This window comes from Algoriphagus sp. NF (assembly GCF_028823735.1).
In the GTDB taxonomy this organism is placed as follows: domain Bacteria; phylum Bacteroidota; class Bacteroidia; order Cytophagales; family Cyclobacteriaceae; genus Algoriphagus; species Algoriphagus marincola.
This window is the reverse complement of the sequence record NZ_JAPEIB010000035.1, coordinates 1-40807: the sequence shown is the minus strand read 5'-3', so window position 1 is coordinate 40807 and position 40807 is coordinate 1. Positions and strand designations below refer to the sequence as shown.

Genomic DNA, 40807 nt, shown 5'->3' with positions numbered 1-40807 from the left:
ATGAGATTTTTATTTTTTCTTGCGCTTGGATTTTCTTTGTTCTCTTGTTCTAATGATGGCGTTCTTGAAATTGATGAAAAAACAATAGTACTTCCAGATTTAAAATTGGGGGAGGCAGGATATGACAGTGTTCTTATTCGAAATTCTGGGAAGGGAGATCTTTATATTTCAAATGTTTATACAGATTGCTCTTGTACTTTGATTGATGATAACGAAATAATTCTTAGTCCTGAAGAATCGAAATACTTGAAATTTTCAATAAAACCAACCGTTACAGGATTTGTACAACAAATGATTGTCTTGAACAGTAACTCAAAAATAAGTAACAGTGAAATAATTTTAATTAGGGTAAAGGTTCACATTTGATTAAATGGAATAGTAAAGTAATAGTTAAAAGAGTTCTTTTTTCTTGTATTTTATTTTTGATAGATATGTCAAATAATATTTTTTGAGCAATACGTTTACTTTCAAATTCCACCTATCACTCTCCCATCCTCCATCTCAATAATTCGATGGGTTCCCGCTGCAAATTCCGGGTCATGGGTGACGATCAGCATGGTTTGGTTGAATTCTTCAGCCAGTTCTTTAAACTTATTAAAGACAATATCGGAGTTTTTCTTGTCCAAATTACCGGTAGGTTCATCGCCCATAATCAATAAAGGATCATTGATCAAGGCCCGGGCAATGGCTACCCGTTGCTTTTGACCTCCGGAAAGCTGATTGGCCTTTTTCAGCGCATGGTCTTCCATTTCGAATATTTTTAGCTTTTCCATCGCGCGATGCTCCAACTCTTCTCGGGAGTACTTACCTAGTTTTAAGCCTGGAATCATGACATTTTCCAAAGTTGAAAACTCATTCAGCAAATAATGAAACTGAAACACAAATCCGATTTTCTCATTTCGGATACGTGCCAAGTGGTCATGGTTTTTGTCGCTGATTAATTCCTGATCCAGGTGCAGCTTGCCTTGATAATCCGTGTCCATGGTAGATAGGATGTAGAGCAGCGTAGATTTGCCACAGCCTGATTTGCCGACAACCGACACGAATTCTCCCCGATTGATGGTGAAGGAGACCTGCTTGAGTACCTGATTCTTCACTGGGCTGTAAAAGTATTTGTCGATATTTTCGGCTTGTAGAACCTTCTTTTCAGTCTTGCTCATTTTCCTCTGATGATATCTACAGGATCTACTCCACTGGCTTTTTTGGCCGGAAAATACCCGGCCAGATAGGTGGTGATAATGCTAAATATTCCTCCGATAAGGTAGTACTGCGGATTGTAGTCCACCGGGAAGGTTTTGATCGTCGGGAGAGCCTCTGTCTCAAAAGGAACCTGATCGATCCCCAGACAGGCCAAAAAACCAAAGAGCAATCCCAAAGTCCCGCCTACCAATCCAATAGTCAAGGCGATGGTGATGAAAACCCGATTGACATCCGAACCGCTAAAACCAATAGCCTTCAATATGGCGATCGTGTCCAGCTTTTCATAGATCATCATATTGAGAATATTGTAAATCCCAAAACCGGAAACGACCAAGAGGGTAATTCCAACTGCATAACTAATCAGGGAACGAATCTGGGTGCCTGTTTCAAATTGAGCATTCACCGTCTGAATATCGTCTGCATCGATTCCGTAAATGGTTTCTAGTTCCCGTGCCATGGGAGGGGCGAGGTCCAGATTTTTGAGTTTTACCTGGATATCGGTGATAAAGGAGGGAGGCTCACCCAGCATTTTTTGTACAGTGGCGATGGAGGCAAAGCTATTGGCATTGTCATAGTCTCCCAATCCGGATTGGTAGTACCCGACCACTTTTAGTTGGATGCGATTACCTTGGGAGGTGGTAACCTGAATCACATCACCGATATCAGCGAGCATGCGATCTGCCAATCCTTTCCCGAGTATAATGGTATTGTTTTGAACCAATTCTTCCAGATTTCCAGCCGTTACATAGTCTGAAAAGGCAAAAAGTTGGGTTTCTTTTTCCACATCTATGCCATTGACCAAGCCAGTGAGATCGATGGTGCCGACATTAAAAAAGACCTGCGAGGAAATCTTTCGGCTGACCCCCAAAACCCGTGGGTCCTCCTCCAAATCCTGAATGATTTTACTGGCATTGTGAATGGCTAAACGACTGGTAGAAGGTTTGATGGATCGGATCACATTCCAGGCATCGGCAAACTCTCCCTTTTGATCAATGGGTTGATTGGGGTTGGGTTTGATTTCATTGTAAAAGCGGATGTGCGGTGTACGGTTGAGCACTAATCCATCGAGCATGGTATTCAATCCATTCATAAATCCCAATAAAGCCACAAACATGGTGATGCTAAAAAGTACGCCAACTGCTGCAATAGCGGTCTGTTTGAATCTCGCCAGCATCAAAGCGGTGGAAATCTCAAAAATCAGTGACCACTTCATCTTCATGGCTTGATGATTTCGGTGGTTTCGGTGATTCCTTCCAGAATTTGGGCATACTGGAAGTTTCGGATCCCCACTTTGACAGCGACCGTGTCTCCATCAGAGAGAATCACCTCTGAATCGCCAATCAGGTAGTTTCTAGGAATGACTAGCGCATTTTCAACAGCAGAAGTCAGAATATTTGCTTCCAGACTCAGATTAGGGTATAGGGAAGGTGGGGTATTGGTGAAAGTAGCCTCTACCTGAAAACTCTTGGATTTGGTGTCCATCAAGGGATAGATTTTCGTCACCTTTCCTTCAAAAATTTCGCCTGCGTAGCTATCCATACTCACCACTACTTCCTGATCGAGTTTTACTTTGGCAATGTCATATTCATCCACTTGTAACTCCATGATAAATTTTTCAGCATCACCAATGACTGCCACTACTGTTTGCGGTCCCACCATTTCGCCTTTTTCCTTGGGAAGAGAATAGACTCGACCATTCACTTGGCTTTTCAGCACGAAGTCACTTTCTAAGGCCCGGCTGATGGCAGCAGACTTGGCGGCACTTCGCGAGTTAAACTCAATCTCACGCTCCACATCCTGATATCGAAGCAGTGCCGACTGATAGTTGTTTTTGGAGTTTTCGTAGGCCAGTTTCCGTTGCTCCAATTCTACGATGGTTCCGATATTTTGCTTCCAGAGATTTTGCTGACGGGCATAGAGTAGCGAGTCATTTTGCAACCTACTTTTGGCAAAATCAATGGCCAACTGTAGATCGCGGAGCTTACTTTGATTCTGTTGGTAATCAGCAAATGCCTGAGCCAATTCGGCATTTTCTCTGCTTAATCGTTCGCGTTCATTATACACCGCCAAAATGGGGGTTCCTACTTCCACCAAGTCACCTTCCTTGACAAAAATCTCCTGAATAGGCCCTGTTCCGTTGGCAAAAGCTTCATATTGATTTAAGGCTTTGATATTGCCTGAAGCATAGACAGATTCGGTAATGTCGCTAATGAAGGGGGTAGTGGTTTCTTCCTCGGACGACATACAGGAGAAAAGACCCCAAAATGCCAGGATGCTTAGAAGTTTCGAACGGCTCATATTTGTTTTGAAAAGAATATCTACCAAAAGAAACCTGTTTTTAGCAGGATTTTCATGATAATTGTCAACTTACTCACAAATTCAAATCAAACAAAGGATTCTAATCACGGTTCTTCAAAGATGAAATCGAGCATGAGAGGATATCGCACATTGAAATAATTGTAAACCAAGCGAGATTCCATATGGCCTTCAAGAAAAAAATATATTCATATGAAAAAATATTCTCCGCTTTTCTTGGCAGTTTTTCTATTCGCTATTCAGTCATGCGCTTTCAAAGGTGTGGTTCGGGAAAAGAATATTCCCTACATCGAAGCTGATAATTCCTATGACCTACCTGCCAAGGAATTGAATGTCTTTTCGCCCAGAAAAGCAGCAAATCTTCCGGTTTTGTTATTTATCCATGGAGGAAGTTGGAATAAGGGGCGAAAGGAAATCTATGATTTTATGGGAAATCGACTGGCTCGAAGAGATGTGGTGACGGTGATTATTGATTATCCTTTGGCGCCTGATTATCAGGTAGACGATATGGAAAAAGCGACAGTTTTAGCAGTAGAATGGGTAGAAAAGAATATTTCCAACTACGGCGGAGATCCGGATCAAATCTTTGTTTCGGGCCATTCGGCAGGTGGTCATTTGGCGGCTTTAGCTGCAATCAAAAAGGAGCCTTGGGAAGAACTCGGCAGATCCAATCCCATCAAAGGGGCCATTTTGAATGATCCGGCTGGTTTGGATTGGTATTGGTTTCTTGAGCAGATGCGAGATAGACCCAATGGTACGGATAATTATGACGCTTTTACAGACAAGCCGAAAGTTTGGAAAGCTTACTCTCCAGTTTATTTTTTGGATGAAAATGAAGTGCCGCTATTATTGATGGAGGGAGAAAAGACCTACCCGGGTATTCGATTGACAGTGGAGCGATTTCGGGAGGAAGCTGAGGAAAAAGGAGTGGACTTGACCTATTCTTTTTATCCTAAAACCAAGCATATTCCCATGGTCACGCAATACTTCTGGACATGGAGCAAAGGCTATGATGATGTTTTAGGTTTTATTCAATCTCAGTCTGAGGACAGCATGCGTACGAGTTCCTCAGGAGAGACCACGGGTAAATAAGTATTGGAGAGCTTGAGAAAATCCCGGTCGGAAGTAACGATGGCTTCTATCTGATTTGAAAAACCAATTTGGTAAAAAATAGTGTCCTCAATATCTTTTGAATTCATACGAAGAGCATTTAAGACATCATTGCCATCACCTTCTACAAATTGAAAAAGAGGGACTATTACTTTTAATATTTCCTTAGTTTTTTCATAGTCTAGGTATTTTAAAAGGAAATAAGAGGCAGTTTGAATAAGACCTGTTGTGATAAATCCGGTAATTTTTCCTGTCTCTAAGCTTCTCGTAATTTTCTCAAAAACTTCAGGTTTATCTGTCCTCTTAATTGCAATATCAAGTACTACATTTACATCAAAGAAGATCTTCATAGCCCCATTTTTTAGCTTTAGCTTTGTAGTACTCTTCTTTGTAGTCGAAATCCTCGGGAAAATCAAATTTTGGCAGTGACTGCATGTACTCAACTAGGGACATTCCTTCGGGAAGTCCTGTTTTCCGGCTAACTAGCTTTTCAAAATGCTCTTCTACCAAACTTGAAATACTGGTTTCTTCTTTGGCTGCATATTGTTTGATTTTCTCAAGCAGCTTTTCGTCAATGGTAATATTTAGGCGCTTCTTCATTTAATGCGTATTTATTTATAATTATACGCATAATTTAGATTTTCTGCAAAAAGTTCATTTTCAGTTAGTTGTCGTCCTAACTCGGGTCCACATCCACTATCCAGCGAACGGACCGGAACTCTGGTCGGGATTGAAGCTCTTCTGTGATCTCTGCAAGTTTTTCTTTGAAGGTGGTTTGGGTAGCGCCAGATCGATCGAGCTTGATTAAGCTTTCGAATTGATACTGGTTTTTGACCCGTCCAATAATAGCCTTTTCAGGGCCTAGTACAATCTTCTTTACCGCAATTTGGGCCATTTCCCGATGAAGGGCGATGGCAGCTTTTTCGGCTGTTTTGAAGTCTGCATGTCGGGTCGTGATTTTCACCAGTTTGACATAGGGAGGGTAGAAAAACTTCCGCCTCTCCACCATTTCCTGTTGGAAAAATGAGCCATAATCCCCTGCAATCACTTTTGCGAAAATATCCTGATCCGGATTGCGGGTTTGGATGATGACTTTTCCCTTTTCGGCTCTTCGACCGGCTCGTCCAGCGACTTGGGTGATCTGCTGAAAGGCCCGCTCTCCTGCTCTGAAATCCGGGAAATTCAAGATTCGATCTCCATCCCAAATTCCCACCACCGTCACTCTTCCAAAGTCCAGGCCTTTGGTAATCATCTGTGTACCTACCAAAATATCGATCTGTCCCGATCCAAATTCATCCAAAATTCGCTGGTAGCCATATTTATTCCGGGTCGTATCCAAATCCATACGGCCTAATCGAGCTTCCGGAAAAAGTAAGGTCAGCGATTCCTCAATCCGCTCGGTTCCCATTCCCTTGGTAGAAAGTTGTGTGCTGCCACAAGCAGGACAGGAGGTAGGAACTTTCTCCTTATAGCCACAATAATGGCAGCGCAGCTCTTCGGTAAATTGATGGTAAGTCAGGCTTACGTCGCACTGTACACATTCCGCAGTCCAGCCGCAATCTTCGCATTGCACATAGGGAGAATATCCTCTTCGGTTCTGGAAAATCAGTACCTGCTCATTTTTGTCCAGTGCTTCCTGAATCTTCTCCCTCAAAAGTCTTGTGGAATTGAGTTTCAAAAGATTTTTCCTTCGATCAGCTCCTAAGTCTGCCAAAAAATAATCGGGGAGTTCAGCTTCACCAAAACGATACTTCAGTTCGACGTATCCATATTTCCCTTGCGAGGCATTGTAGAAAGACTCAAAGGAAGGAGTAGCCGAACCCAATAAGGTCTTAGCCTGATGAAAGTATGAAAGCATAATGGCCGCATCCCGAGCCTGAAATCGTGGAGCCGGATCAAATTGTTTATAACTAGCCTCATGCTCCTCATCCACGATGATCATCCCCAAGGAGTCAAAAGGTAGAAAGATGGAGGATCGGACACCCACCACAAAGGAAAAACGTCCGCTCAAAACCCCATTCCACACTTCGACCCGCTCATTGTCGGAATATTTGGAATGATAGACTCCCATTTTGGAACCAAAAACCTCCTTTAACCTGCTGACTATCTGTGTGGTTAAAGCAATTTCTGGAAGTAAAAGTAGAACTTGTGAACCGCTCTCAAGGACTTCCTGAATGAGTTGGATGTAGATTTCTGTTTTTCCGCTTCCGGTAATCCCATGCAGAAGTACCGTCTGTTTCTCTTCAAAATGACTCTTGATTTGACTTACAGCCTCCTGCTGAGAAGGAGATAATTGGGCTGGAACCCGCTCCGGTTCTACCTCTTGGAGGCGGTTGACGGTGACTTTGAAGCTTTCAAATATTCCATTTTTGATCAGGGTCTTAAGCGAACTTTCCGAATCTCCTTCTTCCAAGATCGTGGCCTTGTCCAGTCCCTTTTCATTGAGTTCAGGTTTTTGGAAAACCGGTACATCCCGCAGGTATTTCAAAAGGATGGATTCCTGCTTTTCCTTTCCGGAAAGCTGCTCAAAGATTACCTCCAAAGCCTTCTTGTCCTGAGCCAAATCCTCTCGAAGACGAATGCGGGTTTCGATTTTCGGTGTGTATTTTTCCTGAACTTTTTCAAAAATCAGAATAGCTTCTTTGGCCACCAAGCTTTTCAAAATCGGTGTGACCGTTTTGATTCCAAGGATTTTCTCGCAATCCTCATAAGTTAGCTCCTTTTGATTTTCGAGTGCATCGAGGATTTTCTCCTCCCGCTCATCAAGGGGATAGGCTGCGTTTTCCCGCTCAAAATCCGGATTGGATTGAATCTTTGATTCACTGGAAAGTCGAAGCCCCGAAGGGAGCGCGGCATGCATTACTTCCCCGATATGGCAGCAATAGTAATCGGCCATCCAAGCCCAAAATCGGATCTGAAGGGGATTGACAGAGGGGCGCTCATCCAGGACTTCCAAAATAGGCTTGGCCTCGTAGGCTTGAGGAGCTTTATTGTGAACCTTTCCGATGATTCCGGTTAGAATCTTTTTTCTTCCAAACTGGACGATTACCCGTGCACCGATTTGGATCTCTGAGGAGAGATTTCGGGGTATTTTGTAGGTAAACATCCTGGGAATGGGTACCGGCAAAATGATGTCCGCAAAGGAAAAACCCGATTCATTTTGGGTGATCTCATTTTCTCCAAAAAGGCTCAGCACTAGGTCAGTTCAAATAAGGGATTTGCGATAAAGCTTCATCTACACGGCTTACCGGTCTTCGGCAGGCATGATCGAAACAAACATAAATTAAGGCATTTCCGGTCGAATCCGGAGTTTTTCCTTTCAAAATCGGGGCAGTTTCTGTCGATTTTTCTGACCAAGCCAATGCAATATTGCTGGGCTGTTTTTCCAAAAGTTCCAATGCCAAGGATTCTGCACCCTTTCCTACGATTCCAATCTCTGCCGTCGGAACCACCGTTTCCAAGAGTAAACTTGCCCAATTACACAGGAAACCAGGCTCTTTGAGAATGAGCTCCTTCATCTTTCGAAGCATAGCCTCGGCAAACTCTCCATATTTTTTCTCATAAGTGAATAGTGCCAATCGATGGAGATTTCTGGCCATGATGGAATTGGAGGCAGGAATCACATTGTCAAAAAGTTCCTTTTTGTTGGCGATGAGTTTTTCGGCCTTGGGGTTATTGAAATAGAAAAAGCCCTCCTTTTCGTCATAGAAGTTTTCCAAGCTAAAGTTCGTCAAAGTTCTAGCAAAGTCCAGTAAATCACTTTTTCCGCTTACTTCGAAAGCCTTTAGCGCAGCTTCAATGACGGCTGCGTAATCTTCCAAGAATCCAGGAGTGTAGGCTTGTCCATTTTTATAGCTTCGAAATAATACACCATCCACCATCAGTTTTTCCTGAATGAATTTCAGATTGTTCAAAGCTAAATCCAGCATCCGCCTTTCACCAGTGGCGATATAAGCCTGAATCAAACCAGTGCTCATCAAGCCATTCCAACCGGCTAGAATCTTATCATCTTTTCCAGGGAAAATGCGCTGATTTCGATTTTCTAAAAGGGTAGTCTTAATTGCTTTCAATTTTTCGAGCAATTCCGCTTCGCTCATGTTGAATTCCTCCGATACTTCCCGATAGGAGGAGGTTTGAAAAAGGATGTTGACTCCGTCTTCCCAATTTCCGTGGATTTTCAAATTGTAAAGCTTTCGAAGCCAAGGCATCTCATCGCCCACAAGTTTTTCTAATTCGGAATAGCGCCAGGTATAGAATTTACCTTCCACTCCTTCGCTATCTGCATCTTGGGCTGCTTCGAAACCTCCTTCGCTAGTCAGCATCTCAGCCTCCAGCCAATCGACCGTTTCATTCACTTTTTCTAAGAAAAATGAATCTCCACTGACCTGATAGGCTTTGGCAAAAAGCTTTAAAAGTTGCCCATTGTCGTAAAGCATTTTTTCGAAGTGTGGCGCAAACCATTCCCCATCTACGGAGTATCGGGCAAATCCACCCCGAAGCTGATCGTAGATTCCACCCATTCCCATTTTTTTGAGGGTAAAGAAGACCGCTTCCTTTAGCTCATCCCTTTTGGAGGTGATGCTATAGTCCAAGGTGAAATCCCAAATCGCTGGCATGGGGAATTTGGGGATGCGGTTCATACCACCCCATTCCTTGTCAAACTGCGCGCTGAGTTTGGTGATCACTTCGCTTAAGTCATCTGCACTAAAATCCTCCTCTGATTCCTTGATTCCGTACTTTTCTATCTCAGAGCGGCTGAGGGAGCGCCCAAATCCTTCGGCACTTTCCGCCAACTGATCCTCGTGCTTTTTAAAAGCATCTGCGATATTGGCAAGCAAGCGTGTCCACTGCTCATTTTTGAAGTAGGTGCCTCCGTAGAAAGGTTTTTGGTTGGGCATCAGAAAAACATTCAAGGGCCATCCTCCCTGCAATCCCATGGCCTGCACGGCATCCATGTAGATATTATCCAAGTCGGGCCGCTCTTCCCGGTCTATTTTGATGCAGACAAAATGCTCATTCATCAGTTCGGCCGTCAGCTCATCTTCAAAACTCTCATGTTCCATCACATGACACCAATGGCAAGCGGAATAGCCGATGGAAACTAGAATAGGTTTGTTTTCCTTTTTGGCTTTTTCGAGTGCCTCCGGACCCCAAGGAAACCAATCGACGGGGTTGTTGGCGTGTTGGAGAAGGTAGGGAGACTGAGAAGATGCAAGACGATTCATTAATTGAAAGATTTGAAAATTGGAAGATTGAAAAATTAGGAGTTCAACTTTTCCAATTCAGTTGTGACAAGTTTCATTTCTTTTGAAAAGTCGAATTCCGTACCCATTTGTTCCAGTTTGGACCTTAGGTTTTGAAGAAATTTGAGATGGGAGTCACTTTCCGGGTTCAGGGGACGATGAGCCAATTCTCGTTGGATTTTTTGAATTTCAGAAATCTTGATTTGGGTTTCTTTTGGAAAATAGGTCTCTGAGAATCGCTTCCAAATGTAGTTTTCTGCTTCTGCCGTGGGATGAATTCTATCCTCCTTGTAAAATCGATAGTCCCGCAATTCATCCATCATAATTTCGTATGCGGGGAAATAGCTGACAGATTCTAGTTTTTTTTCCAGCTCATGGCAAAGCACACAAAGGATACTTTTACTCAATTGATTCTCCGGAATCCCGTTTTTGATATGACGAACCGGGCTGACCGTGAGAATGAATTTTAAGTTTGGATTGCTCCGAGAGATATTTCCAAGAGTAATTTCCAAGTCCAAGAGCATTTTTTGCATGGAGGAAAGTTTTTTCTCGAAAATCTTTTGCGGCTGCTTATGGCAATTGGCAACCGATCCAAAATTCTGGTGCTCGTAAATCCAGGCTGTTCCGAAAGTCAAAATCAAATGGGTGCCTGTAGAAAGATACTCATGGGTTTCTTGAATTTTTTTATTCCATTTTTGACGAAGTTCTTCGATACTCTTTCCGACTAAATCGGAATGGGCTTTATAGTGAAAATAGAGTCCATCTCTTTCTAAAACACCTGATTCATCCATGGAATCATTAAATAGTGCATGGTCAAGCAATCGGTTTAAAATTTTGGGATGGAATATGGTACCAAAAGGATTGGTTAAAACGTCAAATTTGCAGCTTTCCAGTTTGCTTCCTACCACTTGTGCAAAGCAGGATCCCATGCTGAGGACTTTAGAATGATGAGAAATCGGAGCGGATGCAGGAGGTATTTCGAATGAAGTAAACCAGTTCATACATCGAATTTACAGATTCTCCGGAGGTCCTTTTGAATATTATTCATTAGATTTTTAAAAAATAATTTGAAAGATGTGTGATTTTTTATGTGAAGTCCAGACTAATAGATCAAAAGCTAATTCATGAAGCGCGAGGACGAATTCATTCAACTCATTCAGGAAAATCAAGCATTGATCTATAAGATCGCGACGATTTATACGCGGGATCGGGAAGAGCAGCAGGACTTGTATCAAGAGGTGGTCTATCAGACTTGGAAATCTTTTGATCAATTCAAAAAAGCTGCGAAGCCTAGCACTTGGTTGTATCGAGTTGGGATGAATACGGCGATCACTCATCTCAATCGCTCCAAAAAACGGGTAGCTGCAGTACCCATGGAAGGGATGGAGTTTGACTTGATGGATGAGACTGATTCTCAAAAGGAAGAGCAAATCCGACAGCTTTATGCGGAAATCCGAAAGTTGGGATTGCTGGACCGAGGAATTGTTTTTCTCTTTCTGGAGGGAAAAAGTCATGAGGAAATATCCGAGATCGTCGGCATCACTTCCAGCAATGTGGGAACACGACTATCGCGAATCAAGGAAAAGCTAAGAAAAGGAGTACAAACCACTAAAGCCCACTAATCATGGAACTCGAGGAAATGAAATCAATCTGGGGTGAACTCAGTGGAAAAGTAGAAAATCAAGAAAAAATCAAAAAAGAAGAACTCATGAAAATGACTAAAAAGAAATATCATAACAGTCTGGGAACCATCTATTTTCCAGAAATATTGGGAGCAGTGATTTGCTTTGCTTATGCAGGATTCTTTGTCTTTCAGATCGACAAGCTAGAGATATTTGCCAATCAACTATTCGCGATATTCAACACGATCTTGATGATCGTCTTACCGATTATCAGCTTGGTGATGCTCTATCGATTCAGCCGGCTCAAAATCAGTGATAAGAGTCCGATGGAACTGCTCGAAAAATTCAAAAAAGACAAGCAGTTTTACCGTGATTTCCAAATTGTGACAGTAGTGCTTTCCGGACTTTTTGCCATGACTGTTTTACCCCCACTTGCTGAGTTAATGGGCAAAGTGGATATGTTGTCCAATCCAAATTTCTGGATGATTTATGTGCCAATAGGGGTGATTTGTGTCTTCTTCTTTGGAAGATGGACCGTAAAAAAGTATTCCCGAGCACTGGAAAAAGCGCAGGAAGTAATCGAAGGGATAGAAGAGTGAAAAAGGGGCTAGTCCCCTTTTTTTATTACTTCCCAAAACCGATGCACTTGCAAGTCTCCAAAACCATAGATAGGAAGCCTTCTCTGAAATTCCTGAAAAGTCTTTTCAAAGCCCCAATCTGGATAAGCAGCTTGGATTTCTTTCAACGTTTCGATAGGAAGTCCTTCTGAGTCTTTTGATGGGATCATCGCTTTCCAAGCCTGAATCGCAGAAACTAAGAATGAAAACTTTTCAGGCAAAGATTCCGAAATTTCAAGCGCTTTGTCAGGTTCTTCTCTTTGGAAGTATGCCCAAAGCTTGCCGAAGGCTTCAAAATCTGATGAATCCAAAACGGTTGCTTGATTCAATTGATCAATCAACAGTTTGGAAGTCAGGTGTGCAAACGAGTAGGGGGAGGAATTACCGGGAAGCACCAGATGAGCTTCTTCAAGAGAATCAGGCAAAAGAGTTATGGCTTTCCAAAGATTGAGCTGACAGAAGAGATCTTCCTCAAACCAAAGATAAACCCTTGCTCCTCGGGGGATTTGAGTAATCCTTAGAATCTCAGCTTTAGAAAAGGAAATGTAGTCTTTTTCTCCATAGTGCTTTTCTAGAAACGCTTTTCGGATCTTCCAAAACTCCTCTTCCGTATGTGCATAAACTGGTCCATCGATCAGGCATTCCCTGAACATGATTTTCTCACCCGGTATTTCTTTTGGGAATTGCTCAGCTAAGGAGTCTCCATTCAGAATATGGAACGTCATTTTGTTGGGTATTTTGCCTTCATATAGTCATAAGACTTTTTGATCAGCTCCCGCAAAACTTGCTCATCTACATCGCTCAATTTGTTGATATACAGGCAAGAGGCACCAGTCTTGTGTTTGCCAAGTTTTGCAAAAAGCTCTTCGAAACTAGTTTCCATGCAGCCCAATAAGTACAAGGAAAGGGAAGTTTTGCGCGGAGAAAAGCCAACGATGAGGAAGTCACCTTCTCGACCGCTTTCATATTTGTAGTGGTATTGTCCGAAGCCTACGATAGAAGGTCCCCACATTACAGGCTTTTCTCCCGTGACTTCTTCCATGATTTGCTTGATTCGGAATGCATCTTCCCGTTTTTTGAGCGATTCTACCTGATTGAGAAAATCATCCACTGAGGCATCGGTAGGTTGGGTTTTGTTTTCTGCCATGGCTAGTCCATTAGGTGGTTTTGGAGAAAGTTAGCAGTTTCATTAGAAACCCGAATCATATTTTCCCATTTCATCCAATGGTGGGTATCCCCGGGGATTAGGATGAATTCGTAGGGCTTTTTCAATTCATCAAAGCGTCTGATCAAATTGGTGGTTTGGGATACGTTGACATTGCGATCATCATCGGAGTGGATGAAAAGAACCGGGCTGGTCCAAGTATCCAAATCAGCGATTGGAGAGGAGTTCCAAGCTATTTCTTTTGCTTTTTCATAGTCAGGAGCTATCTCATAGCCTTCAGGCAGATCGTATCTTCCATCCAAGTCATGTACTCCGTGGATATCCACACCCACCTTGAACAAGTCCGAATCCCGAGCCAGAGCCAAAGCCGTGAGATAGCCTCCGTAGCTTCCTCCATAGATTCCAATTTTATTCCCATTGACTTGAGGTAAATTAGCTAAGAATTCTCCTCCGGCCTTCACATCCTGGTATTCTACTGCCCCTTGATAGTAGCCGTAGGCAGGTCGGTGAAACTCATAGCCATACCCAATTCCCAAGCGGAAATTCACTGAAAGGACCACAAAACCCATTTCAGCCAGATACTGATTCAGCGCATAGGTATTGGTGTAATAATCCATATAACTCCAACCTAAAAGCATCTGTCGCTGAGGGCCTCCATGGACGAAAACTACTCCTGGCTTTTGAGAAGAACCGCCTTCTTTTTCAAAGAGCTGCCCATAGACAGTCGTCCCATCTGCAGCGGTGAATTTGACCTGTTTTGGAGTGATCAATTGCTTTTCAGGAAAATCAGCAGGGATTAGGTTGGATTGAAGTACTAGAGTTTCATCTTCTTTTTTAACTGTAACCAAATGAGGTCTTTGAGCGGTAGCAGAGAAGTATGCTAAATTTCCATTTGCTAAAGCGACCGGATAGGCTTCTATTCCTTCTCCGGTAGTTTCCCAGTTCAGTTGTTTACTCTTTAAATCTACCGAACCAATATGCCTGCGGTCCTTGTCTGCTTCAGTTGGGCCATAGTTTGCTGAAAAGACCACTCGATTGCCATCCGGACTTAGCTTGATTTGCTCCACCATGTAATCACCTGGGGTGAGCAGAGTTTCTTTTTTGCTTTGCAAATCCAAGGCATAGAGATGCTGCCAACCATCATGGTAGGACTCGAAAACCAGCTCATTTTCATTGGGATAAGAGAAAAAGAAAGAGCGATAAGACCCTCTCAAAGTTTCAGGAGCTTTCCAAAGCATTTTGGCTTCTCCGGTGGCTACATATGCATGCCAGATTTCCCAAGGAGCATGTCTTGGCTCCAAAAGCGGAAAAGCCGCACCTGTTCCACCAAGAGTTTTGATAAAGGCGAGTTTACTGCCATCGGGTGACCATTTCGGTTGGGAATAGCGGTGAAATGAAGGTGCGATAAACTGAATGGGATTCTCGGCATCCCGATAAATGCCTAGCAGCTGATGACCTCCTCGGTTGACCGTGAATGCTAGGCTTTTTCCGTCAGGAGAATATTCCATGGAGTTGACGGATCCTTTAATGTCAAATAATTGGGAGGGCTCCAAATCTTTTGCTAGATCGATGGTAAAGACTTTCCCACTTTTCAAAAAAGCCAAAGTAGAACCAGGGCCCACCACCAAATCATCGCCTTCACCGATGATACTTATTGCTTGAGTGGTTAGGTTGATTTTCCAGATTTCCACTTTCGGAAGCGTAGGAAGATTGTCCACATTCACAGTGGAGGAGTATAGGTATCCACCGTGATCTCCACCTCGTACGAATATCAACCAATTTCCATCCTGGGAGAAGCGCAAGCCGGTGATTTCCTGCCCATCATCCTTGTCAAATGAAGTGAGTTTCTCAGGATTGAAATCCGGGGCTTTGGCATAGTACACATTTCGCTTTCCCTGATCATACATAGCCCAGGCGAGTTGGCTGCCGGTTTGGTCCGCTGTGAGTTCGGAAGGGAAGGTGAATTTACCCACCTGCTCCATGGTGAAGGACTGGGCGAAAACGCTTTGAAATGAATAAAGTAAGAGGATAACAAGGAGTCGGGTTTTCATTTTATTCTTTAGATAGAAGTTTTTCAAGTTCATGTGCAAGTTCTTCCTTTTCCGGAAGATACAGTTGGTATTGACTTACAAAAAGCTGGTTACTGATATTATCTGTGGCATATTCTACCAGAATCTGATCTTTGTAAGCTCCAAGAACGATTCCAATCGGTGGATTGTCGCCTTCGACATTTTCTTCTTTTCTGAAATAATTGAGGTATAGGTTCATCTGACCAATATCCTGATGGTCTATTTCGCCTCGCTTTAGATCAATGAGAACAAAACACTTTAAGATTCTATGGTAAAAAACCAAATCCACATAAAAGTGTCTGTTGGCCAAACTGATGCGATATTGTTGTCCGATAAAGGCAAAACCTTTTCCCAGTTCCAATAGAAAGCCTTGGAGGTTTTGGATCAATTGAGTTTCTAGCTCACCTTCCGAGTAGGTAGGTTGGTTTTGAAGACCCAAAAACTCAAAGACATAGGGATCTTTGATTATGTCTTTTGGATGCTGTATTTCCGCTCCCTTTTGGGATAAGAGAAGAATATCTTCCTTTTCCTTGCTCAATGCCAATCTGTGAAAAAGCATACTCTTCATTTGTCGTTTCAGCTCCCGAACTGACCAGTTCTCCTTTTGGCATTGTTTAGTGTAGAAACTGATTTCTAATTCGTTATCGGATTTTAAAATTTCATAATAATGTCCCCATCCTAATTTGTGGGACAGTGTCCCACTATTTGGAAATGCGATGTAAAGTTTTCTCATATAGAACAAGTTTGACCTTCCGAACCCTTTTCCAAACTCCAAAGTCAAATCTCGGGAAAGCCGATCCAGAAGATTGGAACCATACTCCGACTTTGCTTCTCCTCCTTGTTCAAACTCTACGATGTGTCTGCCGATTTGCCAGTAGGTCTGAACCAAAATGGTGTTGACTGCTCGCCCAGCTTGCTCTCTTCCAGCTATAAGAAGCTGGCTGATCTCCTTCTTTAATGAGGTGTAGCCGTTGGTTTGAGGGGAGTTTTCCATAGATCAATATTTTTCGTGGATCATATAAAGCACTTTTTGCAACTCCGTTTTCAGTTGGCTGGAGGGAACCTGATAGTTATTCATTAGGCAGGAAAAGTGAAGAATCTTTCCGCTTTTGGTGATCAAATAGCCGCTCAGTGCATTGGACATGCTGAGCGTCCCCGTTTTGGCATAGATGTAAGGAGGTTGTCCTTCATCGGCAGGATACCAGTTTCGGATAGTTCCGGATTCTCCACCCGCAGGGAAGTAGGCTTTGATTTTTTCCAAAGGCACTTCTGCTCTGATTTTGCCTAAAAGGGCTATAATTGACCGTGGAGTAAACATATTTCGGGAAGAAAGCCCCGAGCCATCATACCACATGGGTTCGTCGGGAAGGTCATTCAATAAATTCTCCTTGGCATAATCAATTGCTTCCCGAGTGCTTAAGCGATTGTTGAGTTGGTCAGAAACCAAAAGCATCAGTTGCTCAGCCAGAAAGTTATCGCTGATTTTCATCATTTGCGCATAGATGCTATCGGCTGGAGCGGTTTGGAGTTTTTTAGGATCAAGCTTCAAGTAGTTTTCGCCGGAAATGAGGCTAACTTTTTTATCTAATTTTTCGCTCAAAAGCTGAGCGGCAAATTCTGCCGAGGTGACAAATGGGATATCCCGCTCAAAGTTTTTCTCAGATTCGGGTGTGAAATATTGGTATTCATTTTTGAACCGATCACGGCGAAAAGTAAGGTAGCTGGGAGGTCCTGAGGCTGGAATCAGTTTATCTTCAAAATAGGAGGGATAAGTATCAAAGCCAGATTGGGTAGAGTCCTTGGAGAATCGTACGACATTGCCATAAATCGGAAAAGCCGAGCGCTCGGTGGCATAGTAGGCGTTATACCAATCCCAGGACCAGCCTGGACCAAAAGCATCCACTTGGTCAAAGTTGTCAATTAGGAAAAGTTTCTTATCTGATTTTCGAAGAAAACCTATGACAGTGCTATCCTGCAAATCAGGATGGAGTAAACTCGGGTCTCCTGTTCCCCAAAAGATCAAGGAGTCTCCACGCTCCAAGTAATTGAGTCCATTTACCTTTTCATCACCCAATACAGTGTAGGAGGTGTAGAAGGTAAAGAGCTTGGTATTGGAGGCAGGAATAAAGTATTTATCCTCATTAATGGCGACTAGAGGTTTTTCCTTTGCCGGATCCGTGAGCATAAATCCCAAGTGTCCTTTTTTAAAAACATCCGACTTAGTCAGGGTTTTGTTGATTTTTTGGACCGTGCAGGAGCATAGTGCTATGAGAGCAATGAAATAGATCTTCTTCATGATGTAAAATAAAAAAAGTCTCCTGCTTTTGGGCAGGAGACTTAGGTTAATGGTCAAATACTTATTGATCCCACCAGATTCTATCCAGCAAGGTCACATTTGGAACGTTATTTCCATTGCGGCTAACCTCACTATCTGGGTAGGCTAGTCTTCGGATATAGTTTCCGTTTAATTCTGGATTCAGGTTTTCTGGAAGAGTCATATCCTTGTAGGCATAGTCGAATCGACGAGCGTCATTCCAGGTTTCGGGGTGCAAGAACATCGCAACCCATTTTTCCTTCATGATTTCATCCATTGTCAAAGCTCCTGCTCCCACGCTGACACTCTCATCAGCAAGGTAGGCTGCTTTGTCCTCTTCTGACACACCCAACATATCCATGTGGGCTTCGATTCCTGCCAGGTAAGCCGCATAGGCTCTTGCAGGGTCAGATGCCAAAGCTGCTTCTGCTTCAATGAATTTCAATTCAGCATAAGTAGCGATCAAAAGGGGAGAAGTGGTGGAAGTATAGAATTGGCCAGGGATCAAGGTAGATCTTGCACCTTGCTCAGGAGCATCTCCACGACCAGCTCCATTGACTGTACCGATGAATTCACCCTCGTCTGTAGTTCCGATCATCAAAGGAAGTCTAGGATCCACGGTAGGATAGCTGGTTCCATCCAGTGCCTGAACGAATTGCTCTGAAATCCATCCTCCAAGAAGCAAATTGGAATTGTTGATCGCAACCTGCGCCCATGGGTTAAATCGCTGCTCAAAGAAAGTAACAGCAGCATCATCATCATTCGACTGGAATCCTGCCGAAACAGCTGCTAAAACCTCATTGGCGTTGTAGGTAGAGGTTTCTTTGGTATGCAAAAGGAATCGGGCTTTCAGTGAGTTTCCAAATCTGATCCATTTGTCGATATCACCACCAAAGATAAAGTCGTCAGCACCAATTGAGATCGCCGTCTCACCTTGAAGATTGGCAATACCTTGATCTAAAAGAGAAAGAACCTGCTGGTACAATTGCTCATCGCTATCATAGGCTGGTGTTACTGTTTCGAAGTTGAAACTTTCAGAGAAAGGAACATCCCCAAAAATATCCACAGTCATTCCCAGATTCAAGGCCATCAAAATTTGACCTGCACCGAGGTAATGATTTGCTCCTGATTCCTCTGCCTTGCGAATGATTTCATTGACATCCGTCATCACATTGTATAGGCTAAACCAAGTACCGCTGAAGTTCACCGGATCCATCGTATCGGATGAGGTAGCTGGGTTTGGCGAGGCAAGGTATTGTACATAGTTGCTGGTAGCACTTCCGATTCGCTGCACATTGAGAGCAGTTTCGTAAGTACTATTGGTCATGAGACCAGAGATAGGGGCGTCTTCGGGATTATTTGGATTTTCATTGACATCCAAGAAGGACTCACAGGCTGAAGCTGTAAGTAAAATTCCGGCACCCAGTATGGTATATAATTTATTTTTGAATTTCATATCTGTCGTTTTTTAAAGTGTTACAGTCCCAAATTCAAAGTCACAAAGTAGCTCTGTACTCCTGGGAATCCCAGACCGGTAAATCCAACGGCATTTCCTCCAGCACCTGCTGAGAAAGATTCAGGATCAAATCCATCCCATGGGGTAGAAAGGATGATATTATTTGCTGCAAGCGAGATTCGAGCTGTTCTGAAAGGCGTTCTTTCCAAAACATTAGGCTGGAGATTATAAGCCAAAGTGATATTTCTTAGCTTGATGAAATCCGCGTCTTTCACGAAGTTTTCGGATACACCTCGATAGTGATTTCTCCAGTAACCTGCACCATAATTTACGCCGTCAGGACCTACGCCTTGACCCAACCAAACCTCTTGGGTGTTCTGAGAACCATCAGCCAAGACTCCAGGGAATACCACGAAGTCGTTTCTTCTCTCAGAATCTTCTTGTTTGCCAAAGGCAGAAAGGAAGTTTCCAAACTGATCATACTGCTGAAGTCCGGAACGGAAATCAATCAAGAATGAAAACTCGAAACCTTTGTAGCTGAAATCATTTCGAAGACCTCCAAAAAACTTAGGAACTGCATTACCTAAAACCAGTTGGTTTCCATTTCTAACTGGGAAGCCATTAGCTCCGATCAATTGTGGAAGGCCTCTGTCTAGCTCTGTAGCTCCCTCAGGTGCTCCAGGTCTTACATAGCTGCTACCAAAGATATTTCCATAGGCTTCTCCTTCTTCAAGAATCATGGTTACTGTGGATCCCGCATATCCAAATTGGGAACCTACGACAATTTGCTCGATTCCTTCTCTAATCGCCACGATTTCATTCGCATTGGTAGTTAGGTTAGCTGAAACATCCCATCTGAAATCGCCTCTTTCGATCGGTGTACCTCCGATGACAAATTCCCATCCACGGTTTTCGATTTCTCCCGCGTTTGTGATGTAAGAGGAGAATCCTGTAGCATCAGAAATCGGCACTGGAATAATCTGATCTTTGGAGTTTGTCTTATAGTAGGTTACATCCAAGTTTGCTTTGTTATTGAAAAAGGCAAACTGTGCACCGAACTCCAAGGACGTCGTCAACTCAGGACGGAGATTTGGATCACCGAATACAGAGTTTCTGGAGAAACCAACCTGTCCATTCAGTGGGAATACACTTGGAGACACAAAGAATGATCCTAGAATATGCGGATTGGTGTCTTTACCCACTTGCGCCCAAGATGCTCTTAGCTTTCCGAAGGTCACCCATGATGGCAAGTCAAAATTCTCGCTAAATACATACCCCAAGTTAACTGAAGGGTAAAAGAAGGAGTTATTATTCTTCGGTAGAGTGGAGGAGATGTCATTTCTTCCGGTCACGTTCAAGAATAGGAAGTTTTTGTAATCGACCATCAAGTCACCGTAGAAACCTACCAATCGACGAATGCTCTTTCCTTGAGAAGCGAAAATCTGCGTGGTATTATTTAGATTGAAGAAATCAGGGATTACGAAGTTGGAACCCGTTGCAGTCACTCGATCAAATTTCCGCTCGAAAATATCATTTCCTAATCTAAGCGTTGTATTCCAATCTGAATTCCACTGCTTTTGTAAAGTAATGTAGAAGTTGGAAGTAATATCCCGGCTATTGATTCGAGTCTCCTCGATGAATCCAGTAGAGCTTAAGGCTACCTCTCCGTCGATTCCTTTTGGACCTGGAGTGATTTCTGTTCTGGAGTCTGAGTAATTATCAACCCCCAAACGATAGGATAATGTCATCCACTCTGTTGGGCTATAGTTCAGATTGATGTTTCCGATCACTCGGTTCACATTATCTTCATAAGTCGCAAAACGGGCATCATAGATTGGATTGGTATTGCCATAAGTACGCATGGTGCCATCCTCATTGATGTAATCTCTCACATCGGTAGTCTCTGACCAATACATCATCCGCTCCAAGAAGCGATCGTGAGGTACTCGATTACCACCTGAGTTGATGTAATTCATGGAGCCGGAGAAATTAAACTTCTCGCTCACCTTGATGGTACCGGAAAGTTTGGCACTAGTTCGATCCCAGTTGGAGAAAGGAATGATACCGTTTTGATCAAGTCTACCGAATGAACCGTAGAAAGTTGCTTTTTCATTTCCTCCGGATACAGAAATGGAGTTATCAAACTGGATACCAGTATCAAAAGCTCTTTCCCAATTGTTTTGATAAAAGTAATCCGGGTCATTTTCTTCGGCAATATTAGCACCCCAAGAAGGCCAGAAACTAGAATCGTTTCTTTCACCGCTAAAGCCTTGACCATATTCATCCTGAAGTCGAGGCTTTTTTACCAGTCGGTCAAAACCTAAAGAGGAATTGAAATCTACTCGAATCTGACCTGCCTTACCTTTCTTAGTGGTAATGATGACTGCCCCATTTGCAGCTCGTACACCGTAAAGCGCTGTAGCGGCTGCACCTTTTAGTACAGACATGGACTCAATATCATTCGGGTTGATGTCAGCAATACGGTTTGACATACCACGAGGTGTACCTCCTGACTCTACCGTAGAGTTATCTACCGGCACACCATCCACTACGAATAGAGGTTGATTGTCTGCTGAAGGGTCCAATGAGTTAATTCCTCGGATGATGATTCGGGCAGATTGGCCAGGAGCACCACCGGAATTAGTGACTTGCACACCGGCTACTTGGCCTTGAAGGGCGTTAACCACATTTTGTTGTCTGGTCTTGGTGATTGCTTCTGAATCAATACTTTGAGCAGCATAGCCAAGTGCTTTTTTTTCTTGAGAAATACCGAAGGCCGTGACAATGACTTCATCAAGCTGAGATTCCTCTGTTTTCATGATGACATTGATCACACTGGTATTTCCGACAGATACTCGCTGAGTCTCAAATCCAATAAAGGAGAATACCAAAACCGCATCGGAATTGGGAACCGAGATGGAGTAGTTTCCATCGATGTCTGAAACGGTACCGTTGGTCGTACCGTCCACCACGACGCTGACCCCCGGTAGGGGTAGACCGTCTTCTTGTGTAGTAACTTTTCCTGTCACTGTCTGCTGGGCCATGGATAGTCCCACGGTCGAGCAACTCAGCAAGAAAAGCAACATGAACTTGTAGTAGTTTTTCATGTGCATGTAGTTTAGGGTTAGTGAAACATTAATTTGCTTTTTTATGCAATTTTTAAAATACAAAACAGGCAAATCACCAAATATAATTTCTAAAAAGCAGCAAATACTGCAATAAAACTGGCAGATTTCTTGTCTTTTATCCTGACTTAGGAAACCTATTTTGTAGAACAGATTTTAATTTACTAAACAAAATGGTTAAAATCCGAAGATTTGGCCTGAAATTTCTTTTAAAAGTGAGTTTTCTTTGATTTTCAGGTAAAAAATAGAGTTGCTGTTTTTTGCAGTAATTAAAATTTAGGCAAAAAAAATCGCCGTATTTAACGGCGATCTTTTTTTATGATTAATCAAGGAGGGTTTATTTGACGATTTTCTCGGTCACAGTGACAATTTCTTTCCCTTCCTCAACCTTAATTTCTTTTTTAACCTCGATTACTTTGGCATCTGCCATTTCACCATGAGAATCATGTGAAGATAGAAGCGGTGCAATTACCAGTCCCACCAAGCAGGTCAACTTGATCAAGATATTCATGGATGGACCTGATGTATCTTTGAAAGGATCTCCGACAGTATCGCCTGTTACGGCTGCTTTGTGCGCTTCTGATCCTTTGTAGGTCATTTCTCCGTCGATCATCACACCTGCTTCAAATGATTTCTTGGCGTTGTCCCAAGCACCACCGGCATTGTTTTGGAAGATAGCCCACATCACACCGGAAACTGTTACACCCGCCATATATCCACCGAGAACCTCAGCAGCCAATAAGGTGTCTCCAGTAAACAACTGTGTCAAAAAGGCAATCAAGATCGGAGATACGATTGTCAATAATCCTGGAAGCATCATTTCCTTCAAAGATGCCGTCGTTGAGATCTCCACACACTTGTCATACTCAGGTTCGGCTTTGCCTTCCATGATACCAGGAATCTCTTTGAATTGACGTCTTACTTCTTTCACCATCGCCATGGCAGCCTTCCCAACGGAACTCATGGCCAAGGCAGAGAATACTACTGGAATCATCGCTCCAACAAAAAGCGCTGCAAGAACAGGTGCTTTGAAAATGTTGATGCCATCGATACCTGTAAATGTTACATAAGCTGCAAATAGGGCAAGGGCAGTCAAGGCTGCAGAAGCAATTGCAAAACCTTTTCCAATAGCAGCAGTCGTGTTACCAACAGAATCCAAAATATCAGTACGCTCACGTACTTCTTTTGGCAACTCGCTCATTTCCGCAATACCACCTGCATTATCAGCAATAGGTCCGAACGCATCGATAGCCAACTGCATGGCTGTGGTAGCCATCATAGCAGATGCAGCAATGGCTACTCCATAGAAACCTGCAAAAGCATAGGCTCCCCAGATGGCAGCAGCGAAAAGCAATACTGGAGCAAAAGTGGACATCATACCTTGAGAAAGGCCTGCGATGATATTTGTTGCAGCTCCGGTAGATGAATTTTGAATGATGGTCATTACAGGCTTCTTACCCATACCAGTGTAATACTCAGTAAAGTAGCTAATCAAACCTCCCACAGCCAAACCGATCAATACGGCAGCAAAAACGTTGAACGAGGTTACAGTTTGCAAACCTTTACCGAAGAATGTCATTTGCATTTCTGCAGGTAGCATCCAATCAATGATGAAATAAGAAGCAATACCTGTTAAGATGATTGATCCCCAGTTTCCTCTGTTTAATGCAGCCTGCACCTGCGGCTCCTTGGCATTGTTGTCACTGATCTTGATGAACCAAGACCCTACGATCGAGAAAACAATCCCGATGCCAGCAATCAAAACTGGTAATAAAATTGGACCCATTCCGCCAAAGGCGTCATTCATAGCTGTGCCATTGTTGATATCATTGATCAGGTAGTTACCCAATACCATCGCTGCCAACATGGTGGCTACATAAGACCCGAAAAGGTCGGCCCCCATACCAGCAACATCTCCTACATTATCACCTACGTTATCTGCAATGGTAGCCGGATTACGAGGATCGTCTTCAGGAATTCCAGCTTCCACTTTACCTACAAGATCAGCGCCTACGTCAGCAGCTTTAGTGTAAATACCACCACCCACACGTGCAAAAAGGGCGATAGATTCAGCTCCTAGGGAGAAGCCGGCAAGCGTTTCGAGAACGATGGTCATTTCCATGTAGAATGACTGCTCACCGGTAATAAAAAATTGGACGAGAAGGGCAAGTAATAGTGAAAGACCGAATACGGCCAATCCAGCAACACCTAGACCCATGACAGTACCACCTCTAAAAGAAACTTGAAGAGCTTTTGGCAGACTTGTTCTTGCAGCTTGCGTGGTTCTTACGTTAGCGTCTGTGGCGATCCGCATCCCGATATTTCCCGCAATAGCTGAGAAAACGGCTCCTATAACAAATGCTACAACAATGAACCAGTGGGTGGTTTCAACCAACATTGAAACGACACCTAAAAGAGCTCCGGCAATGACCACGAAGACCGCCAACATTCTGTACTCGGCTGCTAAGAATGCCATAGCACCTTCTTTTATGTAGCCGGCAAGCTTCTTCATGTTTTCTTCGCCTTGATCTTGCTTGTTCACCCATGTTCTCAGATAAAACATGTATGCTAATCCGACCAACCCGAAGGCTGGTAAAATGTAGATTAAGTTTTCCATTTATTTTTTTTCTTTAGACTGCTTGGTTAAATAATTGGGCAAATATAGAACTTCTAGCTTTCCAGCCAACAGGTAAAAAATTTTCTATTTTGTGATTATTGTTATGTGTTTTTTGAAAAACAGGCAATGTTTCGATGCGAAAGCTTCATTTTTTTTAGAGATTGGAAAATAAAATTGAAAATCAAATAAAACGATCAACCTAATGACCGTCAAAGAATTCAAAAATTTAGAACAACCGCTGCCAAGTTTTTCACCAGAGCTACGCTCACTTTGGTGGGATTTCAGAGGAAATTGGGATATGGCCCATGCTGAAGTGGACCAACTGCCGGGTAAGTCAGCAGCTAAGGTCCATGCCTATCTCCACCGGAAGGAAGGAGATGATTGGAATGCAGAGTATTGGTATGGAAGGGCAGGTGTCAGTCGACCTTCAGTTTCGCTGGATGATGAGTGGGAGGAATTGCTTCTTGATTTTCTTCAAACATCCTAACTATTAGTAAGTTAAATAGTCATGAGTTTGATTTGGAGTGTTATTCTTATGGTAGTTTTGAGTAGTAATCCGTCTTTGAGCTTAGAAGATTTTAGATGGAAGAACAGGCTGCTAGTGATTTTTGGAGAAGAAGTAATTGATAAAAAACTTCTCGAGACTCAGTTAGATGAGATTCAAGAACGGAAACTAATCATCATGCGATTTCAAAATGAAGAATTGGTTTATTCGACAGATACATTGGATATAAAAGTTGAATCATTTTTGAAGTTAAAATCAAAAAATCCTCGGGCAGATTGGATGCTTATAGGTCTCGATGGCGGAGTAAAATCTTCAGGTAAATCTGGGGATTTGGATTTATTGAAAACTTTTAAACGGATAGATTCAATGCCGATGAGACAGAGTGAAATGAGAAAAGACGGGAAAAATTGACAAAAAAAGGTTGAAAAATACCCTTTTTAGGGGATGTTTTCGTGTTTTTTTGATTCGTATTTTGGGGCCGATTGAACGGAGTGAATTAAGTAGCCCCAAACTATAGCCGATTATGAAATTCTTTTATTTGTCAAATACCCCCAATGAAGACAATATGCTTGAGATTCATGAAAGGGAATGCAGCAACATTCCTGATTCTTTGGATCGAGATTATTTGGGCCCATTTAATAATGGAGCAGAGGCAATTCGGAAAGCGAAGATGATTAGTGAAAATGTCACTTTATGTGTTCACTGTTGTAAAGTTTCTACGAGTTCGGTTCTTCTGAAGAAAAAGAGTTAATGCTGGAGTTTAGAATCTTGGGAATTTTTCGAATTGAAAATGGATATTTTGGCTGAAAATTTTACATTTGCCTCGCGATTCAGGGAGCCGATTAGGTCTCGGAAATCATAAAATCGGGGTGTGGCGCAGTCCGGTTAGCGTACACGTCTGGGGGGCGTGTGGTCGCAGGTTCAAATCCTGTCACCCCGACAAAATAGGATTTTGAAAGAAATCAAAGCCTTGTAAATCACTGATTTTCAAGGCTTTTTTTTGCCAAAAAGTAGAGCCTTTTTTTGTTTTTTCACTTTTTGATTGATAAAAGCCCTTTTCTATCGAAAATCTGTCAAAAGAAGCTGCTCAACAACTGGAAAAGCTAGAATTATAACCTGGAGCACAGGCCTCTATGCTTTATAAGCTAACTAAGGAGACCAATAAAAGCTGGAGCTCAAAAACCATCTTTTCTATACCTCAATTGAATATCGGATATCGAGTCCTTGAGTACGAAAGGGGTAGAGCAAGCTGAATTTTTGATTAGGGTATAAGTGGGGTATATAGTTTTGGAAGCTTATATAGTAACTAAACCGGATTGCTGAAACCCAAGTTTGCTCTAATGCCTTGGCAAAGGATGATCTCATTGCCCTCAATTACGTCTGGGCTTCTGCCGGCTCGACTGGTTGATGCCATTTAGATGATTTTATTTTTGAATTCAGATTTTTGAGTTTGGCAGTTGGAATGGCGGCCAGCTCTTCTCAAGTTGATTTTTGACAACATTAAATCGTTAAATGAAAATCATGATCTTTTAATAAAAACTGCCATTTAAAAGCTTTAAGCGTTGTTTTATGTATTTGGTAAACGGTGATTATGAAAAATATTTTGTATATGAATAATTTTTCATTCAATTTATAATGAATAATAAATACATAAATATGTTTTTGAAATAAATAGAATTCAAAATACTAAAAAATAATTCATCAGATAAAATATTAAGTAAAAAAAATCATGGATTCAAGCAATTGAAAATCAATTAATTACAAATATTTTTTATAAAAAAATGTAAATAAGTATAAATACGTATAGGTTCGCTTATTTATATCATAGATATTTATAAATAATTCTTTTTATTAACATCTAACTACATTTTATTATGGATTCTTACCTATCAACCATCATGGGTTGGGGGCCTACATGGGCTCCAAGAGGTTGGTCGCTTTGTCAGGGACAATTAATCGCGATCTCACAATTTACAGCAGTTTTTTCACTCATAGGAACAATCTATGGAGGTGACGGAAGAACTACTTTTGCCTTACCAGATCTTAGAGGTAGGGCTCCCGTGGGTGCAGGTCAAAGCCCGGGAACTTCTTTTCATCAGCAGGGAGCCAAGCAAGGTTCGGAAACAGCCACGCTAACTCAACTTGAAATGCCAGTTCATAATCATAATTTTCAAGCTTCGGCCTTGCAAGTCACTATAGAGGGCAAAAATGTTGATGGTAATTCAAACGATCCTAATGGGAAATATTTTGCAAAAGCTGTAACTCCTGCCAATGGTCCTGTTCCTGCAGGTGTGGCTCAAGTGTACACAGATAATAATTCTGCCACCAATGTTCCAATTGCAGGAGGTTCCATTTCAGGGACTGGAACAACTGGAAATGCCGGAGGAAGTCAGCCATTTAGCATCGTTCAGCCTATTGGTGTGATTCAGTTTATTTTCTGCATGCAGGGTATTTTCCCTTCTAGAAGCTAATAAGAACAGGGTTAAATGGGTTTTAGATTCTTTCTAAAACCCATTTTTGAACAAAAAAGTACGATGACTTCACCTATCAAGATTGGGTTTCTACAACCATATTCCTCACTATATCCCTACTATGCTGAACACCTATTGACTGGTTTTTTTCTTGGGTTCGACAGAGATCCATTCCGACAAAATGACATCCAATTCATCCCATATTTCACGGAGTCAGGCTCAGGAACTAAGTGTGCAGAAGGTATAAAAAAACTGATTCATATCGATAAAGTGGATATGATTTCAGGGTTAATCAGTTATGCTGCATTGCCGGAAATCTTGCCTTTACTTGAGAGCTATAAGAAATTGGGGTTTTTCTTCGATATGGGAGAAAACATTCCGCATTTTGATTATTTGGGTGATCATGCGTTTTTTTCATCCAATCAACTATGGCAGTCTGAATTTGCTTTGGGTAAATGGGCTTCCAAACAATTTGGTTCACCTATCGGGATGATCATGCCCATGTATGAAGCGGGCTATCATTTACACTCTTCCTTCAATCAAGGTGTTTCGATGGGTTCAGGGGGAAATATTTTGCTTAAAGTGATCGATTCAACAAAAATGAATCCCCATCTAGTTCTTCCGGCTCCAGCCATAGCCGAAATGAAAACCGGGAACCCAAGTGTAGTGCATGCATTATTCAGTGGGCCTAGCGGACTCCAATTTTTAAATGACTGGCATCAAGCTGGGTTAAATAAAGAAATACCGCTGATAGTAAACGAAAATATGGTCTATGATGAGTGGCTGAGCGATGTGAGGCATTTAGGACTGGAATTGTTTACCGCTTCCACCTATGACCCAAGAAATGAGAGTAAAGAGAATAAGCGGTTTGTACAAAAGTTCCGAGCGATTGCCGGACAGGACACCAATATGTATGCACTTCTCGGCTATGAAGGAGGCTTAGTTTTCAAAGAATTATTTTCTTTTCTGCAGAAAAAAGACTTTGATAAAGTTAAATCATTATTAAAGACCGAGAAAGTAAGAGGCCCTAGGGGTGAACGGAATTTTTACCCAGAATCTGGTTTTTCAATTCCGGAAATAGATGTCCTAAAGGTCAAAACATCAAATACATCCATCGATAGATTGGTAGTAGAAAGTGGAAAAGGCTTGCTTTACAATGAAAGTATTTTCAAAGATATAAGAGAGGCAACTCCATCCGGATGGAAAAACCCCTATATGTGTATTTAGAATTTCTGTTTAGTTGACAGAAAATGAAAATAGAGCAATAAGTTAAAATATTAAACCGATCTACTTTTAGCAGCAGATTTTTAAAGGCTAAGGGTTGACCCAGACATTAGAAAAATAAAGACTATGATACTGAATCAAAAATTTTTGAGCTTGACCATCTTCTCCCTTTTCTTGTTTTTTAAAGTACAGGGACAAACGACCGTGACATTTGATGATCAGGGTTGGGTTGATAATCAGAACGTAGGTACAACAGTTACTGTAAATGGATTTACTTTTTCAGTCACTCTTGGTGGTTCACCAGCAACTAATGGTATTGTGGCCACCACATTCAATTCAAACTCAGGCCTTGGAATTGCAGCTAGCGGTCAGGATTTTACTGCAGGTGATATTCTCACAATCACTGCCTCGGGAGGCGGAAGCTTTGATTTTCAATCTTTTCATTTTGGCGAATTTTTTGCAAATCCATTAACTGTAAGGGGTTACAGAAATTCTGTGGAAGTTGCCTCCCAAGCCGTAAATATTAGTGGAAATGGCACAGCAACTCTAGGTTCAAGTTTTGATAATGTAGACGAAGTAAGGATTAATTCTGATAGCGGAAATGGGTTGGCATTAACACTTGATACATTTGTCTTTGGACCTGCTGTAGCTTCAAATACACCTCCCACTGCATCCTCATTTACTGCATCCAATGGTCCATTCGAAAACCTAGTCTATACATTTTCAACCTCAGATTTTGGATACAATGATGGTGATGGAGATCCTTTGAATAATTTGCTGATTGAATCATTACCTGGAGCGGGAACGCTTTTCGTCGATTCGAATGGTAATAATGTATTTGATGGAGGGGAAGTGTTAAGTGCCTCTAGTACGGTTTCAAAGGCTGATCTGGATGCCGGTAGACTAAAGTATGTTCAAAATGGTGCTGCGAACACTTCATTTCAATTTGAGGTAAATGATGGAACAGAAAATAGTACTGGTAATTACATCGCTACGTTAAATGTAACCCCTGTGCCTACTGTTACTCTTGCAGTAAGCCCAACATCAAGATCGGAATCATTAACGACCGCCAATGTGGTGACAGCCACTTTATCCAATGCTTATGGAGCAAATACTACAGTAAACTTGACCTTTTCTGGAACGGCCACAGGATCTAATGTAGACTATTCAGTATCAGGCACAAGTATTACGATACCATCTGGAAATACTTCCGGAACCATTACTATCACGAATGTGCCCGATATCCTTTATGAAGGAGATGAAACAGTAGTCATCGATATAGGAAGCGTCACGAATGGAGTGGAAAGTGGAACCCAACAGGTAACGTATACCATTATAGATGATGATCCGCTACCGACTGTTTCTTTGGAGGTGTTGGATATATATAATCCCATTACCGATGAGAGTGGTGGTCAAGCTTATGTTAGAGCCAATCTAGCTGCAGTTGCTGGGGTGACAGTCACGGTTCCTTTATCCTTTTCAGGAACTGCAATGGGAGGTGGAACTGATTATTCGGTGACAGGAACATCCATTACTATTTCACCTGGCGAAATTCGAGATAGTATCCGTATCACCTCACAATTTGATGGTATCGTAGAGGGGGATGAGACCATCATCATCAGTATGGGTACACCTACAAATGCAATAAAAGGGACTCCCGATCAGGTAACAGTAACTATCAAAGATGAGGATGTAGCTACTGAAATATCGATCAATGATCCTTCTGTCAATGAGGGTAATTCGGGGACAACAACGCTTACATTCACTGTCTCTTTAAGCGAGGCAGCACCAGTAGGTGGAGCAACAGTGGATTATGCCACGTCAGATGGAACAGCAGTGGCAGGATCCGACTATACAGCGGTAAGTGGAACGCTTAGTTTTGCAGTAGGGGAAACCAGTAAGACGATAGATGTCCCTGTTTCAGGTGATCAAACAGTGGAGGTAGATGAGACACTTACGCTTACTCTTTCTAACCCGACCGGTATCGGAATAGCAATAGCGGATGGTACCGGAACAGGTACCATTACGAATGATGATCAAGCCTCTGTCACAATCGCTAATGTATCTGGAAACGAGGATGATGGACCAATTACCGTCACAGTAACCTTAGATAATGCAGTAGACGGAGGTTTTGACGTGGATGTAAGTACCGCTGATGGCACTGCAACTGTAGCAGATAATGACTACCCAGCAGTAATTAATCAGACCTTGTCATTTGCTGGAACTGCCGGAGAGCAGGAAACATTTACTATCACACCAACAGCTGATGCTACCCCTGAGCCCAACGAGACGGTTATCATTTCGATGAGTAACCTTGTTCCGGCAGTCGTTTCGTCCAGTAATATTGATATCACAGATGGAGCAACCTTAACCATTTTGAGTGATGATGATATTTCAATTTCAATAAACGATCCTTCAGTTGCTGAAGGGGATGCTGGTTCTACTTCACTTACATTCACTATTTCATTAAGCGATCCGGCGCCGTCAGGAGGAGCGACAGTGGATTATGCCACCGCAGATGGAACTGCAGTTGCTGGATCGGACTATACGGCAGTTAGTGGAACACTTAGTTTTGCGGTAGGAGAAAGCAGTAAGACGATAGATGTTCCTGTTTCGGGTGATCAACTAGTGGAGCCAGATGAGACTTTTACGCTTACTCTTTCTAATCCGACAGGAACCCGAATAGTAATAGCGGATGGTACGGGAACTGGTACCATCACCAATGATGATTTTGCACCTTCAGGATACTCAGTTTCCTGGGATGATTTAATTATCAGTGCATCTGAGGCATCTAATACTTCCTTTACTATATCAAATGCTGAAATAGGAACCACTGCGGTTTATTCTATTTCCAGTTCAGGAGACGGTAATACTGCTACAGTCACTGGAAGTACATCTATTGTAAGTACTACTCAATCTGTGTCTGTTAATGTTTCTTCTTTAACTGACGGAGTGCTCACAGTTTCAATCGCTCTAACAGATGGTGGAGGAAACACGGGAGCTACCGCTACTGATAATTCGGCCACCTTGGATCAAACTCCGCCGGTTCCTGATTTAAGCGATTTACCAGACATCAATGTTCAATGCGTTTTGACAAATCTGACACCTCCAACTGCCACAGATAATCTGAGTGGAGCTGTGACAGGTACTAACAATGTATCCTTGCCGATTACTACTCAAGGTACCACAGTGGTGACCTGGACTTATGATGATGGGAATGGAAATACTTCTACCCAGAATCAAAATGTAATTATTGACGATACGACTCCGCCGGTTCCTGATGTATTGAGCTTGCCAAATATTACAGCCCAATGCCAGGTGACATCCTTAACACCTCCTACAGCTACTGATAATTGCGCAGGAACGGTCACAGTTACAAATAATGCGACTCTTCCAATTACAACTCAAGGTACCACGGTAATAACTTGGTCCTATAACGATGGCAATGGAAATATTACTTTCCAGAATCAGAATGTAATTATTGACGATACGACTCCACCAACTCCAGATGTAATAGGCTTGCCAACTATTACTGCGCAGTGTGAAGTGACTTCCTTAACTCCTCCTACCGGTACAGATAATTGCGGAGGTCCGCTTACAATTACGAGCAATGCAACCCTGCCGATTACCACCCAAGGCACCACTGTGATCACTTGGGCATATGACGATGGTAATGGAAATATTTCTTTCCAAAACCAAAATATTGTGATCGAGGATACTCAAGACCCGATCATCAGTGCAAAATCAGCAATCTCCTTAAATGTGGATGCCTTCGGCACAGTGGAGCTTTTGCCTAGCATGGTAGATGAAGGATCTACGGATAATTGTGGAATACAATCCCAGACCTTTAGTCAATCCGTTTTTGATAGAAATGATGAGGGTGTTAATTCAATCCAATATATTGTTGAAGATGCTGCAGGAAACACATCTGAAGTGACCATCAATGTGACAATTGTTGTGGTACCAAAAGTGTTGACAGTCACCGCTGATCCGGGACAATCCAAGCTTTTCGGAACAGCAGATCCTGTATTTACTTTCACTGCTACTGGATTTGAAGGAACAGATGATGAGACAATTTTTACTGGAGCACTTTCACGAGACGGAGGAGAAACAGTGGGTACTTATGCCATTAATCAGGGTACACTTGACGCTGGGCCGAATTATACCATCAATTTTGTTCCAGCTGATTTTGAAATCAAAAAAGGCATCCTTCAGATAACTGGATCATTTAGTGCCATTAATAAAGTCTATGATGGCACAAGGTCTGCATCATTTATCATAGCCAGTTTGAATTTGGTTGGTATTGATGCATCGGCGCCTAATGTCTTTATAAATGATATAACAACTGAATTTGTGGATAAAAACGTTGGCGTTGGAAAAGAGGTTAGAATTACTTCTGTCAACCTGGGAGGTGCAAATGCAGCATCTTATGAAATTGATTATTCCGGTTCGCCTACTTCCACAGCTACTATTTCTGCTGCGTCGCTTTCAGTCTCTGGCTTAACAGCAAACAATAAGGTTTATGATGGTACGACCCTAGCTTCTCTATCTGGAACTCCTTCTGTTACTGGAATTGGTTCTGATGACGTGTCAGTGATCGGTACATCTGTAGCCAATTTCACACAGTCCAATGTAGGTATGGCAATTCCAGTAACTGTTACGGGGCTTTCTTTGGATGGTGCGGATAAGGATAATTATGAAATTATACAACCTGCTGGTTTAGAAGCAGATATTACTCAAGCAACGCTCTCAATTACCGCAAATCCGAATCAAAGTAAGGTGTTTGGATCCCCTGATCCAGTGTTTAGTTATACTGCATCCGGGTTTATTGGCGCTGAAGACGAAACAATCCTAACTGGTGCCTTAACTCGATCCCCTGGAGAGGACATTGGAATCTATTCAATCCTACAAGGTGATCTAAGCGCAGGAGATAACTACACGATCGACTTCACCGGAGCGGATTTTACGATTGCTGAGAAGACTTTGACTATCACGGTTGATGCTGGTCAGAGTAAAATCTATGGTGAAGCTGATCCAATGTACACCTATCAGGCGAGTGGTTTTGAAAACGGAGACGATGAAAGTATCCTTACTGGAGCTTTGGCAAGAACTGCCGGAGAAAATGTCGGCACCTATCCCATCAATCTTGGTAGCTTGGATGCTGGATCTAACTACACGATCAACTATATCGGAGCGGACTTTACGATTACAGAGAAAACTTTGGATATCACGGTCGATGCCGGTCAGGATAAAATCTACGGTGAAGCTGATCCAGTCTTTACCTATCAGGCAAATGGTTTTGAAAATGCTGATGATGAAGGTATTCTGACAGGAGCTTTGGCAAGAATTGCCGGAGAGAATGTAGGTGTCTATGCCATCAATCTGGGAACCTTAAACGCAGGCGATAATTATACCATCAACTTCACGGGAGCGAACTTTGAAATTACTCCAAGAACGTTGAATGTTTCGGCCAATCCTGATCAGGCTAAGGAATTTGGACAAACGGATCCCGTTTTCCTATTTGCTGCATCCAATTTTGGTAATGGAGACAATCAATCCATATTCACTGGAGCGTTGAGTAGAGCTCCAGGTGAAAATGTGGGTTCTTATCCGATTACCATTGGGTCGCTTTCCGCAGGTTCAAATTACCTCATCAACTTTACTTCGGCCAATTTTGTAATAGCAGAGAAAGTATTAACAATAACTGCAAATGCTGGCCAAAGTAAGGTGTTTGGACAGGCAGATCCGGTATTCACCTTTACAGCTACTGGTTTTGCGGGGGGAGATGACGAAAATATCCTGACAGGATCACTCTCAAGGGTAGCCGGAGAGAATGTTGGAACTTACCCATTACAGTTGGGAAGCTTAAGCGCAGGATCTAACTATACCATCAACTTTATACCTTCCAACTTTGCAATCACAAGAGCTACAATTACTGGAATTACATTTACAGGCGGAAGTTTTGTCTTCGACGGATCAGCCAAGTCTTTGGCTATCACGGGGACACTTCCTACGGGTACTTCAGTGGCTTATACAAATAATGGTCGAACGGATGTGGGAACCCAAGAAGTCACTGCGACTATTACGGGATCTAATTACAATACTTTGGTTCTCACCGCTGATCTGACGATTACCCCAGCCGATATCACTGGAATCACCTTTGAAGATGGAAACTTTGTCTTTGATGGAACTGAGAAGAGTATTGAGATCAGTGGAACACTTCCAGCAGGTACCTCAGTCACTTATTCGGACAATACTCGAACGGATGTAGGAACCCAGGAAGTCACTGCGACTATTACGGGATCCAATTACAATACTTTGGTTTTGACCGCTGACCTGACGATTACCCCAGCGGATATTGCAGGAATTACCTTTGAAGATGGAAGCTTTGTCTTTGATGGAACTGAGAAAAGTATTGAGATCAGTGGAATACTTCCAGCAGGTACCTCAGTCACTTATTCGGACAATACTCGAACTGATGTAGGGACCCAAGAAGTCACTGCGACTATTACGGGGTCAAATTACAATACTTTGGTTCTCACCGCTGATCTGACGATTACCCCAGCCGATATCACTGGAATCACCTTTGAAGATGGAAACTTTGTCTTTGATGGAACTGAGAAGAGTATTGAGATCAGTGGAACACTTCCAGCAGGTACCTCAGTCACTTATTCGGACAATACTCGAACGGATGTAGGTACGCAAGAGGTAATGGCAACTATTAGGGGATCTAATTACAATACTTTGGTTCTCACCGCTGATCTGACGATTACCCCAGCCGATATCACAGGAATCACCTTTGAAGATGGAAGTTTTGTCTTCGATGGCGTGGAGAAAAGTATATTCATCTTAGGTACAACGCCAGAAGGAACTTCGGTTACGTATTCTAACAATATGAGAACCGATGCTGGAACTCAGGAAGCTACGGCCACCATCACAGGAAGCAACTTCAATGAGCTGGTACTAACAGCCGATCTGACGATCACTCCGGCAGAACTTATGGTAATCGCAGATGAGGGACAGAGTAAGCTCTTTGGCGAGTCTGATCCTGAATTGACCTTTACGGCAACTGGTTATGGTGAAGGAGATGATGAATCCATATTTACCGGATCCTTAAGTAGAGGAGAAGGGGAAGCGGTAGGATTTTACCCCATAACTCTAGGTAACTTAGATGCTGGACAGAACTACACGATCAACTTTACAGGGGCTGACTTTGAGATTATCACCAATGATAGCGATGGAGATGGAGTTCCGGACGAGGTTGAGCTCGAAGATGGAACTGACCCGAACGATCCGGATGACTTTAAAGACTCGGATGGAGACGGTGTTCCTGACAAAGTAGAAGAGGATGCAGGTACTGATCCAAATGATTCAAGTGACTACCCAGATATCGATGAGGATGGGGTTCCGGATTATGTAGAGGATAGAGATGGAACCGATCCAAATAACGGTTCTGATTTCCTAGACTCAGACGGAGACGGTGTTCCAGACTATGTACAGGACCGTTCGATTGTCGAATTTGTAAGCCAGTCAGTGACTGTGGCTTGGGGTACCGCTGCTGATGATGTTCCGCTGGCAGATGAAGTGGTTGGCATCACTGGTCTGGGAGAATTTATCAACCTACCAGTAAGCTGGAGCCTAACAGGCTTCAATCCTTTGATTGTGAGTACCAATAATTTCAGAGGAACTGTCACACTTCCAGAAGGATTATTTAATCCTTATGAATTGGATCCAGTGGTTTCGATTACCGTTGAGCCGAAGCCGGCCCCGCAGGATCTAAACTTGAGTGAAAATAGTTTCATAGCTATACCTGATGTATTCTTCCAGGAGATAGGCTTCTTTACGGTCATAGATCCTTCCGATGATGTTCACGAGATCAGCTTGATTGATGGAGCTCTTGACAATGCATATTTTGAGATCATAGATGGAATTCTTTTCTGGAGCAGTGCAGAGCAAGTATCGGGCAGGACACAGTTTAGAATTCGCGTGAGAGTGACCGACAGAGCTGGTAATATTTTGGATAAGGAATTCCAGATAGAGCGGCAACGTACTCCACTTGACCAGTTAGATATTCCCAACACATTTACTCCAAACAATGATGGGGTGAATGACACCTGGGGAGTGCCGGCCTTGCGATACTACGAGGGAGTTCAGATCCAGATCATTGAAGTAGGAAGCGGCAACAGAGTCTTCTACACCGAAGATCCCGATGTGCGCTGGGATGGTCGTGTAAATGGTAGGGACCCTGTAGTGACCTCCTATGTATGGGTGATTACGGTGGTAGAAACCGGAGAGGTGAGAAGGGGAATGCTAAACCTATTGAAACAGTAGAAATAAGGGGGGCAGAAAAGAAAAAGACCCTTTCTGTCCCCCATTTTTTAACAGTGTAAAACGAAGAAAACGATGAAGAAATTTTACTATATACTCGCCACTGGACTTTTGATGTTTGGAATGAATTTTCAAGCAAAGTCTCAGACCAGAAAATATGTTTCAAATTTTAGCCACTTCCAAAGCTATTTCAATCCTGGCCTGACCGGATATGAGGGAAGTGCGGTGAGGGGCTTTGTGCGAAACCAGTGGTCTGGTATCGAGGGAGCTCCGAGGAGCTATTTTGTGAGTGCGGAGCTGGATTTTGGGGAATTGTCAGGAGAGATGGATCCAGCCTTGATGGGTAAGAATGCATTATCTGTAAACATGCTTCAGGATACTTATGGCGCTTTTAGAGAGACCGAATTGATTGTATCTTATGCTTCTAGAGTAAGGTTGACAGAGAAGCATAACCTAAGACTGGGTGCAGGAGTGAGCTATCAAAATATCCGCCTTGACGGGAATGCCTTGACCTCGGAAGACTTGAATGACCCCACTTTGGGTCAATATTTAGGAGGCTTTTCGGATATGCAAGTGGTAGATTTCAATATTGGATTGGCTTTAACCCACTCCAAATACTATATCTCCTACGGCATGCATCGAGTAGGGGGTGGGGCGATCATCTCCGGGGATGAGTTTATTGACAGCTATCCGGCCTCCAGTATCATTCAGGGAGGTTATCGGGAAGCCTTGAGTCCCAATGTGGCCTTGATTTTCAATGCTTATTACCGAACTCAGAAGGATGTAAATGACAATTTTGAGCTAAATCTGAAGACCTTGCTAATGGATAGGTTTTGGCTGGGTGTGGGCACACGGGTGAACAATGCGACAAATCTACAGATGGGTATTTTGACCAAGCGGCTGCGGATCGGCTACTTGTTTGAGTTTCCGGTGGGGGGTGATTACAACCTGCCCGGTAACACCCACGAGTTCACGGCAATTTTCAATCTTTTCAGAGACAATACCCGAAGAACAGAGAATGAGGTGTTGATTTGGTAAAAAAAAGGAAATAATCGGCCAATTGATAAGATAATTGGCCCTTTAATGCTTTTGTCCAATATGGTTCTCTCAGGTCTTATTGACATTTTTTTGGGAGATAAATCACTTCCAATTTTTCCTAGAAAATCAAAAATCAAGCCTTCAATAATTGGTCTGAGATGTATTTTTTGAAATACGTGATTAATAAATTCCAATATCTTTGGAAGAGCTTCTCGTATTAGAAATAGGCTCAGTCAGGATTTTTTGAATGAAAACCTTTTCATGAAAATCAATTTAAAGACCTTCATCTAAATAGATTCTGGCCTGATTTCTAAAAAACTAAATTTTCACCCCCGCCAAAACCCACTCACTATGATTAAAATGATCAATTTTTTGATTGTACTTATGGTAATCTTTCAAGTTGCATCAGCACAGGAATCTGAAGAATTAAGGCCCAATACAAAACAGAGCTTGTATTCTGACATATTAAATGAGGCAAGAGGCTATTGGGTCAGTCTTCCGGACTCCTATTTTCAGGAGGGGAATTCTTACAAGGAGTATCCCTTATTGATTGTATTGGATGGTGATTCTCACTTTAACACTACCTCAACTATGGTTCGGTACATGAGCTCTGACCGATATAGAAGTTGGAAAGCTCCAGAAATGATTGTAGTGGGTATTCAAAATGTGGATAGAAGGAGGGATTACACACCCGAGAAAATCATTACTGTGAGAGAAAATAATTCAGGAGGTGGCGAGAAGTTTCTACAATTTTTGGAAAAAGAATTGATCCCCTATTTGGACCAAAACTATCGGACGACCCCTTATCGGATTTTATTTGGCCATTCCTTAAGTGGCCTTCTAGCCACTCATTCATATATGAAAGAAGAATCAGCCTTTCATGCCTTCATTGCTGTGGATCCGAGCTTTGGTACTTGGGATTCTGAGACGATGGACCGAAAGCTCGATAACTTGACACAGAAGCCATTTGATCGATATATCTACTTTGCTACCGCCAACTGGGGTAAGAGAAACTTTCGGAATAGGGATCGGCACATGAGGCTTTTTGAGGGATTGAAGAGTAAATCAACCGAGGAGTTTCATGCCAAATTGGAATACTTCGAAAATGAGAGTCATGCCTCTGTGCCTCTGATCGCATTTCACAATGGGATTTCTGCCATTTTTGAAGGCTATGATATTTCTTACCGAGATGTAGAAAGTCCAGATCATCTGGAAAATCACTTTTTTGCTATTTCCGAGCGATTATCTTGGGAGTTTTTACCTCCTGAAAGTTTGGTGAATCAACTGGGCTACTCCAAGTTACGAAGTGGAAATGCTGAGGAACAGGCCCAAGCAGTAGAATATTTCATCATGAACACGAAATATTACCCCGAGTCTCAAAATGCCTTTTCTAGTCTTGGAGAGGCTTATGAAGTGGTAGGAAATAGCTCGCTTGCAATTGAGAACTATATCAAATCCCTGATGCTTTTTCCTGAAAATGAGTATGTTAAAAATAAGCTTGCAAATCTGAGGCAGGGGAAATATTGAGTTGATTTTTTTACCTCCAAGCTGGCTAGATTGCCAGATCTTAACCTAGTCTCCCCATGATGATAAATACTTGATTTTCAATTTTTTTTGTTCAAGAGTGGGAATGAATAGTTTTTATGGATATCTGCTTTGTTACCAGTATTGACAAAAAGTCGGCTTATTGTCTGCTGAAAGGATCAGAATCCGAAAGCTTCGGTCTTCATTCTTCGTGCTTCCAACCAGTCAAGCAAAGAAAATTAGGTGACTGGATTAATTGCGGATAATCGGAATAGTTTTTTAATATTTTAGAATTCACGAAAAGTTACACAAAACTTAATGATTGAAAGACTGTAATGATCTCATGGTAAATTCGTAGTGGTTTTTCCTAAAGAAAGTTGGTTTACATTTTGAAAATGAATGGTTTCTATGATTATGGAAAAGAAATTATACCGAAATACTCAACAAAGAAACTGAATACCCGGAAATTTAGTCTTGAGGCTATTTTAGATAAATTCCTTGAATAGCGACGCCATGGGACTTTTGCTGTTCTTCCAAATTCAGACCTGGACCAATTGAGATTTGAATTTTTTCAATTCTAGAAATATCAAACTTATCCTCATTGGAATGTTCAAAATAATAGGGAAGAAAGCTCGGATAGGGTCTTGGGAGAGTGACAGTACCCACCAATTCTAAATCCTGCAATGAAATTTCATATTGCTGTGTTTTTGAAGAAATTTCAATGGTTTTTCCATAAGAACTACCATTATCCATGGTTAGCGCAACCTGAACTTTCGAAGATTCTTCCAAGGCTCTGGCAATTAGAACTAGTGTATTTTTGTTGTTTAGGTCTGTCAACCTTCCTTCAATTTTTTCCAAAATTG

At 42.3% G+C, this 40807-nt stretch carries 28 protein-coding genes and 1 tRNA gene; 12 read left to right on the top strand and 17 right to left on the bottom strand.

Annotated features, from left to right (window positions below; all coding sequences use genetic code 11):
* A partial coding sequence (locus OU792_RS14865; RefSeq protein WP_134202744.1) for an Ig-like domain-containing protein occupies nucleotides 1-366 on the top strand: 366 nt, incomplete at its 5' end.
* A gap of 101 nt (nucleotides 367-467) precedes the next feature.
* Here OU792_RS14865 and OU792_RS14860 read toward each other — a convergent pair.
* From OU792_RS14860 to OU792_RS14850, 3 genes are read right to left on the bottom strand one after another with little or no spacing between them, the layout of a single operon-like run.
* Nucleotides 468-1160, bottom strand: a complete 693-nt coding sequence (locus tag OU792_RS14860) for an ABC transporter ATP-binding protein (RefSeq protein ID WP_134202743.1) — start codon at nucleotides 1158-1160, stop codon at nucleotides 468-470.
* Nucleotides 1157-2413, bottom strand: coding sequence for an ABC transporter permease (locus OU792_RS14855; protein WP_134202803.1), 1257 nt, complete (start codon nucleotides 2411-2413; stop codon nucleotides 1157-1159). The genes OU792_RS14860 and OU792_RS14855 overlap by 4 nt, the downstream gene beginning before the upstream one ends.
* Before the next feature lie 2 nt (nucleotides 2414-2415).
* The gene (locus OU792_RS14850) at nucleotides 2416-3498 is read right to left on the bottom strand and encodes an efflux RND transporter periplasmic adaptor subunit (protein ID WP_134202742.1); all 1083 of its coding nucleotides are present in this window, start codon (nucleotides 3496-3498) and stop codon (nucleotides 2416-2418) included.
* Nucleotides 3499-3708: 210 nt separating this feature from the next.
* Between OU792_RS14850 and OU792_RS14845 the strand changes: the two genes are divergently transcribed.
* Nucleotides 3709-4608 (top strand): alpha/beta hydrolase, encoded by a 900-nt coding sequence (locus OU792_RS14845; RefSeq protein ID WP_134202741.1) that lies wholly within the window; start codon nucleotides 3709-3711, stop codon nucleotides 4606-4608.
* Here the strand turns inward: OU792_RS14845 and OU792_RS14840 are convergent.
* The 5 genes from OU792_RS14840 to OU792_RS14820 form a co-directional block, all read right to left on the bottom strand.
* A complete protein-coding gene (locus OU792_RS14840) occupies nucleotides 4554-4976 on the bottom strand; it encodes a type II toxin-antitoxin system VapC family toxin (protein ID WP_134202740.1) in 423 nt (140 codons plus the stop codon). The two genes, OU792_RS14845 and OU792_RS14840, sit on opposite strands and share 55 nt — an antisense overlap.
* The gene (locus tag OU792_RS14835) at nucleotides 4960-5226 is read right to left on the bottom strand and encodes a DUF6364 family protein (protein WP_026947489.1); all 267 of its coding nucleotides are present in this window, start codon (nucleotides 5224-5226) and stop codon (nucleotides 4960-4962) included. Before OU792_RS14835 ends, OU792_RS14840 begins: the two co-directional genes overlap by 17 nt.
* A 76-nt stretch (nucleotides 5227-5302) precedes the next feature.
* The gene (priA, locus tag OU792_RS14830) at nucleotides 5303-7822 is read right to left on the bottom strand and encodes a replication restart helicase PriA (protein ID WP_274670577.1); all 2520 of its coding nucleotides are present in this window, start codon (nucleotides 7820-7822) and stop codon (nucleotides 5303-5305) included.
* A 4-nt stretch (nucleotides 7823-7826) separates the two neighbouring features.
* The gene (locus OU792_RS14825) at nucleotides 7827-9851 is read right to left on the bottom strand and encodes a thioredoxin domain-containing protein (protein ID WP_134202739.1); all 2025 of its coding nucleotides are present in this window, start codon (nucleotides 9849-9851) and stop codon (nucleotides 7827-7829) included.
* A 35-nt stretch (nucleotides 9852-9886) separates the two neighbouring features.
* The gene (locus OU792_RS14820) at nucleotides 9887-10870 is read right to left on the bottom strand and encodes a GSCFA domain-containing protein (protein WP_274670576.1); all 984 of its coding nucleotides are present in this window, start codon (nucleotides 10868-10870) and stop codon (nucleotides 9887-9889) included.
* A 123-nt stretch (nucleotides 10871-10993) separates the two neighbouring features.
* Here OU792_RS14820 and OU792_RS14815 point away from each other — a divergent pair, with 123 nt between their 5' ends.
* Together OU792_RS14815 and OU792_RS14810 are read left to right on the top strand one after the other, a co-directional pair.
* Nucleotides 10994-11491: an RNA polymerase sigma factor gene (locus OU792_RS14815; protein WP_026947493.1), complete on the top strand. Its 498-nt coding sequence runs from the start codon at nucleotides 10994-10996 to the stop codon at nucleotides 11489-11491.
* A gap of 2 nt (nucleotides 11492-11493) precedes the next feature.
* Nucleotides 11494-12090, top strand: a complete 597-nt coding sequence (locus OU792_RS14810; protein WP_134202737.1) for a hypothetical protein — start codon at nucleotides 11494-11496, stop codon at nucleotides 12088-12090.
* 8 nt (nucleotides 12091-12098) lie between these two features.
* Here the strand turns inward: OU792_RS14810 and OU792_RS14805 are convergent, their stop codons facing one another.
* The 8 genes from OU792_RS14805 to OU792_RS14770 all read right to left on the bottom strand — a co-directional run bounded on the left by OU792_RS14805 (nucleotide 12099) and on the right by OU792_RS14770 (nucleotide 24854).
* Nucleotides 12099-12833, bottom strand: coding sequence for a DUF1835 domain-containing protein (locus OU792_RS14805; protein WP_134202736.1), 735 nt, complete (start codon nucleotides 12831-12833; stop codon nucleotides 12099-12101).
* The gene (locus OU792_RS14800) at nucleotides 12830-13255 is read right to left on the bottom strand and encodes a DUF1801 domain-containing protein (RefSeq protein WP_134202735.1); all 426 of its coding nucleotides are present in this window, start codon (nucleotides 13253-13255) and stop codon (nucleotides 12830-12832) included. The genes OU792_RS14805 and OU792_RS14800 overlap by 4 nt, the downstream gene beginning before the upstream one ends.
* A 2-nt stretch (nucleotides 13256-13257) precedes the next feature.
* Nucleotides 13258-15324, bottom strand: coding sequence for a S9 family peptidase (locus OU792_RS14795; protein ID WP_274670575.1), 2067 nt, complete (start codon nucleotides 15322-15324; stop codon nucleotides 13258-13260).
* Between the two features lies 1 nt (nucleotide 15325).
* Nucleotides 15326-16336 carry a PDDEXK nuclease domain-containing protein gene (locus OU792_RS14790; RefSeq protein WP_274670574.1) on the bottom strand — a complete coding sequence of 337 codons (1011 nt, stop codon included), beginning with the start codon at nucleotides 16334-16336 and terminating at the stop codon, nucleotides 15326-15328.
* Nucleotides 16337-16339: 3 nt separating this feature from the next.
* Nucleotides 16340-17638, bottom strand: a complete 1299-nt coding sequence (locus tag OU792_RS14785; protein WP_134202732.1) for a D-alanyl-D-alanine carboxypeptidase/D-alanyl-D-alanine-endopeptidase — start codon at nucleotides 17636-17638, stop codon at nucleotides 16340-16342.
* Between the two features lie 61 nt (nucleotides 17639-17699).
* Complete coding sequence (locus tag OU792_RS14780) at nucleotides 17700-19112, bottom strand: SusD/RagB family nutrient-binding outer membrane lipoprotein (protein WP_134202731.1); 1413 nt, start codon at nucleotides 19110-19112, stop codon at nucleotides 17700-17702.
* A gap of 20 nt (nucleotides 19113-19132) precedes the next feature.
* A complete protein-coding gene (locus OU792_RS14775; RefSeq protein WP_134202730.1) occupies nucleotides 19133-22219 on the bottom strand; it encodes a SusC/RagA family TonB-linked outer membrane protein in 3087 nt (1028 codons plus the stop codon).
* A 355-nt stretch (nucleotides 22220-22574) separates the two neighbouring features.
* On the bottom strand, nucleotides 22575-24854 hold the full coding sequence (locus OU792_RS14770; RefSeq protein ID WP_051260875.1) for a sodium-translocating pyrophosphatase: 2280 nt from the start codon (nucleotides 24852-24854) through the stop codon (nucleotides 22575-22577).
* Between the two features lie 202 nt (nucleotides 24855-25056).
* Between OU792_RS14770 and OU792_RS14765 the strand changes: the two genes are divergently transcribed.
* The 8 genes from OU792_RS14765 (at nucleotide 25057) to OU792_RS14730 (ending at nucleotide 39947) form a co-directional block, all read left to right on the top strand.
* Entirely contained in the window at nucleotides 25057-25341 is a 285-nt protein-coding gene (locus tag OU792_RS14765) for a hypothetical protein (RefSeq protein WP_134202729.1), read from the top strand.
* 21 nt (nucleotides 25342-25362) lie between these two features.
* Nucleotides 25363-25770, top strand: a complete 408-nt coding sequence (locus OU792_RS14760) for a DUF4174 domain-containing protein (RefSeq protein WP_274670573.1) — start codon at nucleotides 25363-25365, stop codon at nucleotides 25768-25770.
* Between the two features lie 454 nt (nucleotides 25771-26224).
* Nucleotides 26225-26299, top strand: a tRNA-Pro gene (locus OU792_RS14755).
* Nucleotides 26300-27233: 934 nt separating this feature from the next.
* Nucleotides 27234-27830 (top strand): phage tail protein, encoded by a 597-nt coding sequence (locus OU792_RS14750; RefSeq protein WP_134201114.1) that lies wholly within the window; start codon nucleotides 27234-27236, stop codon nucleotides 27828-27830.
* Nucleotides 27831-27893: 63 nt separating this feature from the next.
* On the top strand, nucleotides 27894-29057 hold the full coding sequence (locus OU792_RS14745) for an ABC transporter substrate-binding protein (RefSeq protein ID WP_166669381.1): 1164 nt from the start codon (nucleotides 27894-27896) through the stop codon (nucleotides 29055-29057).
* 123 nt (nucleotides 29058-29180) lie between these two features.
* On the top strand, nucleotides 29181-37385 hold the full coding sequence (locus tag OU792_RS14740; RefSeq protein ID WP_274670572.1) for an MBG domain-containing protein: 8205 nt from the start codon (nucleotides 29181-29183) through the stop codon (nucleotides 37383-37385).
* A 72-nt stretch (nucleotides 37386-37457) separates the two neighbouring features.
* Nucleotides 37458-38420, top strand: coding sequence for a PorP/SprF family type IX secretion system membrane protein (locus OU792_RS14735; protein ID WP_274670571.1), 963 nt, complete (start codon nucleotides 37458-37460; stop codon nucleotides 38418-38420).
* 351 nt (nucleotides 38421-38771) lie between these two features.
* Nucleotides 38772-39947 (top strand): alpha/beta hydrolase-fold protein, encoded by a 1176-nt coding sequence (locus OU792_RS14730; RefSeq protein WP_274670570.1) that lies wholly within the window; start codon nucleotides 38772-38774, stop codon nucleotides 39945-39947.
* Between the two features lie 477 nt (nucleotides 39948-40424).
* On the opposite strand, the gene OU792_RS14725 is transcribed toward OU792_RS14730, so the two are convergent.
* A partial coding sequence (locus tag OU792_RS14725; RefSeq protein WP_274670569.1) for a hypothetical protein occupies nucleotides 40425-40807 on the bottom strand: 383 nt, incomplete at its 5' end.

Excerpts from the sequence above, each read along its gene's own strand:
- OU792_RS14860 (WP_134202743.1), bottom strand. The coding sequence starts at position 1,160 with ATGAGCAAGACTGAAAAGAAGGTTCTACAAGCCGAAAATATCGACAAA.
- OU792_RS14855 (WP_134202803.1), bottom strand. The coding sequence starts at position 2,413 with ATGAAGTGGTCACTGATTTTTGAGATTTCCACCGCTTTGATGCTGGCG.
- OU792_RS14850 (WP_134202742.1), bottom strand. The coding sequence starts at position 3,498 with ATGAGCCGTTCGAAACTTCTAAGCATCCTGGCATTTTGGGGTCTTTTC.
- OU792_RS14845 (WP_134202741.1), top strand. The coding sequence starts at position 3,709 with ATGAAAAAATATTCTCCGCTTTTCTTGGCAGTTTTTCTATTCGCTATT.
- OU792_RS14840 (WP_134202740.1), bottom strand. The coding sequence starts at position 4,976 with ATGAAGATCTTCTTTGATGTAAATGTAGTACTTGATATTGCAATTAAG.
- OU792_RS14835 (WP_026947489.1), bottom strand. The coding sequence starts at position 5,226 with ATGAAGAAGCGCCTAAATATTACCATTGACGAAAAGCTGCTTGAGAAA.
- OU792_RS14825 (WP_134202739.1), bottom strand. The coding sequence starts at position 9,851 with ATGAATCGTCTTGCATCTTCTCAGTCTCCCTACCTTCTCCAACACGCC.
- OU792_RS14820 (WP_274670576.1), bottom strand. The coding sequence starts at position 10,870 with ATGAACTGGTTTACTTCATTCGAAATACCTCCTGCATCCGCTCCGATT.
- OU792_RS14815 (WP_026947493.1), top strand. The coding sequence starts at position 10,994 with ATGAAGCGCGAGGACGAATTCATTCAACTCATTCAGGAAAATCAAGCA.
- OU792_RS14810 (WP_134202737.1), top strand. The coding sequence starts at position 11,494 with ATGGAACTCGAGGAAATGAAATCAATCTGGGGTGAACTCAGTGGAAAA.
- OU792_RS14805 (WP_134202736.1), bottom strand. The coding sequence starts at position 12,833 with ATGACGTTCCATATTCTGAATGGAGACTCCTTAGCTGAGCAATTCCCA.
- OU792_RS14800 (WP_134202735.1), bottom strand. The coding sequence starts at position 13,255 with ATGGCAGAAAACAAAACCCAACCTACCGATGCCTCAGTGGATGATTTT.
- OU792_RS14795 (WP_274670575.1), bottom strand. The coding sequence starts at position 15,324 with ATGAAAACCCGACTCCTTGTTATCCTCTTACTTTATTCATTTCAAAGC.
- OU792_RS14790 (WP_274670574.1), bottom strand. The coding sequence starts at position 16,336 with ATGGAAAACTCCCCTCAAACCAACGGCTACACCTCATTAAAGAAGGAG.
- OU792_RS14785 (WP_134202732.1), bottom strand. The coding sequence starts at position 17,638 with ATGAAGAAGATCTATTTCATTGCTCTCATAGCACTATGCTCCTGCACG.
- OU792_RS14780 (WP_134202731.1), bottom strand. The coding sequence starts at position 19,112 with ATGAAATTCAAAAATAAATTATATACCATACTGGGTGCCGGAATTTTA.
- OU792_RS14775 (WP_134202730.1), bottom strand. The coding sequence starts at position 22,219 with ATGAAAAACTACTACAAGTTCATGTTGCTTTTCTTGCTGAGTTGCTCG.
- OU792_RS14770 (WP_051260875.1), bottom strand. The coding sequence starts at position 24,854 with ATGGAAAACTTAATCTACATTTTACCAGCCTTCGGGTTGGTCGGATTA.
- OU792_RS14765 (WP_134202729.1), top strand. The coding sequence starts at position 25,057 with ATGACCGTCAAAGAATTCAAAAATTTAGAACAACCGCTGCCAAGTTTT.
- OU792_RS14760 (WP_274670573.1), top strand. The coding sequence starts at position 25,363 with ATGAGTTTGATTTGGAGTGTTATTCTTATGGTAGTTTTGAGTAGTAAT.
- OU792_RS14750 (WP_134201114.1), top strand. The coding sequence starts at position 27,234 with ATGGATTCTTACCTATCAACCATCATGGGTTGGGGGCCTACATGGGCT.
- OU792_RS14745 (WP_166669381.1), top strand. The coding sequence starts at position 27,894 with ATGACTTCACCTATCAAGATTGGGTTTCTACAACCATATTCCTCACTA.
- OU792_RS14740 (WP_274670572.1), top strand. The coding sequence starts at position 29,181 with ATGATACTGAATCAAAAATTTTTGAGCTTGACCATCTTCTCCCTTTTC.
- OU792_RS14735 (WP_274670571.1), top strand. The coding sequence starts at position 37,458 with ATGAAGAAATTTTACTATATACTCGCCACTGGACTTTTGATGTTTGGA.
- OU792_RS14730 (WP_274670570.1), top strand. The coding sequence starts at position 38,772 with ATGATTAAAATGATCAATTTTTTGATTGTACTTATGGTAATCTTTCAA.